50 protein-coding genes (1 of these 50 only partly in view) are annotated in these 52,435 nt (G+C 71.5%); 19 read left to right on the forward strand and 31 right to left on the reverse strand.

Annotation, left to right across the window (positions count from 1 at the left end; genetic code table 11):
- The 4 genes from araD1 to chvE form a co-directional block, all read right to left on the reverse strand.
- Window positions 1–880 carry the 5' portion of an AraD1 family protein gene (gene araD1, locus J2Z33_RS04055; protein WP_280922874.1) on the reverse strand. Its footprint begins 107 nt before the window's first position, so 880 of the gene's 987 nt are visible here — the first part of the coding sequence; the start codon lies at window positions 878–880; the stop codon falls past the left edge of the window.
- 4 nt (window positions 881–884) lie between these two features.
- A complete protein-coding gene (gene mmsB / locus J2Z33_RS04060; RefSeq protein WP_209838116.1) occupies window positions 885–2,138 on the reverse strand; it encodes a multiple monosaccharide ABC transporter permease in 1,254 nt (417 codons plus the stop codon).
- The gene (mmsA, locus tag J2Z33_RS04065) at window positions 2,131–3,690 is read right to left on the reverse strand and encodes a multiple monosaccharide ABC transporter ATP-binding protein (protein WP_209838118.1); all 1,560 of its coding nucleotides are present in this window, start codon (window positions 3,688–3,690) and stop codon (window positions 2,131–2,133) included. Before mmsA ends, mmsB begins: the two co-directional genes overlap by 8 nt.
- A gap of 67 nt (window positions 3,691–3,757) precedes the next feature.
- Window positions 3,758–4,822 carry a multiple monosaccharide ABC transporter substrate-binding protein gene (gene chvE / locus J2Z33_RS04070; RefSeq protein ID WP_209838120.1) on the reverse strand — a complete coding sequence of 355 codons (1,065 nt, stop codon included), beginning with the start codon at window positions 4,820–4,822 and terminating at the stop codon, window positions 3,758–3,760.
- A 154-nt stretch (window positions 4,823–4,976) separates the two neighbouring features.
- On the opposite strand from chvE, the gene J2Z33_RS04075 reads away from it, so the two are divergent.
- Both J2Z33_RS04075 and J2Z33_RS04080 read left to right on the forward strand, forming a co-directional pair.
- Window positions 4,977–5,933, forward strand: a complete 957-nt coding sequence (locus tag J2Z33_RS04075; RefSeq protein WP_209838122.1) for a LysR family transcriptional regulator — start codon at window positions 4,977–4,979, stop codon at window positions 5,931–5,933.
- Between the two features lie 78 nt (window positions 5,934–6,011).
- Window positions 6,012–7,406, forward strand: a complete 1,395-nt coding sequence (locus J2Z33_RS04080; RefSeq protein WP_209838124.1) for an aminotransferase family protein — start codon at window positions 6,012–6,014, stop codon at window positions 7,404–7,406.
- 23 nt (window positions 7,407–7,429) lie between these two features.
- On the opposite strand, the gene J2Z33_RS04085 is transcribed toward J2Z33_RS04080, so the two are convergent.
- The 3 genes from J2Z33_RS04085 to J2Z33_RS04095 form a co-directional block, all read right to left on the reverse strand.
- Complete coding sequence (locus J2Z33_RS04085; RefSeq protein ID WP_209838126.1) at window positions 7,430–8,083, reverse strand: hypothetical protein; 654 nt, start codon at window positions 8,081–8,083, stop codon at window positions 7,430–7,432.
- A 246-nt stretch (window positions 8,084–8,329) separates the two neighbouring features.
- Window positions 8,330–8,644, reverse strand: coding sequence for a type II toxin-antitoxin system RelE/ParE family toxin (locus J2Z33_RS04090; RefSeq protein WP_209838128.1), 315 nt, complete (start codon window positions 8,642–8,644; stop codon window positions 8,330–8,332).
- Window positions 8,641–8,928, reverse strand: coding sequence for a type II toxin-antitoxin system ParD family antitoxin (locus J2Z33_RS04095; protein ID WP_209838130.1), 288 nt, complete (start codon window positions 8,926–8,928; stop codon window positions 8,641–8,643). The genes J2Z33_RS04090 and J2Z33_RS04095 overlap by 4 nt, the downstream gene beginning before the upstream one ends.
- Window positions 8,929–9,119: 191 nt before the next feature.
- Here J2Z33_RS04095 and J2Z33_RS04100 point away from each other — a divergent pair, with 191 nt between their 5' ends.
- Genes J2Z33_RS04100 through J2Z33_RS04115 form a run of 4 tightly spaced genes read left to right on the forward strand, consistent with a single transcriptional unit; the run spans window position 9,120 to window position 13,568 of the window.
- Window positions 9,120–10,079 carry a phosphate acyltransferase gene (locus J2Z33_RS04100; protein ID WP_209838132.1) on the forward strand — a complete coding sequence of 320 codons (960 nt, stop codon included), beginning with the start codon at window positions 9,120–9,122 and terminating at the stop codon, window positions 10,077–10,079.
- Window positions 10,076–11,149, forward strand: coding sequence for an acetate/propionate family kinase (locus J2Z33_RS04105; protein WP_209838134.1), 1,074 nt, complete (start codon window positions 10,076–10,078; stop codon window positions 11,147–11,149). The genes J2Z33_RS04100 and J2Z33_RS04105 overlap by 4 nt, the downstream gene beginning before the upstream one ends.
- A 25-nt stretch (window positions 11,150–11,174) precedes the next feature.
- Entirely contained in the window at window positions 11,175–12,254 is a 1,080-nt protein-coding gene (gene zapE / locus J2Z33_RS04110) for a cell division protein ZapE (RefSeq protein WP_209838136.1), read from the forward strand.
- Window positions 12,255–12,290: 36 nt separating this feature from the next.
- The gene (locus tag J2Z33_RS04115) at window positions 12,291–13,568 is read left to right on the forward strand and encodes a 4-aminobutyrate--2-oxoglutarate transaminase (protein WP_209838138.1); all 1,278 of its coding nucleotides are present in this window, start codon (window positions 12,291–12,293) and stop codon (window positions 13,566–13,568) included.
- A gap of 86 nt (window positions 13,569–13,654) precedes the next feature.
- Here the strand turns inward: J2Z33_RS04115 and J2Z33_RS04120 are convergent, their stop codons facing one another.
- From J2Z33_RS04120 to accD, 4 genes are all read right to left on the reverse strand, one after another.
- Window positions 13,655–13,912 (reverse strand): DUF2798 domain-containing protein, encoded by a 258-nt coding sequence (locus J2Z33_RS04120; protein ID WP_209838140.1) that lies wholly within the window; start codon window positions 13,910–13,912, stop codon window positions 13,655–13,657.
- A gap of 642 nt (window positions 13,913–14,554) precedes the next feature.
- A complete protein-coding gene (locus J2Z33_RS04125) occupies window positions 14,555–15,079 on the reverse strand; it encodes a hypothetical protein (protein ID WP_209838142.1) in 525 nt (174 codons plus the stop codon).
- Entirely contained in the window at window positions 15,076–16,338 is a 1,263-nt protein-coding gene (locus J2Z33_RS04130) for a bifunctional folylpolyglutamate synthase/dihydrofolate synthase (RefSeq protein WP_209838144.1), read from the reverse strand. Before J2Z33_RS04130 ends, J2Z33_RS04125 begins: the two co-directional genes overlap by 4 nt.
- A complete protein-coding gene (gene accD / locus J2Z33_RS04135) occupies window positions 16,335–17,252 on the reverse strand; it encodes an acetyl-CoA carboxylase, carboxyltransferase subunit beta (protein WP_209838146.1) in 918 nt (305 codons plus the stop codon). Before accD ends, J2Z33_RS04130 begins: the two co-directional genes overlap by 4 nt.
- Window positions 17,253–17,402: 150 nt before the next feature.
- On the opposite strand from accD, the gene ilvD reads away from it, so the two are divergent.
- Together ilvD and J2Z33_RS04145 are read left to right on the forward strand one after the other, a co-directional pair.
- Window positions 17,403–19,139 (forward strand): dihydroxy-acid dehydratase, encoded by a 1,737-nt coding sequence (ilvD, locus tag J2Z33_RS04140; protein WP_209838148.1) that lies wholly within the window; start codon window positions 17,403–17,405, stop codon window positions 19,137–19,139.
- Window positions 19,140–19,323: 184 nt separating this feature from the next.
- Complete coding sequence (locus J2Z33_RS04145) at window positions 19,324–20,229, forward strand: LysR family transcriptional regulator (protein WP_209838150.1); 906 nt, start codon at window positions 19,324–19,326, stop codon at window positions 20,227–20,229.
- 6 nt (window positions 20,230–20,235) lie between these two features.
- On the opposite strand, the gene J2Z33_RS04150 is transcribed toward J2Z33_RS04145, so the two are convergent.
- Window positions 20,236–21,204, reverse strand: a complete 969-nt coding sequence (locus tag J2Z33_RS04150) for an OmpA family protein (RefSeq protein WP_209838152.1) — start codon at window positions 21,202–21,204, stop codon at window positions 20,236–20,238.
- Window positions 21,201–21,920, reverse strand: a complete 720-nt coding sequence (locus J2Z33_RS04155) for a competence/damage-inducible protein A (RefSeq protein ID WP_209838154.1) — start codon at window positions 21,918–21,920, stop codon at window positions 21,201–21,203. Before J2Z33_RS04155 ends, J2Z33_RS04150 begins: the two co-directional genes overlap by 4 nt.
- Before the next feature lie 124 nt (window positions 21,921–22,044).
- Between J2Z33_RS04155 and map the strand changes: the two genes are divergently transcribed.
- Window positions 22,045–22,854 (forward strand): type I methionyl aminopeptidase, encoded by an 810-nt coding sequence (gene map, locus J2Z33_RS04160; protein ID WP_209838156.1) that lies wholly within the window; start codon window positions 22,045–22,047, stop codon window positions 22,852–22,854.
- On the opposite strand, the gene J2Z33_RS04165 is transcribed toward map, so the two are convergent.
- The 3 genes from J2Z33_RS04165 to puuE form a co-directional block, all read right to left on the reverse strand.
- Complete coding sequence (locus J2Z33_RS04165; protein ID WP_209838157.1) at window positions 22,851–23,333, reverse strand: ureidoglycolate lyase; 483 nt, start codon at window positions 23,331–23,333, stop codon at window positions 22,851–22,853. The two genes, map and J2Z33_RS04165, sit on opposite strands and share 4 nt — an antisense overlap.
- A gap of 73 nt (window positions 23,334–23,406) precedes the next feature.
- Entirely contained in the window at window positions 23,407–24,216 is an 810-nt protein-coding gene (locus J2Z33_RS04170) for a bifunctional allantoicase/(S)-ureidoglycine aminohydrolase (RefSeq protein WP_209838159.1), read from the reverse strand.
- Window positions 24,213–25,613, reverse strand: a complete 1,401-nt coding sequence (puuE, locus tag J2Z33_RS04175) for an allantoinase PuuE (protein ID WP_209838161.1) — start codon at window positions 25,611–25,613, stop codon at window positions 24,213–24,215. The genes J2Z33_RS04170 and puuE overlap by 4 nt, the downstream gene beginning before the upstream one ends.
- Window positions 25,614–25,708: 95 nt before the next feature.
- Between puuE and uraH the strand changes: the two genes are divergently transcribed.
- Together uraH and J2Z33_RS04185 are read left to right on the forward strand one after the other, a co-directional pair.
- Window positions 25,709–26,062 carry a hydroxyisourate hydrolase gene (gene uraH / locus J2Z33_RS04180; RefSeq protein ID WP_209838163.1) on the forward strand — a complete coding sequence of 118 codons (354 nt, stop codon included), beginning with the start codon at window positions 25,709–25,711 and terminating at the stop codon, window positions 26,060–26,062.
- Window positions 26,063–26,161: 99 nt separating this feature from the next.
- Window positions 26,162–27,427, forward strand: a complete 1,266-nt coding sequence (locus J2Z33_RS04185; protein ID WP_209838165.1) for a urate hydroxylase PuuD — start codon at window positions 26,162–26,164, stop codon at window positions 27,425–27,427.
- On the opposite strand, the gene J2Z33_RS04190 is transcribed toward J2Z33_RS04185, so the two are convergent.
- Entirely contained in the window at window positions 27,412–28,605 is a 1,194-nt protein-coding gene (locus tag J2Z33_RS04190; RefSeq protein ID WP_209838167.1) for a winged helix-turn-helix domain-containing protein, read from the reverse strand. The two genes, J2Z33_RS04185 and J2Z33_RS04190, sit on opposite strands and share 16 nt — an antisense overlap.
- Window positions 28,606–28,656: 51 nt before the next feature.
- On the opposite strand from J2Z33_RS04190, the gene smpB reads away from it, so the two are divergent.
- From smpB to J2Z33_RS18650, 4 genes are all read left to right on the forward strand, one after another.
- Window positions 28,657–29,130, forward strand: a complete 474-nt coding sequence (smpB, locus tag J2Z33_RS04195) for an SsrA-binding protein SmpB (protein WP_209838169.1) — start codon at window positions 28,657–28,659, stop codon at window positions 29,128–29,130.
- 221 nt (window positions 29,131–29,351) lie between these two features.
- Window positions 29,352–29,606, forward strand: a complete 255-nt coding sequence (locus J2Z33_RS04200; RefSeq protein WP_209838171.1) for a GlsB/YeaQ/YmgE family stress response membrane protein — start codon at window positions 29,352–29,354, stop codon at window positions 29,604–29,606.
- Between the two features lie 94 nt (window positions 29,607–29,700).
- Entirely contained in the window at window positions 29,701–30,306 is a 606-nt protein-coding gene (locus tag J2Z33_RS04205; RefSeq protein WP_209838173.1) for a YidB family protein, read from the forward strand.
- Between the two features lie 502 nt (window positions 30,307–30,808).
- Window positions 30,809–31,396, forward strand: coding sequence for a VPLPA-CTERM sorting domain-containing protein (locus tag J2Z33_RS18650; protein WP_209838175.1), 588 nt, complete (start codon window positions 30,809–30,811; stop codon window positions 31,394–31,396).
- A gap of 227 nt (window positions 31,397–31,623) precedes the next feature.
- Here J2Z33_RS18650 and J2Z33_RS04215 read toward each other — a convergent pair whose 3' ends face one another.
- The 4 genes from J2Z33_RS04215 to J2Z33_RS04230 all read right to left on the reverse strand — a co-directional run bounded on the left by J2Z33_RS04215 (window position 31,624) and on the right by J2Z33_RS04230 (window position 36,212).
- A complete protein-coding gene (locus tag J2Z33_RS04215) occupies window positions 31,624–32,319 on the reverse strand; it encodes an endonuclease/exonuclease/phosphatase family protein (protein ID WP_209838177.1) in 696 nt (231 codons plus the stop codon).
- Window positions 32,320–32,558: 239 nt separating this feature from the next.
- On the reverse strand, window positions 32,559–35,366 hold the full coding sequence (gene polA, locus J2Z33_RS04220; protein ID WP_209838178.1) for a DNA polymerase I: 2,808 nt from the start codon (window positions 35,364–35,366) through the stop codon (window positions 32,559–32,561).
- A 15-nt stretch (window positions 35,367–35,381) separates the two neighbouring features.
- Window positions 35,382–35,744, reverse strand: coding sequence for a zinc-finger domain-containing protein (locus tag J2Z33_RS18935; RefSeq protein WP_377109674.1), 363 nt, complete (start codon window positions 35,742–35,744; stop codon window positions 35,382–35,384).
- A 105-nt stretch (window positions 35,745–35,849) separates the two neighbouring features.
- The gene (locus J2Z33_RS04230; protein ID WP_209838180.1) at window positions 35,850–36,212 is read right to left on the reverse strand and encodes a histidine triad nucleotide-binding protein; all 363 of its coding nucleotides are present in this window, start codon (window positions 36,210–36,212) and stop codon (window positions 35,850–35,852) included.
- Between the two features lie 339 nt (window positions 36,213–36,551).
- Here J2Z33_RS04230 and J2Z33_RS04235 point away from each other — a divergent pair, with 339 nt between their 5' ends.
- Complete coding sequence (locus J2Z33_RS04235; protein ID WP_342454124.1) at window positions 36,552–37,409, forward strand: sugar transferase; 858 nt, start codon at window positions 36,552–36,554, stop codon at window positions 37,407–37,409.
- 11 nt (window positions 37,410–37,420) lie between these two features.
- Here the strand turns inward: J2Z33_RS04235 and galE are convergent, their stop codons facing one another.
- The 7 genes from galE to J2Z33_RS04270 form a co-directional block, all read right to left on the reverse strand.
- Window positions 37,421–38,461, reverse strand: a complete 1,041-nt coding sequence (galE, locus tag J2Z33_RS04240) for a UDP-glucose 4-epimerase GalE (protein ID WP_209838182.1) — start codon at window positions 38,459–38,461, stop codon at window positions 37,421–37,423.
- 140 nt (window positions 38,462–38,601) lie between these two features.
- A complete protein-coding gene (locus tag J2Z33_RS04245) occupies window positions 38,602–40,608 on the reverse strand; it encodes a hydantoinase/oxoprolinase N-terminal domain-containing protein (RefSeq protein ID WP_209838184.1) in 2,007 nt (668 codons plus the stop codon).
- A 108-nt stretch (window positions 40,609–40,716) separates the two neighbouring features.
- The gene (locus tag J2Z33_RS04250) at window positions 40,717–41,706 is read right to left on the reverse strand and encodes an ABC transporter substrate-binding protein (protein WP_209838187.1); all 990 of its coding nucleotides are present in this window, start codon (window positions 41,704–41,706) and stop codon (window positions 40,717–40,719) included.
- 23 nt (window positions 41,707–41,729) lie between these two features.
- Window positions 41,730–42,575, reverse strand: a complete 846-nt coding sequence (locus J2Z33_RS04255; RefSeq protein WP_209838189.1) for an ABC transporter permease — start codon at window positions 42,573–42,575, stop codon at window positions 41,730–41,732.
- Window positions 42,572–43,522 carry an ABC transporter permease gene (locus J2Z33_RS04260; RefSeq protein ID WP_209838191.1) on the reverse strand — a complete coding sequence of 317 codons (951 nt, stop codon included), beginning with the start codon at window positions 43,520–43,522 and terminating at the stop codon, window positions 42,572–42,574. Before J2Z33_RS04260 ends, J2Z33_RS04255 begins: the two co-directional genes overlap by 4 nt.
- Window positions 43,519–43,854: a hypothetical protein gene (locus tag J2Z33_RS04265; RefSeq protein WP_209838193.1), complete on the reverse strand. Its 336-nt coding sequence runs from the start codon at window positions 43,852–43,854 to the stop codon at window positions 43,519–43,521. Before J2Z33_RS04265 ends, J2Z33_RS04260 begins: the two co-directional genes overlap by 4 nt.
- Window positions 43,851–44,657, reverse strand: a complete 807-nt coding sequence (locus J2Z33_RS04270; RefSeq protein ID WP_209838195.1) for an ABC transporter ATP-binding protein — start codon at window positions 44,655–44,657, stop codon at window positions 43,851–43,853. The genes J2Z33_RS04265 and J2Z33_RS04270 overlap by 4 nt, the downstream gene beginning before the upstream one ends.
- A 29-nt stretch (window positions 44,658–44,686) precedes the next feature.
- Here J2Z33_RS04270 and J2Z33_RS04275 point away from each other — a divergent pair, with 29 nt between their 5' ends.
- The gene (locus J2Z33_RS04275) at window positions 44,687–45,085 is read left to right on the forward strand and encodes a cupin domain-containing protein (RefSeq protein ID WP_209838197.1); all 399 of its coding nucleotides are present in this window, start codon (window positions 44,687–44,689) and stop codon (window positions 45,083–45,085) included.
- 475 nt (window positions 45,086–45,560) lie between these two features.
- Here J2Z33_RS04275 and hydA read toward each other — a convergent pair whose 3' ends face one another.
- The 3 genes from hydA to J2Z33_RS04290 form a co-directional block, all read right to left on the reverse strand.
- Window positions 45,561–47,015, reverse strand: a complete 1,455-nt coding sequence (gene hydA, locus J2Z33_RS04280; protein ID WP_209838200.1) for a dihydropyrimidinase — start codon at window positions 47,013–47,015, stop codon at window positions 45,561–45,563.
- A gap of 51 nt (window positions 47,016–47,066) precedes the next feature.
- Window positions 47,067–47,522 (reverse strand): hypothetical protein, encoded by a 456-nt coding sequence (locus tag J2Z33_RS04285; protein ID WP_209838202.1) that lies wholly within the window; start codon window positions 47,520–47,522, stop codon window positions 47,067–47,069.
- Between the two features lie 83 nt (window positions 47,523–47,605).
- The gene (locus J2Z33_RS04290; RefSeq protein ID WP_209838204.1) at window positions 47,606–48,856 is read right to left on the reverse strand and encodes a Zn-dependent hydrolase; all 1,251 of its coding nucleotides are present in this window, start codon (window positions 48,854–48,856) and stop codon (window positions 47,606–47,608) included.
- A gap of 196 nt (window positions 48,857–49,052) precedes the next feature.
- Here J2Z33_RS04290 and J2Z33_RS04295 point away from each other — a divergent pair, with 196 nt between their 5' ends.
- Both J2Z33_RS04295 and J2Z33_RS04300 read left to right on the forward strand, forming a co-directional pair.
- Window positions 49,053–49,685 carry a TetR family transcriptional regulator C-terminal domain-containing protein gene (locus J2Z33_RS04295; RefSeq protein ID WP_209838206.1) on the forward strand — a complete coding sequence of 211 codons (633 nt, stop codon included), beginning with the start codon at window positions 49,053–49,055 and terminating at the stop codon, window positions 49,683–49,685.
- Window positions 49,686–49,778: 93 nt separating this feature from the next.
- Window positions 49,779–51,764: a potassium transporter Kup gene (locus J2Z33_RS04300; RefSeq protein ID WP_245218523.1), complete on the forward strand. Its 1,986-nt coding sequence runs from the start codon at window positions 49,779–49,781 to the stop codon at window positions 51,762–51,764.
- The last annotated feature ends 671 nt before the right edge of the window (window positions 51,765–52,435 follow it).

The raw sequence follows: 52,435 nt of genomic DNA on the forward strand, positions 1-52,435 counted from the left end.
CCGGCTTGATCCCGTCGGCGAAGCTCAACGTCGCCGTCCCGAACATATGAACGTGCACGTCGCCCGGCTGGCGGAAGATGCCGTACTTGAAGTGGTGGTGCTCCAGGTTGGCGAAGCTGTGGCTCATGTTGGCCTCGCCCGACAGGAACGGCTTCTCCCAGATCACCTGCCCCCCGCGCTTGATGCGCGACGCGCCCCGGATGTCGGCGGGCGGCTCGCCCACCAGGATCTCCGGCCCGAAGCTCGCGGGCCGCAGCTTGGAATGGGCGAGATACAGGTAGTTGATCCGCTCGGTCACGTGGTCCGAGAACTCGTTCGCCACGGCCCAGCCGACGCGGGCGGGCGTCCCGTCCGGGCCGATCACGTAGATCCCGACGATCTCCGGCTCCTCGCCGCCGTCCAGCGCGAAGGCCGGGGAGACCAGCGCCGCCCCCGGCGCGACCACGTGGACGCCGTTGCCCTTGTAGAACCACTCCGGCTGCACGCCGGGCAGGCTTGCGGGCTTGCCGTCCTCCAGCCCCATGCGGAACATCTTCATGGAGTCGGTGGCGTCGTCCGCGCTGGCCTTGGCGTGCATGGCGCTGCGGGTCGAGGCGCTGCCCAGGTGCGTCAGGCCCGTCCCGGTCAGGTGCAGGTGCGCCGGGTCCGGGTGGTGGATGGGGGCGAGCAGCCGCCCCTCCCCGGCCACCGCCACCAGGTCCACCGCCTCGCCCAGCCCGTGCGCCGCGACCGTCTCGGCCAGGGACCGGCCCGAGGCCAGCGCCTCCAGCGCCAGGTCCCGCACCGAGGCCGCGTCCTTCACGAGCGCCGCCTCCGAGCCGTCGCGCGCCACCACCCCGACCCCTCCCTCGGGCCGCCGGATCTGCGACAGGAGCATCATGTCCTCACTTGTTCTTGTTGTAGACGTCGAAGATCACCGCCGCGAGGAGCACGAGCCCCTTGATGACCTGCTGGTAGTCGATGCCGATCCCCAGGATCGACATGCCGTTGTTCATCACGCCCATGATGAAGGCGCCGATGATCGCCCCCACGATCCGGCCCGAGCCGCCCGTGGACGACGCGCCGCCGATGAACACCGCCGCGATCACGTCCAGCTCGAAGCCCGTGCCCGCCTTGGGCGTGGCCGAGTTGAGCCGCGCCGTCACGATCATCCCCGCCAGACCCGCCAGCGCCCCCATGTTGACGAAGGTCAGGAAGGTCAGCCGGTCGGCGTTGATCCCCGACAGCCGCGCCGCCTTGAGGTTGCCCCCGATGGCGTAGATGCGCCGGCCGACGGTCGTCGACTCCGCCAGGAAGGCATACAGGATCGTCAGCACCGCCATCGACACGGCGACGTTCGGGATGCCCCGGAACCCCGCGAGCTTCCAGCCGATGAACACCAGCGCCGCCGCCATGATGACGTTGCGGAGCCAGAAGATGCCCGTGGGCTCGACCTCCATCCCGTGCGCCATGTTGCGCGACCGCGACCGCATCCCCATGCCGAGGATCGCCAGCGCCGCGACCACCGCCACGACGAGCGCGAGCCAGTTCGGCCGGTCCGCCCCGAAGATGTCGGGCACGAAGCCCGTGGACAGCGCCTGGAAGGCGGGGGGGAACGGCCCGATGTTCTGCCCGCCCAGCAGCCACAGCGTCAGGCCCCGGAAGACCAGCATCCCCGCCAGCGTCACGATGAAGGACGGGATGCGCCAATAGGCGATCCAGTAGCCCTGCGCCGCGCCGATGATGCCGCCGACAACCAGCCCCGCCGGGATCACCGCCCAGACCGGCCAGTCGTAGTTGACCGTCAGCACCGCCGCGACCGCCCCCGTGAAAGCCGCGACCGACCCCACGCTCAGGTCGATGTGCCCCGCCACGATGACGAGCAGCATCCCCAGCGCCATGATGATGACGTAGCTGTTCTGGAGGAACAGGTTGGTGATGTTCTGCGGGTTGAGGAAGTCCACCCCGATCTGGGCCCGCACCAGCGCCACGAAGAACACCACGATGGCGATCAGCGCCAGCAGCATCCCATATTCGCGCAGGTTGTCCTTGAGGTAGGCCGCCCCCGACCGCCCGTTCGCGCTCAGGCCCTCGCCCTCGCGCAGGCCGCCGACCCCGGCCTCGCCCGGCCCCAGCCGGCTGTTGTTCACGTCAGCCATGCGCGGCCTCCATCTCCTGTTCCATCACCTCGTGCTCCCGCACGATCAGCGACATGATCTTCTCCTGGGTGGCCTCGGCGGCCGTCAGCTCGCCCACGAAGGCCCCTTCGGCCATGACGTAGATGCGGTCGCACATCCCCAGCAGCTCCGGCATCTCCGAGGAGATCATCACGACCCCGCGTCCCTCGGCGGCAAGCTGGTTCATGATCCCGTAGATCTCGAACTTCGCGCCCACGTCGATGCCGCGCGTGGGCTCGTCGAGGATGAGCACCCGGGGCTCGGTGAACAGCAGCTTGGACAGCAGCACCTTCTGCTGGTTGCCGCCCGACAGGTTCACGACCCGCTGGAAGACGTTGGGCGCGCGGATGTTCATCGCCGCCTTGAACCGGCTCGCGACCCGCTGCTCGGCCGCGTCGTCCAGCACGCCGCCCCGGGACACGCCCCGCAGGTTGGCGAGGCTGATGTTCGTCACGATGGGCTCGTCGAGGATCAGCCCCAGCGCCTTGCGGTCCTCGGTCACATAGGCCAGCCCCGCGCCGATGGCCTTGGGCACGGTGGACACGTCCACGTCCCGCCCGCCAATCCGCACGCGGCCCCGGATGTCCTTGCCCCAGCTCCGCCCGAACAGCGACATCGCGAACTCGGTCCGGCCCGAGCCCATCAGCCCGGCGATGCCGACGATCTCGCCCTTGCGGACGCGGAGCGCGATGCTCCGCAGGAAGTCGCGGTCGGGATGCTCGGGGTGCCGGGCCGACCAGCCCTCCACCTCCATCAGCACCTCGCCGGGGGTCCTGACCCGCTCGGGATAGCGGTGCGCCATGTCGCGCCCCACCATGTCCCGCACGATGCGATCCTCCGTCACCTCGCCCGCGTGGGCGTCGAGCGTGGAGACCGTCGCGCCGTCGCGGATCACCGTCACCCGGTCCGCGACCCGCCGCACCTCGTTCAGCTTGTGCGAGATGATGATGCTGGTGACGCCCTGCGCCTTCAGCTCCAGCAGCAGGTCCAGCAGCTTCTGGCTGTCGTTCTCCTGAAGCGCCGCCGTCGGCTCGTCCAGGATCAGCAGCCGCACGTTCTTGGACAGCGCCTTGGCGATCTCCACGAGCTGCTGCTTGCCCACGCCCATGTCGCCCACCGGCGTCGAGGGGGGCTCCTTCAGGCCGACCTTGGCCAGCAGCGCCGCCGTCCGGCCGTAGGTCTCGCGCCAGTCGATGACGCCGCCCCTCGCCCGCTCGTTCCCGAGGAAGATGTTCTCGGCGATGCTCAGCAGCGGCACCAGCGCCAGCTCCTGGTGGATGATGACGATGCCCGCCGCCTCGGAGTCGTGGATGCCGCGGAACCGCGCCTCCTCGCCGGCGAAGCGGATCACGCCCTCGTAGGAGCCGTGCGGATAGACGCCCGACAGCACCTTCATCAGGGTGGACTTGCCCGCGCCGTTCTCCCCGCAGATGGCGTGGATCTCGCCCTCGCGGACCTGGACCGTCACGTCGTCGAGCGCGCGCACGCCCGGGAATGTCTTGGAGATGCCCTGCATCTCGAGGAGGACGCTCATCGCCGCACCCTTGTCACGAATGAAACGGGGGGCGCCCGCGCGAACGGGCGCCCCCCGGAAAGTCAGGTCACTGGACCTCTTCGGCCGAGTAGTAGCCCGAGCCGATGACGATCTCCTCGTAGTTCGAGGCGTCCACGGCCACGGGGACCAGCAGGTAGGACGGCACGACCTTGACGCCGTTGTCGTAGGTCTCGGTGTCGTTGACCTCGGGCTCCTGGCCTTCCAGGACCGCCTCGACCATGCCCACGGTCACGCGCGCCAGCTCGCGGGTGTCCTTGAACACCGTCGAATACTGCTCGCCCGCCATGATCGACTTGACGGACGGCAGCTCGGCGTCCTGCCCGGTCACGACCGGCATCGCCATGTCGCCCGAGCCGTAGCCCACGCCCTTGACCGACGACAGGATGCCGATGGACAGGCCGTCATAGGGCGACAGCACGCCATGCAGCGTCTTGTCGCCGTAGTTCGCGGACAGGATGTTGTCCATGCGCGCCTGGGCGGTGGCGGGGTCCCAGCGCAGGGTGCCGACCACGTCCATGCCCATCTGGCCGGACGGGATCGCCACGTCGCCCGCGTCGATCAGCGGTTGCAGGACCGACATCGCGCCGTCGTAGAAGAAGAAGGCGTTGTTGTCGTCCGGGGAGCCGCCGAACAGCTCGACGTTCCAGGGCTTCTGGTCCGGGAACCGCGCCTTGAGGCCGTCCACGAGCGAGGTCGCCTGGAGCACGCCCACCTGGAAGTTGTCGAAGGTGGCGTAGTAGTTGACGTTCGCGCTGTCGCGGATCAGCCGGTCGTAGGCGATGACCGGGATGCCGGCGGCGGCCGCGTTCTCGAGGGCCGAGGACAGCGTGGTGCCGTCGATGGCGGCGATCACCAGGGCATCGACGCCCTGCGAGATCATGTTCTCGATCTGCGACAGCTGCGTCGGGATGTCGTCCTCGGCGTATTGCAGGACGGTGCCGTAGCCGGCGGCCTGGAACTGCTCCTCCATGGAGCGCCCGTCCGAGATCCAGCGGGCCGAGGACTGCGTGGGCATCGCGATGCCGACGGTGCCCTTGTCCTGGGCGAAGGCGGGGGCGCCGAGGCCCACGGCAAGGGTGACGGCGGCCAGGGCCGCGGAGACGATCTTCATTGGTTCCCTCCCATTGCGCCGCGCGACCGTCGCGCGGACGCAGCGAAACGCCGACGGCCCTCGTCGGGGGCCTCGGCTGGCCGGGAAGATGCCGGGCCTTGCCGGGCAGGTCAAAGGACAATATGCCATGGTATACATACCAGGACTGATATGAATGGACGCAACTGTTAACGGTAACAGCCGCTTTCTTCGGCGCGGGCTGAAGATTGTCCACCTCCGCCTCGCCGCCGCCCTGGGCGAGACCGGGGCCATCGGCATCGCCGCCGCGCGGGTGGGCATCAGCCAGCCTGCCGCCTCCCGCCTCCTCGCCGAGATGGAGGAGATCGCCGGCCGCCCGATCCACCTCCGCTCCGGGCGCGGCATCCAGCTCACGCCCGAGGGGGCGGCGCTCGCCCGCCGCGCCGCCCGCGCCCTGGCCGAGATCGGCGCCGCCGAGCGCGAGGTCGCCGACCTCGGGCGCGGCCTCTCGGGCCATGTGCGCCTGGGCGCCGTCACCGGCCCCGCGCTCGACCGCGTGCTGCCCGCGCTGCGCGCCGCCCGCGTGGCGCTGCCCCTCGTCACCACCGAGGTCGTCGTCGCCCCCTCCGACCCGCTCTGCGACCTCCTGCTGTCGGGCGGCGTCGATTTCGCCCTCGCGCGGCTCGCGGGGGGCCGCGACCCGTCGCTCTTCGACCTCCAGCCGCTCGAGGACGAGCCGGTGAGCCTCCTCGTCCGCCCCGGCCACGCCCTCGCCCGGGCCGGGGCCATCGCGCCCGCCGACCTCCTCGCCTACGACTGGGTGCTGCCCGAGCCCGGCACCCTCCTCCACCGCACGGTGCTCGAACGCCTGGCGGCCCTCGGCCTGCCGCCGCCGCCCGGCCGCCTGTCCACCTCCTCGTTCCTCCTCACGCTCGCCATGCTGCGCGAATCGAACGCCATCGCCCCGCTCGCCGCCGCCGTCGCCCGCCGCTTCGCCGCCGGGCCCGAGGCGGGGCCCGAGGCCGGGCTGGTGGTCCTGCCCATCGACCTCGGCATCGTGGTGCCGACCTACAGCCTCGTCACCCTGCGCGGCGCCCGCCTCACCCCCGCCGCCGAGCGGCTGCGCGACCTGATCCAGGCCCAGACCGCCTAGCCCCGCACCGGGCTTGAAGGCCCCGTCCCTTGGGCGCAGACTGCCGGCCAAACCAGCACCCGCCCGAGGCCAGATCCCATGGACACGCTCTACGACCGCCAGAACGACCCCCGCGCCGTCATCGAGGCCGACCGCGCCCATGTCTGGCACCACCTCGCCCAGCACAAGCCGTTCGAGCCCGGCCCCCACGCCCTCGACCCCCGCATCATGGTCGAGGGGCACGGCCTGCGCGTCTGGGACATCACCGGCAAGGAATACCTCGACTCCGTCTCGGGCGGCGTCTGGACGACCAACATCGGCTACGGGCGCGAGCGTGTGGCCAACGCCGTGCGCGACAGCATCCTCAAGCTCTGCTTCTGGGCCGGCGCGCAGGGCACCATCCCCGGCGCGCTCTACGCGGAACGCCTGATCGAGAAGATGCCCGGCCTGTCCCGCGTCTACTACGCCAACAGCGGGAGCGAGGCCAACGAGAAGGCCTGGAAGATGGTCCGCCAGATCAGCCACAAGCACCACGGCGGCCGCAAGTCCAAGATCCTCTACCGCGACCGCGACTACCACGGCACGACCCTCGCCGCCCTCTCCGCCGGCGGCCAGCAGGAGCGGAACGCCATGTACGGCCCCTTCGCGCCCGGCTTCGTGCAGGTGCCCCACTGCCTCGAATACCGCGCCGGGGAGCTGGCGGGCGAAGGCTACGGCGAACGCGCCGCCGCCCAGATCGAGGAGGTGATCCTCCGCGAAGGCCCCGACACCATCGGCGCGCTCTGCCTCGAACCCATCACCGCCGGCGGCGGCATCATCGTCCCGCCCCAAGGCTACTGGGAACGCGTGCAGGAGCTCTGCCGCCGCTACGACATCCTCCTCCACATCGACGAGGTCGTCTGCGGCTTCGGCCGCACCGGCACCTGGTTCGGCTACCAGCAATATGGGCTGCAACCCGACATCGTGACCATGGCCAAGGGCGTCGCCTCCGGCTACGCCGCCATCTCGGCTTGCGTCACGACCGAGGCCGTCTTCGACCAGTTCAAGGACGACACGGACCGTCTCGGCTACTTCCGCGACATCTCCACCTTCGGCGGCTGCACCGCCGGCCCCGCCGCCGCGCTGGAGGTCCTCGCGATCACCGAGGAGGAGAACCTCCTCGCCAACTCCACCCGCATGGGCGCCTATCTCTCATCCCAGCTCCAAACCCTCATGTCCCGCCACCCCGCCATCGGCGAGGTCCGCGGCCTCGGCCTCTTCCAGGGCGCCGAGCTGGTCGCCGACCCCACCACCCGCGAGCCCCTCCCCGAGAAGCAGGTGCAAGCCATCGTCGCCGACTGCCTCGCCCAGGGCGTCATCATCGGCGCGAGCAACCGCTCGATGCCCGGCTTCAACAACACGCTGCTGTTCGCTCCGGCGCTAATCGCGACGGAGGGGGATATTGATCAGATCGTGAACGCGGTGGATGGGGCGATTGGACGGGTGGTGGGGTGAGGCGAGAGTCTGATTCTACCTAATCAATCTTCATAGTCGTCGGGTTTAGGGAGCTGTTTGACCTCGTCGGGAGGGGGGAGTTGGCTATACTGCTCAGTCCTCCCCCTTGCTATACCTGCAATCTCGCGGATGCGGTCCGTAAGTGGCTTTACGTCATCACCGAATTTCCCGGCTACCTCGCCTACATCACTCACCCCTCCAAGGATCACATCGAAGAGTCCCTTAGGCTGGTTTAGTTGCTTCTCAATAGCGTTAATCCTGTTAAGGAGACGCCTCTTGTGGGCATCATCAAACAGACTTGACGCAAGAATGATTCTTCGCATCTCACCGCAAAGCGTGAAAACTCTAGCTTTATCGTCGGCGTTCAACTCAAACGTCGGGGTTACATCCAACAGGTCCGACTCGGCTTCTGCTTTCTCTCGGTCCTCGGCAGCTTCACTTTCTCGGGTTTCCAGAAAATCCAGATAGCCTGCTAGGCGACTAAGATAAGTAAGCGCCTTTTCGGGCTCTTGTCGTTGAACGCATTTTTCCAGATCATCAATAATCGAGGATATGGCTTGCCTGTCACTTTCGGGCAGAGAAGAGGCATATCCTTTAATCCTATACACAGACCTAAAATCTACCTCTTTTCTCCCCAAATGTTCATCAAGTTCGTTTTTAAGATACCAAGCGTGCAAATGAGTGCTCCGCGCATTGATAGGCCACGTGGCTCGCATCTACAAACCTTTCGGCGAAAAGCAAGCTGGATTGATATGCTGAAAGAACTTTCTCCGGTCCCTAAACCCGCTTCAACATGGCCATCGACCCATGCAGCAGGTGTAAGCAAGCGTAGGGTGGGTGGTTCTTCTCCGCGAAGCGGAGGTCACCCACCACCCCACACCATAGAGCAGCGCACGAACCCGCCCGCAATCGGCGAAACCACCCTACTCCCCCAGCCGCCTCGGCAAATCCATCGCCCCGTGCAGTACGGCCACGACGACGACCTCCTCGGCGACCTCCTCCCAGACGACCACATGCGCGCCGACCCGCGCGAACATCTGCCTCTCGGGCATCCGCTCGCCCCAGACCTTGCGGCAACTCCGCCCGATCAGCGCGTCCTCGGCGATCCGTCCGAAGGCGTCGATCAGGTCGGCCTCATAGGCCTCCGCCTGCCGGGGGCCAAAGCGATCCAGGGTCCAGGCGAAGATGTCGACAAGGCTCGCCTCGACCTCGGGATCGACCCGCAGGACGCGCGTCACTCCGCCGCCTTGGCGGCCTGGCGGGCCTCGTGGGCGGCGCGGGCCGTGCGGAAGGCCCGACGCACCACCTCCTCGCCGGTTCCTGGCGCCCGCTCGCCCGCGACGGCCCGTTCGTGCGCCCGGTGGAGCCGCTCCGCGAGCGCGTCCATGCGCGCTTCGTCGTCCTCCAGCAGCCGCACCCCGGCCCGGATCGCCTCGCTCGCGTTCTGATAGCGGCCCTTCGCCACCAGCCCGTCCACCACCCCCGCGAGATGATCCGTCAGCACCACGTTCCGAGTCGGCATCGCACCCTCCCTGATCCATTGGCAATATATGCCAACCTCCCGACGAGTCCACAGGCGGGGCGGGCGGCCCGCCTCACGACGGTCACGCCCGCGACCCAGCCCCACCCCCTTCCGCGACACGAAGCCCCCCCGCCCTTGGCCTTCCCCGCCCCGCGCCCTAGCCTCCCCCCGACCCCAAAGGGACCGCGCCCATGACCACCGACGACCACCCCTTCCTGTCCCGTGTGCCCCCCCACGCGCCCGCCGCCCTCCTCGCCCAGGCGCGCGGCCTCCCCCCGCCGCGCGTCGCCCTCGTCAACGCCGGGGCCGCCACCCCCCTCCAGGGCCTCCGCGAAGCCTGCGACGCCGGCCTCGCCGAGCCGATCCTGCTGGGCGAGCCCATCAAGATCCACGCCGCCGCCGAACGGATCGGTTGGGACATCCGCCCCTTCCGCCTCGTCGCCGCGCCGGGCGAATCCGCCGCCCCCCGCGCCGCCCAACTGGCCGTGGCGGGAGAGGCCGACGCCATCATGAAAGGCCAGATCCACACCTCGACCTTCCTCAAGGGCCTCCTGCCCTCGGCCATGGGCCTGCGCGACAAGGGCGCGACCTGCGGCCACGTCTTCCACGTCACCGTGCCGGGCTCCGACCGGCCGCTGTTCCTGACCGACGCCGCGCTCAACGTCGCCCCCGACCTCGCCACCCGGCAGGCCTGCCTCGCCCATGCCGTGCGCCTCGCGGAACTGACCGGCACCGCCCAGCCCCATTGCGGCCTCCTCGCGCCGTCCGAGGACGTGACCGCCGCCGTCCCCTGCACGGGCGAGGCCGCCGCCATCGCCGCCTGGGCCAAGGGCGCGCTGCGGCAGGCGGTGGTCGAAGGCCCCCTCGCCCTCGACCTGATGCTGTCCCGCCGCGCCGCCGAGGTGAAGGGCGTGGCCTCCCGCATCGCGGGCCGCGTGGACGTGATCCTCGTGCCCGAGCTCAACGCAGGCAACGCGCTCTTCAAGCTGATGACCCTCGGCATGGGGGCCTGCGCGGGCGGCGTGGTCATGGGCGCGCGGGTGCCGATCCTGCTCACCTCGCGCGGGCAGGGCGCGCCCGACCGCATCGCCTCCGCTGCGCTCGGCGCCATCCTCGCCGCCGAGGCCCGGTCGAGGCGGGCCGCCGCATGATCCTCGTCGTCAACGCCGGCTCCTCCTCCGTCAAGGTCGCGCTCTTCACCCCCACCCTGCGCGAGGTCCTGCGCGGCTCCGTCACCGAGATCGGCGCCACGGGCGAGTTGACCCTCGGCCCCGCCCGCCAGCCCGTCCGCGCCACCGACCACGGCGCGGCGCTGGCCTACCTCCTCGCCATGCTGGCCGCGTCCGGCCACCCGGCCCAGAACCTCACCGCCGCCGCCCACCGCGTCGTCCACGGCGGCGCGACCCTCACCGCCCCGCGCTTCCTCGACGACGCGACGCTCGCCGAAATCGAGGCCTGCGTCCCCCTTGCCCCCCTCCACAACCCCGCGAACCTCCAGGGCATCCGCGCCCTCCAGCGCCTCGCCCCCGACCTCCCCCAGGTCGCGAGCTTCGACACCGCCTTCCATTCGACCGTCCCCCCGGTCGAATCCACCTACGCCCTCCCCGCTCCCCTGCGCGACGGGGGCCTCCGCCGCTACGGCTTCCACGGCCTCAGCTACGCCGCCCTTGCGTCCCACCTGCGCGACCGCAACGAACTCCCCCGCCGCCTCCTCGCCTTCCACCTCGGCAACGGCGCCTCCGCCTGCGCCCTCCTCGACGGCGCGTCCGTGGCCACGACCATGGGCTACTCCCCCCTCGACGGCCTCGTGATGGGCACCCGCACGGGGAGCATCGACGGCATGGCCGTCCTTGCCATCGCCCGCACCCAAGGCATCGAGGCCACCGAGACCCTCCTCAACCGCGCTTCCGGCCTGAAGGCCCTCGCCGGCACCTCCGACATGAGAACGCTGCTGGCCCGCGACGACGCCGAGGCCCGCTTCGCCATCGACCACTTCTGCCATTGGGCCATCCGCCAGGGCGCGGGCCTCGCCGCCGCGCTGGGCGGCCTCGACGCCCTCGCCTTCACCGGCGGCATCGGAGAGAACGCCACCCCCATCCGCACCCGCATCGCCCAGGGCCTCGCCTTCCTCAACCCGCAGGCCCCCACCCACGTCGTCCCCGCGCAGGAGGAGCGCCAGATCGCCGCCGACGCGTCGGCCCTCCTCCCCTTGCCGTCCTGACCGGCCCGCGCTACGCCCCCGCCCCATGACCGTCGCCGCCCTCTACGACGCCCGCGCCCGCGAGGGCCGCCTCGCGCCCGACCCCGGCCAGCGCGCCACCCTCCCCGCCCTCGACCGCCTGCGGACGGACCTCCTCCAGCCCCCGCGCCGGAGCCTCTTCCGCAAGCCCCGCCCCGTGCGTGGTCTCTACCTCTGGGGCGACGTGGGGCGCGGCAAGTCCATGCTGATGGACCTCGCCCTGCAATCCATGGGCGAGGCCGTCCCCACCCGCCGCCAGCACTTCCACGCCTTCATGCAGTGGGTCCAGGCCGCCCTCGCCCGCGCCCGGCAGACCGGCACCGACGACGCCATCCTCCCCGTCGCCGACGAGATCGCCGCCACCGCCCGCCTCCTCGCCCTGGACGAGATGCAGGTGACCGACATCGCCGACGCGATGATCCTGGGTCGCCTGTTCCAGCGCCTCTGGTCGCAGGGCGTCACCCTCCTGACCACCTCCAACCGCCCGCCCTTCGACCTTTACAAGGACGGCCTCAACCGCGCGCTCTTCCTGCCCTTCATCGCGATGATCGAGGCCGAGTGCGACGTGGTGGAGCTCGCCTCCCCCACCGACCACCGCCAGGGCCGCCTCCAGGGCGCGCCGCGCTACTTCTGCCCCGTGGACGCCGCATCCCGCGCCGCCATGGCCGCCATCTGGGCCGACCTCACCGGCGGGCAGGCCCAGCCCACCACCCTCCGCGTCTACGGCCGCGACGTGGAGATCCCGGCCTTCCACGACGGCTGCGCCCGCGCCACCTTCTACGACCTGTGCGGCCGCCCCCTCGGCCCCGCCGACTACCTCGCGCTCGCCGCCGCCGCCCGCGTCCTCCTCATCGACGAGATCCCGCGCCTCGGCTCCGAGAACTTCAACCAGGCCCGACGCTTCGTCACCCTCATCGACGCCCTCTACGAGGCGCGCGTCACCCTCATCGCCGCCGCTGCCGCCCCCCCCGACCGCCTCTATGTCGAGGGCGAAGGCTCCTTCGAGTTCGCCCGCACCGCGTCCCGCCTCATGGAGATGCAAGCCGCCGACTGGGGCCGTCTGGCGGACGCCCCCGACGCGCAGTAAAAGGGCCCCGCCAACCCCAAACCGGAGCCCCTCCCCATGCAGAACAGCGAGATCGCCGAGCGCCGCAAGACCGCCATCGCGCGGGGCGTGGGGATGCAGACCCAGATCTACGTGGACCGCGCCGAGAACAGCGAGGTCTGGGACGTGGAGGGCAACCGCTACATCGACTTCGCCGCCGGCATCGCCGTGGTGAACACCGGCCACCGCCACCCGCGCGTGATGGCAGCGGTCAAGGCCCAGCTCGACAGCTTCACCCACACCTGCCACCAGGTCCTCCCCTACGAGAACTACATCCGCCTCGCGGAACGCCTGAACGCCCTCGTCCCCGGCGACTTCGACAAGCGCACCCTGTTCGTCACGACCGGGGCCGAGGCGGTGGAGAACGCGGTCAAGATCGCCCGCGTCGCCACCGGCCGTAACGCCGTGATCGCCTTCGGCGGCGCCTTCCACGGCCGGACCTTCATGGGCATGGCGCTGACCGGCAAGGTCCAGCCCTACAAGGCGGGCTTCGGCGCGATGATGCCCGACGTGTTCCACGTCCCCTTCCCCATCGGCCTGCACGGCATCAGCACGGATGACGCGATGGCCGGCATCCAGAAGCTCTTCAAGGCCGACCTCGACCCCGCCCGCGTCGCCTGCATCATCCTCGAACCCGTGCAGGGCGAGGGCGGCTTCTACCCCGCCCCCCCGGAACTCATGCGCGCCCTGCGGGCCCTCTGCGACGACCACGGCATCGTGCTGATCGCCGACGAGGTGCAGACCGGCTTCGCCCGCACCGGCAAGCTCTTCGCGATGGAGCATTACGACGTCGCCCCCGACCTCACCTGCATGGCCAAGGGCCTCGGCGGCGGCCTCCCCATCGCCGCCGTGACGGGCAAGGCCAGCATCGTGGACGCCGCCAACCCCGGCGGCCTCGGCGGCACCTACGGCGGCAACCCGCTCGGCATCGCCGCCGCCCACGCCGTCCTCGACGTGATCGCCGACGAGGATCTCTGCGCCCGCGCCAACGCGCTCGGCTCCCGCCTCCGCCAGCACCTCGAATCCCTGCGCGACCGCGTGCCCGAGATCGCCGACATCCGAGGCCCCGGCTTCATGGTCGCGGTCGAATTCAACCTCCCCGGCACCCACACCCCCGACCCCGACTTCACCAACCGCGTGAAGCTGGAGGCGCAGAAGCGCGGCCTCATCCTCCTCACCTGCGGCGTCTACGGCAACGTGGTGCGCTTCCTCGCCCCCATCACCATCCCCGACGAGGTGTTCAGCGAGGCTATAGGCATCCTGGAGGACTCGGTCCTCGCCGCCCGCGCCGCCTGATCGCGGGGGAGTCGGGACGGCTCCACCCCGTCGGGCGGGCTTCAGCCCGCCATGCGCCCCCCTCGGCGTCATGGCGGGACGCCCCCTCACAGCCCCGCGCCGTCCCGCCCCGGCCGCTGGACGAACCGCATCGCCAGCGCCGCGAGCCGGAACGCCAGCGGCCCCACCCCCAGCGACAGCACGAAGGCGATGGGCCAGGCCGTCACCCAGCGGAGGAGCCACTCCCCCACCCAGCCGGGCGCGAAGCCCATGGGGATCGCCGTGAAGATCAGCGTCATCAGAAAGGCCATCAGGCCCGAGATGAACACCTGCGCGGTGATGAGGGTGGCCTTGGATTGGGTCATGTCGCTCTCCGGTCATGGGCGACGGAGGACCGAAAGCGCGCGCGCCCACGGCCCCCGTCGATTGGGGTCCGCCGCGGGATCGTGGGAACGACTAACTCCCGCGAGCGTCGCGGGGACCGGGCTAACCTGACCGGCCTGACGTTTTTCGGCCCGCCGCTCCTAGCGGCCCCGCCCCCCGCCCGCAAGCCCCGCCCGCGAGCGCTCCCGCTCCCCCCCGGCGCGGCCCAAATCCCTTCCCAAGGGGTTTGCCAAGAGCCTTCCAAAGGCTTTTCGTCCCCCGCCCCCCGCCTGCGCCCCCGATGCCTAAAATGCCACGCAACACGCAACGCCCGTTGCTGTCAGAGGTCGTTAACGCCCCCGTGCGATTCTCCCTCCCACGCGGCCCGGAGTCCCTCGCGACCTCCGCGCCCCCACGAGGCCCGCCCACGCGGCCTCCCCCCGCGCCGGAGGCCCCCGCCCCCGGCCGGTCTGTTTGACAGGCGACGGGCCGCTGGCCCAAACGCCACCTGGGCGAGAGGTCCCAGCCGCCGGCGCGTCGTGCACGCGCCTCCCGTGGGCCGGGCAGTCAATCCGGCACCACGGCCCCCATCCCCGCCGGCGCGCGAAGGGCACACGCGCGCCGGCGGTCCCTCTGGACTCCGCCTACCGGCCCAGCCGCCGCTTGCTCAGCAGCGCCGGCCCCGCGCATTCGGGATCGGTCGGCGCGGTCGTCTGCGCGATGAAGGGCTTTTGCGGCTCCACGCCGGACTCCTCGACCCAGACCCCCGACAGGCAGAAGTCCTGCGCGTAGTTCCCGGCGTTGAACCCGAACTCCCCCTCGTCGCAGTCCGCCGCCGTCCCGTCCGCGTTCCACCCCTGGTCGAAGGGCCCCGGCACCTCGCCGTTGGTCGGGAACTGCATCAGCCTCGGCCAGTAGCGCAGGTACCACGTGTCATCCGGCGCCCGCGTCGTGGCGTCCCAGGTGCCGATCGGGCTTCCGTCCTTGAAGCCCGCGATCTTGAACCGCGTCACGTCCGCTTCCGTCACCACCTCGGCTCCGGCCAGCGCGTCGGGGAACTCCATCGACCCGACCATCGTGTAGCCGCTCGACCCCGCCCAGCAGAAATGGACCAGGGCCGCCTGCGACGGCTGCGCCCAGAGCGCGAGGAGGAGCGACCAACGGATCATGCGCCGCTTCGTAGCACGTGCCCGGCGAGGTACAGCGACCCGCAGATCAGGACTCGGTGAGCGCCCATCCCCACCGCCGCCGCGATGGCCTCGCGCACGCCGTCCGCCTCGTCGGCCACCAACCCCGCCCCCCGCGCGTGCCGCGCCGTCTCCCCGGCGGGCAGCGTGTTCGCCTCCCCGGGGATCGACACCGCCCAGAGCCGCTCCGCCACCCCCGCCAGCGGCCGCATGAACCCCGCCACGTCCTTGGTGTTCAGCATCCCGCAGACAAGATGCGTCCGCGCGGGCGGCATCGCCTTCAGCGTCGCCGCGATGGCCTCCCCCGCCGCCGGGTTGTGCCCGCCGTCGAGCCACAGCTCCCCCGGCCCCATCACCTCGGCCAGCATCCCGCGCAGCCGCTGCATCCGCGCCGGCCACTCGGCCGTCGTGACGCCCGCCTCGCAGGCGTCCGCGTCCAGCCCCAGCTCCCGCATCGCCGCCAGCGCCGCGCCCGCGTTCACGATCTGGTGCGGCCCCGCCAAGTTCGGCAAGGGCAGGTCCAGCAACCCCCGTTCGTCCCGGAACACCAGCCGCCCGTCCTCCACCCCGCAATGCCAGTGCTGCCCCTCGGCCAGCACCGGCGCCCCCAGCCGCGCCGCCCGCGCCTCGATGACCTCCAGCGCCTCCGGGTGTTGCCGCGCCACGACGACCGGCACCCCGCGCTTCAGGATGCCCGCCTTCTCCCCGGCGATCCTGCCCAGCGTGTCGCCCAGGTATTGCTGGTGGTCCAGGTCCACCGGCGTCACGACGCACAGCCTCGGCTCCACGACGTTCGTCGCGTCCAGCCGCCCGCCCAGCCCCACCTCCAGCAGCGTCCAGTCCGCCGCCGTCTCGGAGAACGCCAGGAACGCCGCCGCCGTGGTGATCTCGAAGAAGGTGATCGGCGCCTCGCCGTTCGCCGCCATGCAGCGATCCAGCACCGCCATCAACTCATCCTCGGAGATCAGCTCCCCCGCGACGCGGATGCGCTCGTGGAACCGCGCCAGATGCGGCGAGGTGTAGGCGTGGACGCTCGCCCCCGAGGCCTCCAGCCCCGCCCGGATCATCGCCTGCGTCGATCCCTTGCCGTTGGTCCCCGCGACATGGACCACCGGCGGCAACCGCCGTTCGGGGTGCCCCAGCGCCGCGCAGAGCCGTTCCACCCGCGCCAGCGTCAGGTCGATGATCTTGGGGTGGAGCCGGGTCATCCGCTCCAGCAGGAGATCGCTCCCCCCGGTCATTCGGCGGCGGCTTGGGTCTCGACCGCGACGGGCTCGGGCGACGGCAGGTCCGCCATCACCGCCGGCGGCTCGCGCAGCAGCATCCGCAGGATGGTCACGATCTCGTCCTTCAGCTTGCCGCGCGGCGTCACCCGGTCGAGCATCCCGTGGTCGAGCAGGTATTCCGCCCGCTGGAACCCGGCGGGCAGCGTCTCGCGGATGGTTTGCTCGATCACGCGCGGCCCGGCAAAGCAGATCAGCGCCCCCGGCTCCGCGATCTGCACGTCGCCCAGCATGGCATAGGAGGCCGTCACCCCCCCGGTCGTCGGATGCGTCAGCACCACGACGTAAGGAAGCCCCGCCTCCTTGAGCATCTGCACCGCGACCGTCGTGCGCGGCATCTGCATCAGCGACAGGATGCCCTCCTGCATCCGCGCCCCCCCGGCGGCCGAGAACAGCACCAGCGGCCGCCGCAGCTCCACCGCCCGCTCGGCGGCGGCGATGATGGCGTTGCCCACGTACATCCCCATGGACCCCGCCATGAACGAGAAGTCCTGCGCCACCGCAACGACCGGCGTCCGCCCGACCTCGCCCTCGGCGACCAGCATCGCCTCCTTCTCGCCCGTCGTCTTGCGGGCCTCCTTGAGGCGGTCCACGTATTTCTTCTGGTCGCGGAACTGCAGCGGGTCGGGGATCGGCTCGGGCACCCGGACCTCGATGAACGCGCCGCCGTCGAAGAAGGCCTTGAACCGCTCGCGCGGGCGGATCGCCATGTGGTGCCCGCAGTTCGGGCAGACGTTCAGGTTCTCGGCCAGCTCGCGGTGGAACAGCATCTGCCCGCACTCGTCGCACTTGGACCAGAGGTTCTCCGGCACCTCCCGGCGCGAGAAGATGGAGTTGATCCGCGGGCGGACGTAGTTGGAGATCCAGTTCATGCGCGCGCCCTCCGAGCCTTTGACGGGCTGAGATAAGCCCCCACGGCCGCGGATGCAATCGGCGCGGGGCCGCGCGCCCCGCCTACGCGCGACTGGACAGCCGCCCCCGCCTGCGCGACCTTCCCCCCGGATCGCAGGGGGAAGACGCCGATGACGACCGACCGCCGCTTCGACAAGGCCCGGCTGCCCAGCCGCCACGTCACCGAAGGCCCGGCCCGCGCGCCGCACCGCAGCTACTTCTACGCCATGGGCCTCACCGACGAGGAGATCCACCAGCCCTGGGTCGGCGTCGCCACCTGCTGGAACGAGGCCGCGCCCTGCAACATCGCCCTGAACCGGCAGGCGCAGGCCGCCAAGGCCGGGGTGAAGAAGGCCGGCGGCACCGCGCGCGAGTTCACGACCATCACCGTCACCGACGGCGTCGCCATGGGCCACGAGGGGATGCGCTCCTCCCTCGCCTCGCGCGACGCCATCGCCGACACCGTGGAGCTGACGATGCGCGGCCACTGCTACGACGCGCTCGTGGGCCTTGCGGGGTGCGACAAGAGCCTCCCCGGCATGATGATGGCGATGATCCGCCTGAACGTGCCCTCCGTCTTCGTCTACGGCGGCTCGATCCTCCCCGGCCGCCATCAGGGCCGCGACGTGACCGTGCAGGACGTGTTCGAGGCCGTGGGCCAGCACCAGGCCGGCACCCTGTCCGACGCCGAGCTGGCGATCCTCGAACGGGTCGCCTGCCCCTCCGCCGGGGCCTGCGGCGCGCAATACACGGCGAACACCATGGCCTGCGTGAGCGAGGCGATCGGCCTCGCGCTGCTCAACTCCTCCTCCGCCCCCGCCCCCTACGAGAGCCGCGACCAGTTCTGCGAGGCGGCGGGCGTGGCCGTGATGACCCTGATCGAGAAGAACATCCGCGCCCGCGATATCGTGACGCGGAAATCGCTGGAGAACGCCGCCCGGATCGTCGCCTGCACCGGCGGCTCGACCAACGCGGCGCTGCACCTGCCGGCCATGGCCCACGAGGCCGGGATCGCCTTCGACCTCTTCGACGTGGCCGCCATCATGCGCGACACGCCCTGGTTCGTGGACCTCCGCCCCGGCGGCCGCTACGTCGCCAAGGACCTCCACGAGGTCGGCGGCGTCCCGGTCGTCCTCAAGGAACTCCAGCGCGTCGGCCTCCTGCACGAGGACTGCCTGACCGTCTCGGGCCGCACGCTCGGCGAGGAGCTGGACGAGATCCGGGCCGAGGCCGACGGGCGGGTGGTCTACCCGGCGACCTCGCCCCTCACCCGCACCGGCGGCGTCGTCGGCCTGCGCGGCAACCTTGCCCCCGACGGCGCCATCGTGAAGGTCGCGGGCATGAGCGAGGCGGAGCAGGTCTTCACCGGCCCCGCCCGCGTCTTCGAGAGCGAGGAGGACGCCTTCGCCGCCGTCAAGGCCCGCGCCTACCGCGAGGGCGAGGTGCTGGTCATCCGTAACGAAGGCCCGGCGGGCGGGCCGGGGATGCGCGAGATGCTGGCGACCACGGCGGCGCTGTCGGGCCAAGGCATGGGCAAGAAGGTCGCGCTCATCACCGACGGCCGCTTCTCGGGCGCGACGCGCGGCTTCTGCGTCGGCCACGTGGGCCCCGAGGCCGCCCATGGCGGGCCCATCGCGCTGCTGCGCGACGGCGACCTCGTCACCATCGACGCGCTCCGGGGCGAGCTGTCGGTGGCCTTGTCGGACGAGGAGCTGGCCACCCGCCGCGCCGCCTGGCCCGGGCCCCGCGAGACGCAGTATGCCTCCGGCGCGCTCTGGAAGTTCGCCCGCCTCGTCGGAAGCGCCCGCCACGGCGCGGTGACGCATCCGGGCGCGAGCGCCGAGCGGCACGTCTACATGGACCAGTGAGGAGAAGGGGGGCGCTGCCCCCCGCGCGCCGACGCGGGGGCCGCCGCCTTCGGCCCGTTTCCATGGCTACGCCAATTCCGCGAGACTCCTCCGATTTGACCGGCCTTTGTCTCAATTGTGCCTGATTCGAGAACGAGAAGCGCCCCGACACCAACTCCCGTTCCCGATTTGGAAAGGATCGCGCATGGACCGCCTGACCGAGATGGAAGCCTTCGCCACCGTGGTGGACCAGGGCGGCTTCACCGACGCCGCCAAGAAGATGGGCATCTCCAAGTCCGCCGTCTCCAAGCACGTCTCCGCCCTTGAGGCCCGCCTCGGCGCGCGGCTCCTCAACCGCACCACCCGCCGCGTGTCGCCGACGGAGATCGGGCTCGCCTACTACGACCGCGCCCGCCGCGTCCTGAACGACGCGGGCGAGGCCGACTCGCTCGTGACCTCCATGCAGGCGGCGCCCTCGGGGCTCCTGCGGATCTCGGTGGCGACCGACTTCGGCGTGAACCACCTCAGCCCGGTCCTGGGCACCTTCCTTCAGGAATTCCCCGACATCACCGTGAACATGGTGCTGAACAACCGCTACGTGGAGCTGATCTCCGAAGGCTTCGACATGGCCATCCGCATCGGCGACCTGGAGGATTCCACCCTCCGCGCCCGCAAGCTGGCCGAGACGACGCGCAAGATGATCGCCTCGCCCGACTACTTCACCCGCTACGGCCGCCCCAAGACCATCGACGACCTGAACGAGCACAAGCTCCTGCACTACTCGAACCAGGCCAACAACGCGGTGTGGAAGATCACCGCCCCCTCGGGCGAGAAGCGGCAGGTCCGCACCTCGGGCTGGCTCACGGTCAACGACGGCCAGTCGCTGCTGAACGCCTGCGTGTCGGGGCTGGGCATCGCCTACCTGCCGTCGTTCCTTTACGCCGACTCCATGCAGAAGGGCCTCGTGGAGGAAGCGATTCCCGGCCTGCCGACCGAGGTGCAGGGCATCTACGCCGTCTATCCGCCGGGCCGCTTCACCCAGCCCAAGGTGCGCGCCTTCATCGACTTCCTGGTCGAATCCTTCGCCGAGAAGGGCCCGAACTCCTGGTGAGCCGCTTCAGGGCAGGACCAGCGCCTCGACGCGCCGGTTGGCGGCGCGTCCCTCGGCGGTGAGGTTGGTGGCGCGCGGCGCGAGCCAGCCCATCCCCTCGGCCACGAGCCGCCCGCGCCCGACCCCCAGCGCCACGAGCCGGTCGGCCACCGCCTCGGCCCGCCGCTTCGACAGGGCGACGTTGGCCGCCAGCGATCCCTCGGCGTCGGTGTGGCCGACGATGGCGACGCGGCGGCCCGGGTTCGCCGCCAGATAGGCCGCCAGCGCCGCCAGCGCCGCGCCCCCGTCCGGCCCCAGCTCCGCCCCGCCGCTGGCGAAGGCCAGCCCTTCCAGCACCACCCGCCCCTCCCCCTCGATCCGCGCCGCGAGGTCCGAGGCGGCCGGCGCCGGCCCGGCCTCCGGGGCGGCCGGCGGCACGGGGTCCGTCGGATCGGCGGGCGCGACCGCGACGAGCTGGACGAAGCCCTGCGCGTCGCTGCGGCTGACCAGGAGGCTCAGGACCTCGCCGCCGCGCCGGGCCGACAGGTAGTGGAAATCCACGAGGTCCACGAACATCGCGGGCGGCGGCAGGATCTCGACGGCGGCCCGGAAGTCGAAGCCCCCGCAGGCCTCGGCCTCGCAGTCCAGGAGCGGCCGGAACCCCTGCGCCGCGACCTGCTCGCGCAGCGGCGCGAGGATCTGGAGCACCGTGCGCCCGGCCGCGTTCACCTGCCAGACCCGCCGCGTCACCGCCCCCTCCGCCGCCAGGACGGGCGCGCCCCCGTCCTCGGCCCAGGGACCGGTGGCGATGGCATGGCGGCCCAGGGGCTCGGACCGCTCCAGGGCCAGGACCACGGGGCCGCGCACCTCCAGCGTCACCGCCCCGGCGGGGCAGGCCCCGAGCGCGAGAGCCAGCGCGAGCCCGGGAAGCGCCCACCCCGTCGCCCTGCCCCCGCCCGACTGGCCCCCGCTCGCCCGGCCCCCGCGCCGGCTCATTCCGGGAAGAGCGCCGCGAGCCGCGTCATCGCCTCGTTGACCCGCGCCCCGTCGGCGCCCCGGATCACCACGTTGGCCCCGAAGGCCCCGTTCTGCTGGAACGGATAGGAGCCCATCGTGAGGTCGGGATAGGCCGCCGCGAGGTCCGACAGCGGCCCCGCGATCTCGCCCTCGCCGCGCTGGATGCGGTAGCTCTGGGACAGGAGCGGCGTCCCGCCCGTCAGGCGCGGCAGCAGGCCCGCCACCATCGCCTCGAAGATGCGCGGCACGCCGGCCATGACATGGACGTTGCCGACCGAGAAGCCGGGGGCGGCGCTGACCGGGTTCTCGATCAGCGTGGCCCCCTCGGGGACGCGGGCCATCCGCAGCCGCGCCTCGTTCATCTCCACCCCCATGCGGTCGTAATGCGCCCGCAGGACCGCCCGCGCGTCGTCCCGCACCGACAACGCCACGCCCATCGCCTCGGCCACGGCGTCGGCGGTGATGTCGTCGTGGGTGGGGCCGATGCCCCCCGACGTGAAGACGTGATCGTGCGCCCCCGCCAGCGCCCGCACCGCTTCCACGATCACCGCGTGGCGGTCGGGCACCACCCGCGCCTCCCGCAGGTCGATGCCGACCCGTGCCAGCTCCTGCGCCAGGAAGTGGAGGTTCGAGTCGCGCGTGCGGCCCGAGAGGATCTCGTCGCCGATCACGAGGATCGCGGCCGTGGGATTCATGAAGGTCCTCGCATTGGTGCTGGGGCTGAGGTATAGGCCGGCGCCCCCGGCCGATCCAGCCTCGCGTCTGGAACTCCCCGGCGGCTTCGCCTATTTCCTCCCCATGGATACAAGGACGCGAGCAGTGGACGAACGCCGAGGCCGACTCACCCGCGAGGGCATCCGCATCCACGAGCCGGGCGACTTCGCCGGGATGCACGCGGCGGGCCGCGTCGCCGCCGAGATCCTCGACGACATCGGCCCGCACGTCGTCCCCGGCCAGACCACCGGCGAGATCGACCGACTCATCACCGAGATGGTGAAGGCGCGCGGCGCGACTTCGGCCACGATCGGCTACAAGGGCTACCAGCACGCCTCCTGCATCAGCGTGAACCACGTCGTCTGCCACGGCATCCCCGGCGACAAGGTGCTAAAGGACGGCGACATCCTGAACATCGACGTGACCGTGATCCTCGACGGCTGGTATGGCGACACCTCGCGGATGTATGTCGCGGGCACGCCCAGCCGGAAGGCCGAGCGGCTGATCCAGGTCACCCACGACGCCCTGATGCGGGGGATCGAGGCCGCGCGGCCCGGCGCGACCTTCGGCGACATCGGCCACGCCATCCAGGCCTATGTCGAGGCGAACCGGATGTCGGTCGTCCGCGACTTCTGCGGCCACGGCCTCGGCCGCGTCTTCCACGCCCCGCCCAACGTCCTCCACTACGGCCGCCCCGGCACCGGCCCGCGCCTGGAGGAGGGGATGTTCTTCACCATCGAGCCCATGGTGAACTTGGGGCGCCCCGAGACCAAGGTCCTCGCCGACGACTGGACCGCCGTCACCCGCGACAAGTCGCTGTCCGCGCAGTTCGAGCATTCGGTCGGCATCACCGCGACGGGGGTGGAGATCTTCACGCCCTCGCCGGGCGGGGTCTTCGTCCAGCCCCGGCGCTAGGCCCGCACCATCGCCGGCTCGGGCAGCCACCACTCCTCCAGGTTCGGCCCCTCCCCGATCCGGTCCACCACCGCGAACAGCCCCGGCGCGTGCAGCGGCGTCAGCACCCCGTGCCACGTCCCCCGGTGCAGGTTGATCCCCTGCCCCGGCGCGGTGAGGAAGGCGCGGACGCGGCCCGGCGTCGCGTCGCGTCCCTCGGCGACGATCACGAGGAACGGGTTCGGCGTCATCGGCAGGAAGGCCTGCGAGCCCAGCGGATGCCGCTCCACCATCTCCAGCCGATAGGGCAGCGCCCTCGGCTGGGCGTCGAACAGGCTGATCCCGGCGCGGCCCCCGTCGAAGTCGAGCCGCGCCCGGTCGTGGAAGCGGCCGCAGAGGCCCTGGTTGATGATCCGGTCGGGCGGGCCTGCCGCCTCCAGCACGTCGCCGAAGGGGGCGAAGGCGTCGGGGGTCAGCGGTTCTGCGAGGGTGTCGGTCATGCGGGCACCGTCGAGGGGGGCTCTGCCCCCCGGCTTCGCCTCCCCCCGGGATATTTGGAGCCAAAGAAGGCCATCAGAGCGCCAGCGCCGGATGGCGGTTCACGTCCTTGTAGAGGAGATACCGGAACGGCCGGTCGCCCGTCGCCACGCAGGCCTGCGGGCAGAAGGCGCGCAGCCACATGAAGTCGCCCGGCCCGACCTCCACCCAGTCGGTGTTCAGGAGGTAGCGCGCCGTCCCCTCCAGAACGTAGAGCCCGTGCTCCATCACGTGCGTCTCGGCGAAGGGGATGCGGCCGCCGGGACGGAACGTCACGATGTTCACGTGCATGTCGTGGCGAAGGTCGTCGGGCTCCACGAAGCGCGTCGTGCCCCAGAGGTCGGTGTTCGGCATCCACCGCACCGGCTCGGCGCGGTCGGAGGTCACGACGACCGGGGGCATGGGCAGCCCCGGCGCCGGGACATACCGGCGGCGCACCCAATGAAAGCGCAGGAGCGAGGTGGCCCGCAGGCTCCAGCCGCAGGCGGGCGGCAGGAAGGCGTAGCTCCCGGCGCCCAGCTCATGCGTCTTCCCGCCGATCCGCAGGACGCCCGTCCCCTCGGCCACCAGGATCACCCCCTCGGCCCCGGCGTCGGGCTCGGGCGCGTCGCTGCCGCCGCCGGGCTGCACCTCCATGGCATATTGCGCGAAGGTCTCGGCCAGCCCCGATAGCGGTCGCGCGAGGACCCAGGCCCGCGTCCCCTCCCAGCCGGGGAAATGGCTGGTCACGATGTCGCGCTGCACCGACGCCGGGATGAAGGCGTAGGCCGTCGTGAGCACGGCGCGGTTGGCGGCAGGATCGCCGGACTGGTCCGGCAGGCCGCCGGGCGGGAAGGCGTAGCTCATGGCAGGATCGCTTTCAGGCGCAGCTCGGCGATGCGCTCGACCTGCCGCAGCGCCTCGGCCAGCTCGGTCGCGGGATCGGCCCCGACGCGCCGCTCGAAGGCCGACAGGATCGACGCCTTCGTGTGGTCGCGCACCGCGATGATGAAGGGAACGCCGAACCGCCCCACATAGGCCGCGTTCAGCTCGGTGAACCGCGCCCGCTCCGCGTCGGTCAGCGCGTCAAGCCCGGCGCTCGCCTGCTCGGCGGTGGACTCCGCCGTCAGCCGCCGCGCCGCCGCCAGCTTCCCGGCGAGGTCCGGGTGGGCGCGCAGCACGCCCAGCCGCTCCTCCGCCGTGGCCGTCCGCAGCACCCGCGCGAGCGCGCTGGCCAGCCCCGTGGCCGTGTCATGCGCCGCCCCCAGCTCCAGCTGCCATGCCCGTTCGGCCACCCAGGGCGAATGCTCCACGATCCCGCCGAACCGCTGGACGAAGGCGTCGAGCGGCATCTCCGACGGCCGCTCCCGCCGCTGGTGCGGGTGATGCGCCGCCCAATGCGCCGCGATCTCGCCCCGCGTCGCGAACCACGCGCCGCCTTTCTGCCGCGCGTGGTCGAGGAACTGCTTCAGCCCGCTCGCCTTGCCCGGCCGCCCCACGAGCCGGCAATGCAGCCCCACCGACATCATCCGCCCGCCCTCGGCGTGGAGCGTGTCATAGGTGTCGCAAAGGTAGTCCCCGAAGTCCCGCCCCGTCACCCAGCCGGGCGACACCGCGAACCGCATGTCGTTGGCCTCCAGCGTATAGGGGATCACCAGTTGGTCGCGCGCCCCCACCTCGCGCCAATAGGGCAGGTCGTCGTCGTAGGTGTCGCTGATCCAGTCGAAGCGCCCCGTCTCGGCCGTCAGCCGCACGGTGTTCGCGCTGCACCGCCCCGTATACCACCCGCGCGGCGGCTCGCCGACCACCTCCGCATGGAGCCGGATCGCCTCGGCGATCTGCGCCCGCTCGACCTCCTCGGGCATATCCCGATGCTCGACCCATTTCAGCCCGTGCGAGGCGATCTCCCACCCGGCCTCCTTCATGGCCGCCACCTGCGCGGGCGACCGCGCCAGCGCCGTCGCCACGCCGTAGACCGTCACCGGCTGCCCCCGCAGCATCCGGTGCAGCCGCCAGAACCCGGCCCGCGCGCCGTAATCGTAGATCGACTCCATGTTCCAGTGCCGCATCCCCGGCCACGGGCTTGCCCCCGCGATGTCGGACAGGAACGCCTCGGACGCGGCATCCCCGTGCAGCACCGAATTCTCGCCCCCCTCCTCGTAGTTCAGCACCAGCGACACGGCCACGCGCGCGCCGTGGGGCCAGTTCGCCTCGGGCGGGGCCTCGCCATGGCCAAGGGTGTCGCGGGGGTAGCGGTCGGGCATCGGGCGTCTCCTGTTCGGCCGATTGGTAGGCCGGGGCGGCGGGCGCTTGCAACCCGGAGCGGACCGGCCGACAAGGCGGAAAACGGGGACTCGCCATGTCCGATGGATTTCTGACCACCCATGTTCTCGACACCGCGCGGGGCGGCCCGGCGGCGGGCCTGCGCATCACGCTCGACCGGCTGGACGGCAACACGCGACAGCGGCTGGCCGAGGCCGTCACCAACGCCGACGGCCGCACCGACGCGCCGATCCTGCCGCAGGGCCGCTTCGCCCCTGGCCTCTACGAACTGACCTTCCACGCCGGCGACTACCTGCGGACGACCGGCGCGGCGCTGACGGAGCCCCCGTTCCTCGACGCCATCCCCCTCCGCTTCGGGATGGAGGCCGGGCACTACCACGTCCCCCTCCTCCTGTCGCCCTTCGGCTATTCCACCTACCGGGGAAGCTGAGACCGCCCAAAATCCAGGCATCGCCACCCCGCCGGGCGCCCTGCGCCTTCCGGTCCCCCGCCGCCCCGCCTATCCTGACACCCGCAAGGGGAGAACCGAATGTACGACGCCGCCGTCCTGTGGCACTGGGCCGAGTTCGCCGTCCGCTGGCTCCACGTCATCACCGCCATCGCCTGGATCGGGTCGAGCTTCTACTTCATCGCCCTCGACCTCGGCCTCCACCGCGACCGCAAGCTGTCCACCGGCGCGGACGGCGAGGAGTGGCAGGTCCATGGCGGCGGCTTCTACAACGTCCAGAAATACCTCGTGGCCCCCGCGCAGCTCCCGAACGACCTCGTGTGGTTCAAATGGGAAAGCTACTCGACGTGGCTCTCGGGCTTCACGCTCCTGATCCTCGTCTACTGGCTGGGGGGCGAACTCTACCTCATCGACCCGCGCGTCCAAGCCTTCCCGCCCCTGCACCTGGGCCGGATCGAGATCCCCTCCGGCGTCCAGGCCGCCGCCCTGTCCGCCGCCTCCCTCGCCTTGGGCTGGGTGATCTACGACCGCCTCTGCCGCTCCCGCTTCGGGCAGGAGCCGGTGCGCCTCATGGTGGCGCTCTTCGGCGTCATCGTCGGGATGTCGCTGTTCTACACGAACGTCTTCTCGGGCCGCGCCGCGCTCCTCCACCTCGGCGCCTTCACCGCCACGATCATGTCGGGCAACGTGTTCTTCACGATCATGCCCAACCAGCGGATCGTGGTCGCGGACCTCAAGGCGGGCCGCAAGCCCGACCCCAAGTATGGCAAGATCGCCAAGCAGCGCAGCACCCACAACAACTACCTGACGCTGCCGGTCATCTTCCTGATGCTGTCGAACCACTACCCGCTGGCCTTCGCGGGCGCGAACACCTGGGCCATCGCGTCGCTCGTGTTCCTGATGGGCGTCACCATCCGCCACTGGTTCAACACCACTCACGCCCGCCAAGGCCGCCCCCATTGGACCTGGGCCGCCACGGCCGTGATCTTCCTCCTGATCGTCTGGCTCGCCTCCCCCCGCGCCTTCGGCTACTCCGAGGCGCAGGAGGCCGAGGCCACGCTCCTCGCCCCCGGCGCCGACCGCTACGCACAGGCCTCCGACTTCGCCGAGGTCCATTCCATCGTCCGGGGCCGCTGCTCCATGTGCCACGCGGCCGAGCCCGCCTGGCCCGGCCTCCACTGGCCCCCCAAGGGCGTGATGCTGGAGACCGAGGCCCAGGTCGCCAACCGCGCCCGCGACATCTACCTCCAGTCCGGCGCCAGCCACGCCATGCCCCCCGGCAACCTCTCGGAGATCACCGAGGAGGAGCGCGCCGCGATCCGCGCCTGGTATCAGGGCGCGACCTGAGGCGGCCGCAGCCAGCCGGGCGCGCACTCCACCCGCCCGGCCCCCGCCAGCGCCGCCACCCGCTCCAGCTCCGCCAGCAGCCGGTCGGTGCGCCCCTTGCCCCAGCGCAGCCCCGGCTCGGGCCAGAGCGCCCGAAGGACCACCGCCCCGCCCATGGCCACCACCTCGGCCCGCCCCACGAGCCGCGTCCCTTCCAGCAGCGGGAACACGTAGTAGCCAAAGACCCGCCGGGACGCAGGCACGTAGATCTCGATCCGGTAGCGAAAGCCCCAAAGCCGCTCGGCCCGCGCCCGGTCGCGTAGGGCGGGGTCGAAGGGCGACAGGAGCCGGAGGCGGTCCGACGGCTCGGGCAGCGCGGCGGCCTCCTCCCGCACGCCCGGCCGGGCGAGGCTCCGGCGCAGCCGCCCGTCCGCGCCCTCGACGGCGACCTCCTCCACCTCGCCCCGCGCCAGCGCCCCGCGCGCCCAGGCCTGCGCCTCCTCCGGCGTCAGCAGGTCCCAGAACGCCGCCACCTCCCCCGGCGTGGCAAATCCCAGCCGGTCCAACGCCGCGCCGGCCGCCCAGCCCACCGTCTCCTCCAGATCGGGCCGCGCCGCGCGCACGGCCTCGGGCACCACGCGCTCGGTCAGGTCATAGGCCTTCTGGAAGCCCTGCCGGTGGCTCACCGACAGCTCCCCCACGCGCCACAGGTATTCCAGCGCGACCTTCCCCGGATGCCAGTTCCACCAGCCGGGCGGAACCCTCGGCCCCCGCGCCAGCTCGCCCGACAGCGTCGGGCCGTTGGCGGCGACATGGGCCAGCGTCCGGTCGATCTCGGCGCGGAACCCCGGCCCCTGCCAGGCGTCCCAGCGCGCATCCAGCCGCGCGCGGTCCCGCTCGAAGCGGTGCCGCCAATGCGGCCAGAACGCCATGGGGATCACCGCCGCGTCGTGCGTCCAGTGCTCGAAGGCCCGCCGCCCGCGCACCTCGGCCCCCAGGTCGGCGGGCCGATGGGCCGGGCTGCGGCTCCACAGGATCAGGTCGTGGGCGCGGGCCAGCGTCAGCACCGAGTCCACCTGCACGAAGCCCAAGTCGTCGAGCAGCGCCCCCGTCCCCCGCCGGCGCGGGGCCCCAAGCAGCCCGTGCCGGTCGAGAAAAAGCCGCCGCGCGGCGGCGTTGGGCAGGATCGGCAACGCCATGGGGGCCTCCTCGTGGACTTCCGGGCCCGGCGACCTTATGTCGGTCGGATCATGGCCGACCAGAAGAACCCCAACCGCAAGCTCATCGCCGAGAACCGCCGCGCGCGGTACGACTACGCCATCGAGGACGACCTGGAGGCGGGGATCATCCTCATGGGCTCCGAGGTCAAGTCGCTCCGCACCGGCCAGTCGAACATCGCCGAAAGCTACGCGAGCGTCGAGAACGGCGAGCTCTGGCTCACCAACGCCTACATCGCCCCCTACGACCCCGCCAAGACCTGGGGCCACGAGGAGCGCCGCCGCCGCAAGCTCCTCGTCAAGCGCAAGGAACTCGCCCGCCTCTGGTCCGCCACCGCGCGTGAAGGGATGACCATCGTCCCCCTGTCGATGTACTTCGACGACAAGGGCCGCGTGAAGCTCAAGCTCGGCATCGCCAAGGGCAAGAAGCTCCACGACAAGCGCGCCACCGAGGCCGAGCGCGACTGGAACCGCCAGAAGGGCCGGCTGCTGAAGCAGGGCTACTGACCGCCCCTCCGCGTCCGGAGGCGCGACGCGAAGGCACCCACCAGCCCCGCCCCCGGTGGGCGCGCGGAGCCGTCCCGCCGCCCGTCGGAAGCGCCGCCTCGCCGGAATTTACGCTGCGTCAGGGAACCAAGCGCCCGCTGCCACATTGAAAGCCTGCCGCCGCGCCTCCCGCGCCGGCTGCGGGCCGACCGGGCCACGATCAACCAACGCAGGGGAGCGGAATGGGTTTCATCTGGACCATCGTCATCGGCTTCGTCGCCGGCATCATCGCCAAGCTGCTCACGCCGGGGCGCAACGAGCCCTCGGGCTTCATCCTGACCGCGATCCTCGGCATCGTCGGTGCCTTCGTGGCGACGTGGCTCGGGCAGGCGCTGGGCTGGTATGCCCCCGGCGAGGGCGCGGGCCTGATCGGCTCGGTCGTCGGCGCCGTCATCGTCCTCCTGGTCTGGGGCGCGCTGCAACGCCGCCGCGCCTGATCCCGTCCCGCGCCTACCGCCCAGGCGGGGCCTGCGCCCCGCGCCCATCCCCCACGCGGGGCCGCGCCCCGCGCCCATTCCGAGGAGTTCATCCATGGCACGCAGCGGCTTTCCCTCGATGACGGCCCTTCTGGGGCTTCTCGCCGTCGCAGGCTACCAGAACCGCGACAAGATCTCCGAGATGCTGAACAGTCGGGGCGGCGCAGGAGGCGGCACAGGCGGCGGCGGCCTGGGCGGGGCCATGGGCGGCGGCGACGGGATGGGCCGCCAGGCTGGCCTGGGCGGCGGCGCCGGCGGCCTGGGCGGGATGCTCGGCGGCCTCATGGGCGGCGGCGCGCAGGGCGGCGCCGGCGGCGGCGGCCTCGACCGCCTCCTCGGCGGCCTCATGGGCGGGGCCAGCGGCGCGGCGGGCGGCGCGGGCCTGGGCGGCCTCCTCGGCGGCGGCCTCCAGGAGATGAACGAGCGCTTCCGCCAGACCGGACGGGGCCAGGTGATGGACTCCTGGGTGAACACCGGCCCCAACGAGCGCATCGAGCCCCACGACCTCGAGGCCGCCATCGGCCCCGAGACGCTGGAGGACCTCCAGGAGGCGACCGGCCTCTCGCGCGAGGAGCTGTTGTCCCGCCTCTCGCGTGAGCTTCCCGACGCCATCGACCAATACACTCCCGACGGCCGCCTTCCCGACCGGGACCTGTCCTGACCGGACGAGGGCGGACCGCCACGATCTCCGCCCCCTCCCCACCAAGGACATGAACGCGGCGGGTGATCCGCGTGGGATGCGCGTCAGCGCACCATCCTCGCCCGCCCCCACCCGCTGCGCCGAACCGCATCCTGCGCCCTGCCCCCTCATCCCATAGGGGCGTGCGTCCAGCCTTCATGGAGTGCAGGGTCCTCGCCCCGCAGGGAGCGCGGTTCTTCGCGTCCCGCGAAGGTTCACGCACCGCCCTCCCCTCGCGATCGACGAGGGCGCGTGAACCCCGTCCCCGCCGGGACCCACGCCCCCTGCGGCCTGCTCCGCCCGGCCCCCCGCCTCACAACGCGAGCCCTCCCGCCGCGCGGGTCCAGGGCCCCCCTCCCCGCGCGCCGCTCCCCCATCCGACTCCACCGATCCTCCTTGATGCCGCCTCACTTCCGCCACGATCCGGGACGCCTGTCCCGCGCGATCCCGCCCCTCGGGACCGCCGCCATCGAGGATTCGCCCCATGCTCAAGACCCTTCTCGCCACCGCCGCCCTGCTGGCCGCCACCACCGCCGGCGCGACCCCCGTCGCCCCCCTCCTCGTCAACGGCGACTTCGAGGACGGCCTGACCGGCTGGACCGCGACGGCCTGGGGGGACACCTGGATCGGCGCCGAGGTCGACTCCGGCCCGGACGGCTCGGCCAACCTCGGCGCGGGCCTCTACGCCGGCGCCGGCGCCACCCTGAGCCAGAGCTTCGCCACCACCGCCGGCCACGCCTACGCCTTGTCGTTCTGGTCCTTCAACTCCTGGTGGGGCGACGTGCCGATCCTCTACGCCTTCGGCGACGTGGCCGGAGAGGTGTCCGACATCCCCCGCTGGATCGAGACCACCGCGACCGTCGTGGCCAGCTCCGCCATCACGACCCTGACCTTCACCTTCGACGCGGCCGACGTGCCCGAGGACTACAACGCCTACCTGGGCCTCGACGACGTGACGATCACCGACGAGGGCCCCGCCGCCCCCGCCCCGGTGCCGCTCCCCGCCTCGGGCCTCCTGCTGATGGGCGCGCTGGCCGGCGCCGGCGCGCTGCGCCGCAAGCGCGCGGCCTGACCCGACGCGCGGAACGGCCCGACCCGGACGGCCATCACGGGACCGGTCCAGCGTAGGGTGGGGTTCCACCCCACCATCCCGGCGCGCAGGACGCAGGGAATCGCGCCCAACATGGCTTGCCGCCCCGCAAGGTGCGTGGTCCTTCGCGTCCCGCGAAGGTTCACGCACCGCTGGACCTCGGCGGCCGGATGGTGCGCGAACCCCGGCTCCCCCAGAACCCACACCCCCTACGCCGTCGAACGGAGGTCCAGCCTCAGCGCCGAATGGTCGCTCAGGCCGGCGCGGGTCGAATGGTCGTAATCGGCCGCCGAGACCCGCTCCACGAGGTCCGCCGACACGAAGGCATGATCCAGGCGGAACCCGTTCCCCGCCGTCGAATACCACGAGAACTCCCGTGCCTCCCCATGGAGGAGTCGCCACGCATCGACCCAGCCGGCCTCCCCCAGGCGCCCGAACTCGGCCGCGCATTGGAAGGTCGCCCCCGCCTCGTCCAGGCGATGCCGCCCGGTGTTGAAGTCCCCCATGACGAGCGTCGGCCCGGACAGCTCCGGGGGCCGACCGAGAAGCCACAAGAACATCGGTCGCTTCGCCTTCAGTTGCGCGAAGTAGACGCCGACAAGGGTGACCCCGGCCACGCGCGCGGCCACGGCCCGATGCTCCTCGCCCTCGGGCAGGGCCAGCGGCACGGCCTCGGCCTCCTCGCGGGCGAACAGCGCCACGGTGTTGGTCTTAGGCGGCACCTCGGGCACGAAGCACCGCCGATAGCCCGCCTCGGCCAGACGCGCGCGGAGCCGGTCCCCCGTCGGGCCGCGATGCACCTCCGAGCAGATGATCGCATCGCTGCCCGTCCCGACCAGCCACTCCGCCAAGGCGTCGATCCGGCGGGAGCCGCCGTGCCAGAGGTTGAGCGTCGTGATCTTCATCGGGCGGGCGTCCTGACCGGCGTAGGGTGGGTTACCCCTCACCTTGACCCGCGCAGCCCCGAGGCGGAACCTCGCCCCAGGTTAACAAACCGTTGCCACCGAACGCTCACCCCCCGATTCGCGCAACACCCCCCAACCCTCGCGTATAAAGGACCTCCACGACGAAAGGAGGTGATTCCATGCGCGCAGACGACCCGACGACCGCCCCGGCCCCCAGCCACGCCCCCGCGCTGGCCCGCCTAGTGCGCGTCGGCCCAGGTGCGCCCGCGTCCCGCCTCGACTTCCAGCGGCACCGACAGCCGCACCGCCGGATCGGGCGCCGCGACCATCACGGCGCGCGCCCGCTCGATCAGCGCGTCCTCGGCCCCCTGCTCCACCTCGAACAGCAGTTCGTCGTGGACCTGGAGCAGCATCCGCACGGGCAGCCCCGCGATGGCCGGCTCCATGCGGATCATCGCGCGGCGGATGATGTCGGCCGCCGTCCCCTGGATCGGCGCGTTGATCGCGGCGCGGCGGGCAAAGGCCGCGCCGGGCCCCTTGGCGTTGATCTCGGGCGTGTGGATCTTCCGCCCGAACAGGGTCCGCACGAAGCCGTCGCGCTTCGCCCCCTGGATCACGCTGTCCATGAAGGCCTTGATGCCGGGGAACTTGACGAAGTAGGCGTCGATGAACCGCTGCGCCTCGTCCTTCGGGATGCGGAGGTTGCGCGCCAGCCCGAACCCCGAGATCCCGTAGATGATCCCGAAGTTGATCGCCTTCGCCCGCCGCCGCAGCTCGGGCGTCATCTGGTCCAGCGGCACCCCGAACATCTCGGACGCCGTGATCGCGTGGATGTCCCGCCCCTCGCGGAAGGCGGCCTTCATCTCCGGCAGGTCCGCCATGTGCGCCAGCAGCCGCAGCTCGATCTGGGAATAGTCCAGCGACACCAGCACCTTGCCGGGCTCCGCGACGAAGGCCTCGCGGATGCGGCGGCCCTCCTCGGTGCGGACGGGGATGTTCTGGAGGTTCGGATCGGTGGACGCCAGCCGCCCGGTGTTCGCGCCCGCGATGGAATAGCTCGTATGGACGCGCCCTGTCTCCGGGTTGATCGCGTTCTGGAGCGCGTCCGTGTAGGTGCTCTTCAGCTTGCTGACCTGACGCCAGTCCAGCACCCGGCCGGGCAGCGGATGCTCGGTCGCGAGGTCCTCCAGCACGTTCACGTCCGTCCCATAGGCCCCGGTCTTGCCCTTGACCCCGCCCGGCAGCTTCATCTCGTCGAACAGCAGTTCCCCGAGCTGCTTGGGGCTCCCGAGGTTGAACGGCCGCCCCGCCATCTCCTGCACCTCGGCCTCCAGTTGCGCCATCTTCTGCGCGAAGGCCCCGGACATGCGGGACAGCGTGTCGCGGTCCACCTTGACCCCCGCCATCTCCATATGGGCGAGGACGGGCACCATCGGCCGCTCCAGCGTCTCGTAGACGGTCGTCACGCCGACCCGGTGCAGCCGCGGCCGCAGCACGGTCCACAGCCGCAGGGTCACGTCCGCGTCCTCGGCGGCATAGGGCGTCGCGCGGTCGATCGGCACGCGGTCGAACGTCACCATGCTCTTGCCGCTCCCGATCAGTTCCTTGATCGGGATGGGCACGTGGCCGAGGTAGCGCTCGCTCAGCTCGTCCATGCCGTGGTTGTGCAGGCCCCCGTGGAGCGCATAGCTCAGCAGCATGGTGTCGTCGTGCGGCCGGATCTCGATCCCGTGGCGGGCGAGCACCTTCCAGTCGTACTTGATGTTCTGCCCGATCTTGAGGATGTCGTCCGCCTCAAGCACCGGCTTCAGCGCGTCCAGGACCTCCTGCAAGGGCAACTGCCCCTCGGCCAACTGGTCGCCGCCGAACAGGTCGGCGGTGGGCGAGGACTTGTGCCCGACCGGGATGTAGCAGGCGACGCCCGGCGCGGTGGCGAGGCAGATGCCCGCCAGCTCCGCCACCATCTCGTTGAGCGAGGTGGTCTCGGTGTCCACCGCCACCCGCCCCGCCTCGCGGATGCGGGCGATCCACTGGTCCAACTGCTCCCGCGTCCGCACCGTCTCGTAGGCGGCGCGGTCGATGGGCGGCAGCGCCGTCTCCTCGGGCGCGGGCAGCTCGCGCGCCATCTGGCCCGAATCCTCCGGCACCGCCGGCGCGTCCACGCCCAGCCGCTGCGCCACCTTCTTCGACAGGCTGCGGAACTCCATCCGTCCCAGGAAGTCGAGGATCGTCGCCGCGTCGGGCTCCCGCACCTCCAGCGAATCGAGGTCGAAGTCGAGCGGCATGTCGCAATGGAGCCGCACGAGGTCCCGCGACAGCCGCACCTGATCGGCGTAGTCGATGAGCGTCTGCCGCCGCTTGGCCTGCTTGATCTCGGGCGCGCGCGCCAGCAGCGTGTCGAGGTCGCCATACTCCTGAATCAGTTGGGCGGCGGTCTTGGCCCCGATCCCCGGTGCGCCCGGCACGTTGTCCACGGCGTCGCCCATCAGCGCCTGCACGTCCACCACCCGCTCGGGATAGACGCCGAACTTCTCGAAGACCCCCTCGCGGTCGATGCGCTTGTTCTTCATGGGGTCGAGCATCTCGACCCCGCCGCCCACGAGCTGCATCAGGTCCTTGTCCGAGCTGACGATGGTCACGCGCCCGCCCGCGTCCCGCGCCTGGCAGGTCAGCGTGGCGATGATGTCGTCGGCCTCGAAGCCCTCGATCTCGTGGCAGCTGACCCCGAAGGCGCGCGTCGCCTCCCGCGTCAGCGGGAACTGCGGCACCAGCTCCTCGGGCGGCGGCGGCCGGTGGGCCTTGTAGTCGCCATACATCTCGTTGCGGAACGACTTGGAGGAGAAGTCGAAGATCACCGCGACATGGGTCGCCGCGTCCGCGCCGGTGTTGGTCTCGATGTAGCGCAGCAGCATGTTGCAGAAGCCCGCGACGGCGCCCACCGGCAAGCCGTCGGACTTCCGCGTGAGCGGCGGCAGCGCATGGTAGGCCCGGAAGATGAAGGCCGAGCCGTCGATCAGGTGCAGGTGGCACCCTTTGCCGAACGCCATGCGCCCCGCCCCCCGTCAGTTGCCGTGATGCTGGCCCGAGCCGCCGTCGTTGCCCTTCCGCGCGCCGTCCGTCCCCGCGCCCGGCTGCTTGCCGCGCACGGTCCCCTCCAGGTCGGCGGGCTGGGCATGGTCGGCGAGGCCCGGCGTCGCCGGATGGGCGTGCTGCGCCTCCGACTCGGCGTGGACGAAGCGGGCGTCGCAATAGCCGCAGTCGATGAACCCCTGCTCGCGCGGGATCGTATACCAGACGCGGGGATGCCCCAGCGCGCCCTGCCCGCCGTCGCAGGACACGCGCCAGGCGGTGACGACCTTCACCTCCGGCGGCGGCAGCCCGTCGGGCGCGGGATGGTCCGTGCGGCGGATCATGATCTGGGTCATGGGAAGCGGTCCCCCTCGGGCTGTGCGGCGCTCGGGCCGGTCTTAGCCCAGCCCGGAGGGCGAGGAAAGTGCGGCGCTCCGGACAGCGCCGCGACCCGCCACGCCCTAGCGCGACAGCATGGGGCCCAGCGGCCGTCCGCCCAGGATGTGGATGTGGAAGTGCGGCACCTCCTGCCCCCCCGCCTCGCGGGTGTTGGCGATGGCGCGGAAGCCGGGCTCCAGCCCCTCCATCCGGCAGACCTCGGCCACGGCGGCGAGGAACCCGGCCTGCTCCACCGCCGTCGCCTCGGCGGCGAAGTGGTCGAGGCTGGCATAGGGCCCCTTCGGGATCACGAGGACGTGCACGGGCGCCTGCGGCCGCACGTCGTGGAAGGCGAGCGCGTGCTCGTTCTCGAAGACCGTCTTGGCCGGGATCTCGCCGCGCAGGATGCGGGCGAAGACGTTGCCGGGGTCGTAGTCGAAGGCCACGGGGCATCTCCTCAAGCCGAACAGGGCCGTGGCGCGGCCCTCCGGGGCGCATCCTGTCCCACCGCCGCGCCCGGCGCCAGGGGCGGCGCGCGGCCGCGGCGGCCCGGCGCGCGGACGGGGCCCGGACGGGCGGCGCCCGGCGCATTGGCGCCCACCTGTGGCCCTCCCGCCACGGACCCTGGGGCTCCCGGCGGGGCGGACTCGACACAAGCCATGGTTTGGCCTTGATTTTGTCGTGGGTCGCCCGGTCGGACGCCCTTGACGACACAGGGCCCTTCGATGGCGGCCTGCCCCATCTGCGGCTTGATCCCGATCGCGTGAAGATTCTAAGCAGATTCCATGACGAACATCGATCCCACCGCGTCATCCTGCGAAGGCCCGGGCCCGGCGCCCGGCCTGCCTCTCCGCCCCCTCGGGACGGGACGCGCCGCGCGTCGCTCCCGGGCGGCGCTGCCGCCGATGCCGCTGGGCAAGCGGCTGTTCGACATCATGCTGTCGTTCCTGCTCCTGGCGATCCTCTGGCCCGTGCTGCTGCTGACCGCGCTGGTGCTGCTGCTGGCCGAGGGGCGGCCCGTCTTCTACCTGGGGGAACGCATGTGCTCCCCGGACCGTTCGTTCCGCCAGATCAAGTTCCGCACCATGCGGGTCGGCGCCGACGCGGTGGGCGGGGTGACGGGCGGCGACAAGGCGGCCTCGATCTCGCCGTTGCACCAGCTCCTGCGGCGCACCCGCGCGGACGAGCTGCCGCAGCTCATCAACGTCCTCAAGGGCGAGATGAGCCTCGTCGGCCCCCGCCCGCCCATGCGCTCCTACGTCGAGGCCTTTCCCGAGATCTACACGCCGGTGCTCCAGAGCCGCCCGGGCGTGACCGGCCTCGCGACCCTGCGATTCCACCAGCACGAGGAGCGGCTGCTGGCCTCCTGCCGGACCCACCGCGAGACCGAGGCCGTCTACCGCCGCCGCTGCATCCCCCGCAAGGCGCGGCTCGACCTGATCTACCAGCAGCGCCGCAGCCTGTGGCTCGACCTCGCCCTGGTGGCCGAGACGGCGACCAAGCCCTTCTGGCGGGTGCATCACCGCAACCAGTTCCCCATGCCGCAGCAGGTCGTGACCGCCAAGGTCGCGTCGGGCCTGCCCGCCGGCATGGCGGCCCCGCAGCCCGCGCCCGTGCCGATCTCCCCCCATCCGGCCGAGTAGGGGGGCGCCCGTCAGGGCGCCGCCGGAGCCGCCTCGCGCGGGGCCTCGTAGCCCCAGGGATTGGCCGACTGCCAGGCCCACAGGCTTCGCACCATGTCGTCCACGTCGCACTCCGCCCGCCAGCCCAGGACGCGGTTGGCCCGCCCGCAATCGGCCCGCATCTCGGCCACGTCGCCGGGACGGCGGGGATGCACCTCGGCGGGCAAGGGGCGGCCCACCGCGCGCTCGAAGGCCGCCAGCATCTCCTTGACCGACACGCCCTGGCCGGTGCCGATGTTGTAGGCCTCCGCGCCCGAGGCCGCCTCGGCGCGGGCCAGCGCCGCGACATGGGCGCGGGCGAGGTCGGCCACGTGGATGTAGTCGCGCACGCCCGTCCCGTCCGGCGTCGGATAGTCGTTCCCCCAGATCCGCAGCGCGTCGCGCCGCCCTGCCGCCACCTGGGCCATGAAGGGCATCAGGTTCTCGGGCACGCCGCGCGGGTCCTCGCCCATCCGGCCCGAGGCGTGCGCCCCGACCGGGTTGAAGTAGCGCAGCAGGATCGCCGCCCGCCCTGCGTCGGCGGCGGCCCAGTCTGTCAGCATCCGCTCGGCGATGACCTTGGTCTGGCCGTAGACGTTGGTCGGCCCGATCGGGTGGTCCTCGTCGAAGGGCAGGTAGCGAGGCTCGCCGTAGACGGTGGCCGAGGAGGAGAAGATGATCCGCGCCGTCCCCGCCGCCTCCATCGCCTTGAGGAGCGAGACGGTCCCGGCGACGTTCACGTCGTAGTAGTCGGTCGCGCGCCGCGCGCTCTCGCCCACCGACTTGAGGCCGGCGAAGTGGATCACCGCGTCGGGCCGGAAGCGGGTCGCGGCGGCGGTCAGGCGCGCGGTGTCGCGGATGTCGCATTCCTCGGACTCGAAGAAGCCGTTGGTCAGCTCGCGCACGCGGTCGAGCGCCCGGGGGCTGCTGTTGGCGAAGCTGTCCACCACCAGCGCCTCGTGGCCCTGGCCCAGGAGCTCGACCAGGGTGTGGCTGCCGATGTAGCCGGCGCCGCCGGTCACGAGAACGCGCATCTGTCCCTCATGCGTTGTGTGTGCCGGCATAGCGGCCGGACGGGGGGCTTGGTTCCGACAGCGACAGGGGCTCCGCCCCTCGGCCCTTCGGGCCTCACCCCGGGATATTTGGAGCCAAAGAAAGGCCAGGGGCAAGGCCGTTACTCGCGCGCGAGCCGGGCGCGGCCCTGCGCGGTGACGCGCAGGCGGGCCTCCACGAAGACCCGCTGGCCCTCGGCCTCGGCCTCGCGGCGGTCGAGCGCGTGGCGCAGCTCCACCTCCCCCGCCCCGGCAGCGCGGGCGCGGGCCGTCGCCTCGGCTTCCAGCGCCTCGGCCAGCGCGGCCAGCGCCGCATCCGGGTCGGCGAAGCGGCGGGGGCCATCGGGGAGGTGCGCGACGACCGTGCCGGGGGCGGGGCTGGTGACCGTGCCCTCGACCGACAGGGCCACGCGGCCCACCACGGCCCCCACGGCGTTGGCGACCTCGGCGTGCTCGGGCAGGACGACGCGCGCGCTGAGCCGGGCGCCGACGGCGGGGTAGTGCGTGCGGGCCGAGGCCCCGAGCGCCACGACGGGGACGCCCAGCGACAGCCGTGCCCGGACCAGCCCCTCGTGCCCGTCCAGCCCCGCCTGGGCGAGCGGATGCCGCGCCAGCGCCTCCGGGTCGGGCCAGGAGCGGGAATCCTCGGCGAAGGCGGCCTCCAGCAGCGCCAGCGCGGTCTGGTGGGCGAGGCGGTCGAGGATGGCGCGGGCCAGCGCGGCGGCATCGGGGGCGAGCCGGTCGCCTCCGCCGGTGCGGCGGCGCGCGAGGACCGCGAGCGCCTTCTCGGCCGCGTCGCGGTCGAAGTCGGATTGCAGCCCCGCGACATGGGCGGCGTCGGTGGGCGTCGCCGCCGAGATCATTGCGAGCCCGCGCCCGACGAGCCGGTTCAGCGCCGCCCCTTCGGTCCGGGCGAGGACGGCCTTGGCAAAGGGAAGCGGGCCATGCGCGAGACGGGCGGCGACGACGGATTCGCGCGCGTCGAGCCCCGGCGGCGGGCCACCTTGCCAGAGCGGCAGGACGAAGCGCCCGGCCTCCTCCTCCGCCCGCTCCCGCGACAGGGCGTCGTCCAGCGCGCGGTGGACCAGCTCGCCATGGTCGCGGGCGAGGAGCGACACGGGGACGACGCGGCGCGGGCCAAGGTGAAGCTCGCCGTCCAGGCCAGGGAGCAGGTGCACCTCGCTGTCGCCGCCCAGGCCCCAGGTCCGCATCGCGACGGCCTCGACCATGGTGCGCCAGGGGCCGACGCGCGCGCCCTCGGGGTCGATCCGGGGGCGGCCGTCCGTCAGGACGCAGACGTCGGTGGTGGTGCCGCCGATGTCGGACACCAGCGCCAGCGGCTCGCGCGCCAGCCACGCCGCCCCGGCGACCGAGGCCGCGGGGCCGGACAGGATCGTCTCGATGGGCTTCTCGTGGGCGACCGCTGCGGCCATCAGCGCGCCGTCGCCGCGCACCACCATCAGCGGCGCGGGGATGCCGCGCGCGCGCAGGTGCCCCTCGCAGGCCGCCACCAGCCGGTCGATGAGGCCGATCAGCCGGGCGTTCAGCACGGCCGTCAGCGCCCGGCGCGGGCCGCCCAGGGCGGACGACAGCTCGTGCGAGCAGGTGACGGGCAGGCCGGTGACGCGGCGCGCGAGGTCGCGGGCGGCAGCCTCGTGCGAGGGGTTGCGGGTGGCGAAGCGGGCGGCGACGGCAAGGCCGGTCAGCCCCACGGGGAGCGTCCGCAGCCCCGCCTCCAGCGCCGGAAGATCGAGCGGGGCCACCTCGGCCCCGGCGTGGTCGTGGCCGCCGGGCAGGCGGATCACCGGGTCGCCGCGCAGCGCCTCGGGCAACCCGTCGCGCCCGAGGTCGGCCTCGTCGAAGCCGATGGCGACCAGCGCCACGCGACCCCCCTGCCCCTCCACCAGCGCGTTGGTGGCGAGCGTGGTGGAGAGCGCGACCATCGCCACCTCGGACGGCGCGATCCCCGCCCGCGCCAGCACCGCGTCGATGGCCGCGCCCACGCCGATGGACAGGTCGGGCCGGGTGGTCAGCGCCTTGGCCTTGGCGAGGACGCGGGTTTCACCCTCGTCCAGCAGGACGGCGTCGGTGTAGGTGCCGCCGGTATCGACGCCGAGGAGGACGGGCATGGGGGTTCCCAAGGAAGGAAGATGCGTATTTGGGCCAAGTTGAGGGGCAGGCCCGCAAAGGGAACGGGCGCGAGGGGGTCCCCCGCGCCCGCGCCACGGATCAGGGCGTCACTGGGCGGCCAGCGCCACGTCGGTGACGGCGGTGGTCCAGGCCCCCTCGGGCACCGCGTTGATGACCGGGGCCGAGCCGCCGGCCATCAGCGTCGCCACCGTCCGCTCGTAGGCGGCGGGATCGAGAGCGCCGGTGGAATCGCCGATGAGCTTGGCGACCTCGCCCATCATGCGGGTCTGGTGCTCGATGGTCTGGGCGCCGGTCTCGTCGTTGTCGAGGACGATCTGGGCCGCCTCCTCGGGGTTCTCCTCGGCCCATTGCCAGCCGCGCATCGAGGCGCGCACGAAGCGGGCCATCCGGTCCACGAAGGCCGGGTCCGCGAGGCTCTCCTCCAGCACGTAAAGACCGTCCTCCAGGGTGGCGACGCCCTGGTCCTCGTACTTGAAGTTCACCAGCTCCTCGGGCGTCACGCCGGCGTCGATGACCTGCCAGTATTCGTTGTAGGTCATGGTCGAGATGCAGTCCGCCTGCCGCTGGATCAGCGGATCGACGTTGAAGCCCTGCTTCAGCACCTCGACCCCATCCGCGTCCTTGCCGTCCGTCTGCAACCCGAGCTGCGACATCCACGACAGGAACGGATACTCGTTCCCCGAGAACCAGACGCCCAGCGTATGGTTCGCGAAGTCGGCCGGCGCCGCGATCCCCGAATCCGCCCAGCAGGTGAGCTGCATCCCCGAGGCCTGGAACGGCTGCGCGATGTTCACCAGCGGCACGCCGGCCTCGCGCGCGGCCAGCGCGCTCGGCATCCAGTCCACCACCACGTCGGCCCCGCCCCCGGCGATCACCTGCGTCGGCGCGATGTCCGGCCCGCCCGGCAGGATGGTGACGTCGAGGTTCTCCTCCCCGTAGAACCCCTGATCCAGGGCCACGTAGTAGCCCGCGAACTGGGCCTGCGTGACCCATTTCAGTTGCAGCGTCACGGCGTCCTGCGCGACGACCGGAGCCCCGAGCGCGCCCAGCGCCGTGGCGAGAAGCAGTTTCTTCATGGTGGTTCCCCTGTTGGTTTTCTTCAGGTCCGCTGCGAGGGGTGCCAGAAGGTCGCCCCCCGCTCGACAAGCGTGATGATGCCGTAGACGGCGCTGCCCGCAAGGGCCCCCACAAGGATCGCCGCCCACACCATATCCAGTTGCAGCGCCCCGTTCGCGGTCGATATGCGGAAGCCGATCCCCTGGGTGGGCGAGCCGAAGAACTCGGCCACGATCGCCCCGATCATCGCCAGCGTCGCCGCGATCTTGAGCCCGTTGAACACGAAGGGCAGCGCGGCCGGCACCCGCAGCTTTCCCAGCGTCGCCCAGTAGCCCGCGCCATAGGTCCGCATCAGGTCGCGCTGCATCTGGGTCGTGTCCGCAAGCCCCGCCACCGCGTTCACCAGCATGGGGAAGAACACCATCAGCACGACGACCGCCGCCTTGGACTGCCAGCCGAAGCCGAACCACATCACCATGATCGGCGCGACCCCGATGATGGGCAGCGCCGCCATGAAGCTCCCCACCGGCAGAAGCCCCCGCCGCAGCGCGTCGAAGCGGTCCACCAGCACCGCCACCGCCAGCGCCGCCGCGACCCCGATCGCCAGCCCCGAGAACGCCCCCTTCAGGATCGTCTGCACGAAATCGCCCCACAGGACCGGCAGGTTCCCCGCGAAGGTCGCGCCGATCCGGCTCGGCGGTGGCAGGATCGCCGGCGGCACGTCCAGCCCCCGCACCAGCAGCTCCCAGCACAGCAGGATCGTCGCCCCGAAGATCAGCGGCACCGCGACCCGCACCGCGCGCAGCCGCTCCCGGCCCCCGCGCGTCAGCCAGCCGTTCAGCGCCCAGCCCCCGACCCAGACGGCGACCGCCAGCAGCACCAGCGTCATGCCGCCCCTCCCATCGCCCGCAGCGTCCGCCGCTCCAGCCAGCCCACCAGTCCCACGAGCCCCGCCGCCAGCACCGCCGCCATGAGGAGCGCCGCCCAGATCTGCACCGTCTGGCCGTAATAGCTCCCCGCCAGCATCCGCGCGCCCAGGCCCCCGCGCTGCACCGGCAGCTCGCCCACGATGGTCCCCACCAGCGCCGCCGCGATGGCGACCTTCAGCGACGCGAACAGGTAGGGCACCGACGCCGGCAGCCGCAGCTTCCGCAAGGTGTCCCCCGTCCCCGCGTTCCAGGTGTGCATCTGATCGAGCTGCATCCGGTCCGGCGCGCGCAGCCCCTTCACCATGCCCACCACCACCGGGAAGAACGAGAGATACGCCGAGATCACCGCCTTCGGCAGCAGCCCCTGCACCCCGACCGAGTTCAGCACCACGACGATCATCGGCGCCAGCGCAACGATGGGCACCGTCTGGCTGATGACCGCCCAGGGCATCACGCTCATGTCCATGGCCCGGTTGTGGACGATCCCGATGGCCAGCAGCACCCCCGCCGCCGTCCCGATCAGGAACCCCACCACCGTCGCCCCCAGCGTGATCCCGGCATGGGTAATCAGCGAGCGGTTCGAGAACTCGCCCGTCTGCACGAACCCGCGCCGTCCGAAGACCTCCTCGCCGACCGTGCTTTGCCACAGCTCGACCGCCACCTGATGCGGCACGGGCAGGCGCGGCCGCTCCTGCGACCAGCCCGCCATCGCGACGCCAGGGTTGCGCGCGACCAGAGCCAACGCCGACCGCTCCTGCCGCTCGGCCGCCGTGCCGCCCCAGACCTGCGCGCCGCCGCGCTCGGCCTGCGTCAGCACCTCGCGGACGTTCATGGGGATGGCCGCGACATACCAGACCACCAGGATCGCCAGCACCACCCACAGCACGGGAAGCACCGACCGCCTCATGCCCGTACCTCCTGCGGCCAAGCGATCAGCACGACCGCCACGACCCCCAGCGCCATCCCGGCAAGCTGGAGCCCGGAGGGCCGCTCCCCGAACCAGGTGAAGGCCAAGATCGAGATGAGAACGAGCTGCGCCACCGAGGAGATGGAGATGGCGAGCGCCAGCCCCCCCTCGCGCATCAGCCGGACCATCATGACGTTGCCGACGCAGAACAGCGCCAAAGCCCCCAGCAGCGTCGGCAGATGGGACGAGGCCGCGTAGGTCCGCAGCACCGCGTTGGCGAGGACGAAGACGACCATGGCCCCGCCCAGCCAGAGAAGCGACCCCGCGCTCATACCTCGATGTGCCCCGCCCGCAGCCCCTCGCGCACCCGGTGGGCGACGGCCAGGAACTCGGGACTCTCGCGGATGTCCAGGGGACGCTCCCTCGGCAGCGGCGAATCGATGATGTCCGTGATCCGCCCCGGTCGCGGCGACATGACGACGATCTTGGTGCTCAGATACACCGCCTCGGGGATCGAGTGCGTCACGAACAGCGTCGTCTTCCCCGTCCGCGCCCAAAGCCCCAGAAGCTCCTCGTTCAGCCGGTCCCGCACGATCTCGTCCAAGGCGCCGAAGGGCTCGTCCATCAGCAGGATGTCGGCGTCGAACGCCAGCGCGCGGGCGATCGACGCCCGCTGCTGCATCCCGCCCGACAATTGCCAGGGATATTTCCGCCCGAACCCCGCGAGGTCCACGAGCCGCAGCACCCGGTCCACCCGCGCGTCCTGCTCCGCCCTCGGGAACCCCATGATCTCCAGTGGCAGGCGGATGTTCCCGGCGATGGTCCGCCACGGGTAAAGCCCCGCCGCCTGGAACACGTAGCCGTAGGCCCGCGCCTTCCGCGCCGCGTCCGGGTCCATCCCGTTCACCGTCAGCCGCCCCGAGCTGGGCGTCTCCAGCGCCGCCACGCAGCGCAGCAGCGTGGTCTTGCCGCAGCCCGATGGTCCGATGAACGACACGAACTCGCCCTTGGCGACCGACAGGGACACGTCCCTCAGCGCCTGCACCGGCCCGTCGGCGGTCTGGAAGACGAGGTTGACGCCTTGCGCCTCGATGACGGGGCCGGCGGTTCGTGAGAGACTGGCGGCGTTCGCCATCTGGGCGCTTCCATCGGGGGACATGACCAATGACCTCATGCCAGAAGATACGGCCCGGCGCGACGGCCTACGCGGGCAAGCAGGGCTTCGACTACGTCGAGGGCATCTCGCGCGAGAGCATGGGATCGCGGGCCATCTGCATGATGCTCCTGACGATCCCGCCGGGCGGCCGCGCCCACGCCCACAAGCACGCCACCCACGAGACCGCCATCTATGTCCTGTCGGGCGTCACCATGATGGCCTGGGGCGACCGGCTGGAGAACGTCATGGAGATCGCGGCGGGTGAGATGCTCTACATCCCCGCCGACATGCCGCACCTCCCCTGGAACCCCGGCCCAGAGCCCGCCGTCGCCGTCATCGCCCGCACCGACCCGCACGAGCAGGAGAGCGTCGTCCTCCTGCCCGATCTGGAATCGCTGGTCGCATGACTTTTCTTCGCCAGGCCCCGCGCCGTTAACCGAATCGCAACGCCCGCCTGCTAGAAAGGACGCAAGCCGGGCCGAATCGCGCGCCCGGTTCCGAAGGTCTCGACCCGACTCGCGCGGGCCGATCCCTTCGGATCGAACCCCGGCGGCCCCGGCTGCTTCCACCCTCAACCTCAACGCAGACCCGGCCCGCCCGCGCGGCCCGCGCCGTCCGTCCCCAGGACCGACGCGGATCATCGGGCGCCCCCCGCCAGAAGGCGGGCGGGACGGCCAGGACCCAGAACCACGCGCCCGCACCACCAACGCAACCACAGGCCGGAGGGCCGCCAACGAACGGGAGGACGGACCGATGCAGACCGACGCGACGACCACGCTCCCGACCGGGGGCCTCACCACCACCGCTCCGCGCGCGGCCCCCGACCTCACGAACGGCGCGAGCCGGACGACCTCGCCGCTGCGCCGTCTCGACCTCATTCCCTCAGACCCCGCTCGCCGGGACGCCGGTCCGCGTCACGGGACGCGGCGCGGTCAGCTCCTTCCAGGTGCTCAGCGCCCGGTTGACGGGCGTATTCGCCTCGCGCGCCACGAACTCGCCATGCCCCTCGCGGGCACGGATCTCGCCGTCATGCACGGCGACGTAGCCGCGCGTCAGCGTGAAGCGCGGCAGGCCCTTCACCTCCTGCCCCTCGAACACGTTGTAGTCGATGGCCGACTGCTGCGCCCCGGCGGTGATCGTCTTGGACTTCTCGGGGTCCAGGACGATCAGGTCGGCGTCCGCGCCGACGCGCACCGCGCCCTTGCGCGGGTAGCATCCCAAAATCTTGGCGATGTTGGTGCTCGTCACCGCGACGAACTCGTTCGGCGTCAGCCGCCCCGTCGCGACGCCGTGCGTCCAGAGCATCGGCATACGGTCCTCCAGGCCCCCCGTCCCGTTCGGGATCTTGGTGAAGTCCCCCAGGCCGAACCGCTTCTGCGCGGTCGTGAAGGCGCAATGGTCGGTGGCCACGACGGACAGCGACCCGGATTGCAGCCCGGCCCAGAGCGAATCCTGATGCCGCTTGTCCCGGAACGGCGGCGACATGACCCGTCGCGCGGCGTGATCCCAGTCCGGGTGGCGATACTCGCTATCATCGAGCGTCAGGTGCTGGATCAGCGGCTCGCCCCAGACCCGCTTGCCCTGTTGGCGGGCGCGGCGGATGGCCTCGTGCGCCTCCTCGCAGGACACGTGCACGACATAGAGAGGCACCCCCGCCATGTCAGCGATCATGATGGCGCGGTTGGTGGCCTCCCCCTCGACTTGGGGCGGCCGGGAATAGGCGTGCGCCTCGGGTCCGGTGTTGCCTTCCTCCAGCAGCTTGCGCTGCAGCTCGGCCACCACGTCGCCGTTCTCGGCGTGGACCAAGGCCGTGCCCCCCAGCTCGCCCAGCCGGCGGAACGACGCGAACATCTCGTCGTCGTTCACCATCAGCGCGCCCTTGTAGGCCATGAAGTGCTTGAAGGTGGTGATCCCCTGGCCGATCACGGCGGGCATGTCGTTCCAGACCTGCTCCCCCCACCAGGTCACGGCCATGTGGAAGGAATAGTCGCAGGTCGCGCGGCCCGCCTTGTTGTGCCACATCCGAAGCCCGTCGAGCAGCGGCTGACCCTGCCCCGGCAGCACGAAGTCCACGACCATCGTGGTCCCGCCCGCCAGCGCGGCGCGGGTGCCGCTCTCGAAGTCATCGCTCGAATAGGTGCCCATGAAGGGCATCTCCAGGTGCGTGTGCGGGTCGATGCCGCCGGGCATGACGTAGCAGCCCGTGGCGTCGAGCACCTCGTCGCCCTTGAGGCCAGGGCCGATGCCAGCGATGCGCCCGCCCTCGATCAGGACATCGGCCGGATAGGTGAGGTCATGCGTGACGACCGTGCCGCCCTTGATGACTGTGCTGGCCATGCGTTCCTGTCTCCCTGGTCTTGGCCTTGGGGCCTGTTCTTGGTGTCCCGGTCAGGCCGGGTTCGGCGGCGCGATCGGCGCGGGCGGCGTGATGTTGCCCGGCACCAGCGGCGGCGCGGTGTCGGGGCCGAGGCCGCCCCCGTCCAGCGGCACGGGCGGGGTGACGGTCGGGGTGACGGGCGGGGTGACGGGCGGGGCCACCGTAGCGACCGGCGTGCCGTCGCAGACCGGGTTCCCGGCGGCATCCTCAAGCGGGTAGCCCGAGGGCGGCACCGTCACCTCGACCGAGACGAGATAGCAGCCGTCGCCGTTCCGCACGACGACCGACTGCGGCACGCCGGGCGGCAGGGCGGCCACGACCTGCGGCGGCAAGGGCGGCGGAGCCTCGGGCTCGGCCTCGGGGCGGGCGAAGATGCCGCCGAGACCGCCGGGAAGGCTCCCCCCCTCGGGCGCGGGAGCCGCGCAGGCGGCGAGCAGGGGCAGGAGAAGCAGGGGCAGGCGTTTCATCGGGGCTCCGCAGGCTGGGTCAGGGCCGAGCCTAGCGCGGCCCCGTCCCGAGCGGGAGGCACCAGAGCATGATTTTCCGCCGTTCAAGCCACGACCTCGGCCGCCTCAAGGACCGCATGAAGGAGCACGTCCGTGCCCTTGGCGGCCCCGTCCTGGGTGATCTCCTCCGCCTCGTTGTGGGACAGGCCGTCCTTGCAGGGGCACATAATCATCACGGTCGGCGCGACGCGGTTGATCCAGCAGGCGTCGTGCCCCGCCCCCGACACGATGTCGCGGCGGGAGTAGCCGAGCGCGTCCGCCGCCCGCCGCACGCTGTCGGCGAGGCCTGCATCGAAGGTCACGGGGTCGAAGTGCCCCACCGGCTCGATCTCGATTCCAAGTCCCAGCTCGGCCGCGATCCTCGGCGCCTCGGCCTCGATGACCGCGCGCATGGAGTCGAGCTTGGCCTGCTCGGGCGAGCGGATGTCGATGGTGAACACCGCCCGGCCGGGGATCACGTTGCGCGAGTTCGGCCAGACATTCGCCTGCCCCACCGCGCCGACGGCGTCGGGCTGGTGGTCCATGGCGACGCGGTGCACGAGTTCCATGATCCGCGCCATGCCAAGGCCCGCATTGACCCGCATCGCCATCGGCGTCGATCCCGTGTGCGCCTCGCGCCCGGTCAGCCGCACCTCCAGCCACCAGAGCCCCTGCCCGTGGGTGACGACGCCGATCTCCTTGCCCTCGGCCTCGAGGATCGGCCCCTGCTCGATGTGCAGCTCGAACATGGCGTGGATCCTGCGGCTCCCCACCGGCTCGTCCCCGACGAAGCCGATGCGGCTCAACTCGTCCCCGAACCGCTTGCCGTCGGCGTCCACGCGGTCATAGGCGTAGTCCTGCGTGTGCAGCCCCGCGAAGACGCCCGAAGCCAGCATGGCGGGGGCGAAGCGCGTCCCTTCCTCGTTGGTCCAGTTGGTCAGGACGATGGGCCGCCGCGTCGTGATCCCGGCGTCGTTCAGCGTCCGCAGCACCTCCAGCCCGCCCAGCACCCCCAGCACCCCGTCGTACTTCCCGCCGGTGGGCTGGGTGTCGAGGTGCGAGCCCATGTAGACCGGGTCGAGCCCCGGCTCCGCGCCCTCGCGCCGGGCGAACATGTTGCCCATGGTGTCGAGGCCCATGGTGCAGTCGGCCGCCTCGCACCAGCGCTGGAACAGCCGTCGCCCCTCGGCGTCGGCGTCGGTCAGGGTCTGGCGGTTGTTGCCACCGGCGACGCCCGGCCCGACCTTCGCCATCTCCATGAGGCTGCCCCACAGCCGTTGGCCCGAGATCCTCAGGTTGGCCCTAGTGGCGGGCATGACGCGGTCTCCCTGTCCTTGGACCTTTCCGGGCGGAACGGCCGCCCCGGTCGGCCTCTATTTGACCAATCGGTCAAAGGCACGCTAGCAAAGGCGGAACCCCAGTCAAGGTTCTTGCGCGGAGGCCGGGCATCTGCTTGGAAACCGGGCACTTGGTTGGGCGGATGCCAGCGGATCGCTCAAAGGCAGGATATCGATGGACGGCACCCCGGAATCCGCGCGACCGCCCGCCGGCCGCACCCGCATCCAGGAACGGAATCGCGCCGCCATCCTCGAGGCGGGGCTCGCGGTGTTCTCCTCGCTCGGCTTCTCGGGCGCGACGCTGGACCGGATCGCGCGCGAGGCGAAGCTCTCCAAGCCGAACCTCCTCTACTACTTCCCCTCCAAGGAGGCCGTGCACCTGGCCCTCCTCGAGAACCTCCTCGACGCCTGGCTCGCCCCCCTGCGCGCACTGGACCCGGAGGGCGAGCCGGTGGAGGAGGTGCTGGCCTACGTGCGCCGCAAGCTGGACCTCGCGCGCGACTTCCCGCGCGAGAGCCGGCTCTTCGCCAACGAGGTGCTGCGCGGCGCGCCCCACCTCTCGGGCGTGCTCGGCGGGGATCTGGCGCAACTTGTGGCAGAGAAGTCCGCCCTCCTCGACCGCTGGATGGACGAAGGGCGGCTCGCGCGGCTGCCGTCCAAGCACCTTGTCTTCTCCATCTGGGCGCTGACACAGCACTACGCCGACTTCGAGACGCAGGTGCGCGCCGTGCTGGGCGAGGGCCACGATCCCTTCGCCGAGGCCGGGGAGTTCCTCGACACCCTGTTCCGCCGCCTTCTGGCTCCTTGAACCCCCAGGAACCCCGCCGACCTTCGCCGCATTGCAGAGCACGAAGCCGCGCTATAATCAGTCGCGGATGCGCGGCAGGCTCCCGGGATGGCAATGAGCGACAGCGACAGACCTGACGCGGGGGCCACCGGCCCCGCCGTGCCGCGCGGCGAGGGGCAGAGCATGGGCGAGGCGCTGTCGGCGGCCCACACGCCCTCGGACCTGCCCACCCCCGGCCAGCACGGCACCGGAAGCCTCGCCGCCCTCACAATGGGCGCGATCGGGGTCGTCTACGGCGACATCGGCACCTCGCCCCTCTACGCGATGCGCGAGTCGCTGCACGCCGCCTCTCGCGACGGCCTCACGGACGCGGACGTGATCGGGGTGATCTCGCTCCTGATCTGGACGCTCGTCCTGATCGTCACCTTCAAGTATGTCGTCCTGATCCTGCGCGCCGACAACCGCGGCGAGGGGGGCACCCTGTCGCTGGTGGCCCTGGTCCAGGGCGCGCTCGACCGGCGGCCGGTCTGGCTCCTGGGCCTCGGGATGGTCGGCGTCTCGCTCTTCTTCGGCGACGCGATCATCACGCCCGCGATGTCCGTGCTCTCGGCGGTCGAGGGGATGCGGCTCGTGACCCCCGCCTTCACCCCCTACGTCGTGCCGATCACGCTGGCCATCATCACCGGCCTCTTCGTGGTGCAGCGCTGGGGCACCGGGGCGGTGTCGGTGCTGTTCGGGCCGATCATGGCGGCGTGGTTCCTCATCATGGGGCTCCTGGGCCTCATGCACATCGACGACGACTGGTCGATCCTGCGGGCGCTGAACCCCGGCTACGCGGCGGGCTTCGTGGTGGCGAACGGCCTCGCCTCGCTGCTGGTCCTGGGCTCGGTCTTCCTGTCGGTCACCGGGGCCGAGGCGCTCTATGCCGACCTCGGCCACTTCGGGCGGCGGCCGATCCGGGTGGCCTGGGTGGCGCTGGTCTGGCCGGCGCTGACGCTGTCCTATCTGGGGCAGGGCGCGCTGGTGCTGTCCCACCCCGAGACCGCCAGCAACCCGTTCTTCCTGATGGCGCCGGACTGGGCGCTGCTGCCGCTGGTGATCCTCGCCACCGCCGCCACCGTGATCGCGAGCCAGGCCGTGATCTCGGGCGCCTTCTCCATGGTCAAGCAGGCGGTCCGCATGGGCCTCCTGCCCCGGCTGGAGATCCTGCACACCTCCGAATCGCAGGAAGGCCAGATCTACCTGCCGCGCGTGAACGCCGTCCTCGCCGTGGGCGTCATCATCCTGGTCCTGGTCTTCGAGTCCTCCTCGAACCTCGCCGCCGCCTACGGCATCGCGGTAACGGGCGACATGGTCATCACCACGATCCTCGCCACCTTCGTCATGCTGCGGGCCTGGCGCTGGAATCCGGCGCTGGTCTCGGCGATCATCGTGCCCATCCTCGCGATCGAGGCGATCTTCCTGGGCGCCAACATCCTCAAGATCCCCGATGGCGGCTGGGTGCCGATCCTCATGTCGGTGGCGATGATCCTGCTCATGTACACATGGGTGCGCGGCACGCGGCACGTCCAGGCGCAGGCGCGGCGCGGAGCCACCTCCATCGAGTCGCTGATCGAGATGCTGGCCAAGTCGAGCCGGCTCAAGGAGGTGCCGGGGACGGCGATCTTCCTGACCTCGGACCCCGACATCGCGCCGGCGGCGCTGATGCACAACATCAAGCACAACCACGTCCTGCACGAGCGCAACATCATCGTCTGCGTGAGCGTGGCGACCCGGCCCTTCGTGCCCGACGCCGACCGGGTGCGGATCATCAGGCTGTCCGAGCGGTTCAGCCGCGTGGACCTGTGCTTCGGCTACATGGAGGAGACGAACGTGCCCCGCGCGCTGGCGCTGGCCCGCAAGCAGGGCGAGAAGTTCGACATCATGTCCACCTCGTTCTTCCTGAACCGGCGCACCTTCCGGCCGTCCAAGACCCAGGGGCTGCCGGGCTGGCAGGAATCGCTGTTCATCGCCATGACCAAGTCGGCGGCCAATGCCACCGACTTCTACCGCATCCCGACGAACCGGGTGATCGAGCTGGGGCAGCAGATCATCATCTGAGAAGGGGCTTCGCCCCTCGCCGCTGGCGCGGCTCACCCCAGGATATTTGGAGCCGAAGAAGGCGTGACGGGACCTCCCGTGAGGGGGCCGTGGGCGGGCGCGTGCACGACGCGCGGCGGCTGGGTCTTTGCGGGGCCGCGCTGGCGTCGTCCGACGCGGGCGGGGCTCCTCCCAGGGGGACGACGGCCGCATGGCGTCCCTTCAATCAGCAGCGCCCCCGCGGCAAGGATGAGTCCGAACGCGCGAGAGGTATTCTAGTCGCGCAGGCGGTCCTTGGGGCGTCGTGTGGGGGAGAATCGCACGAGGGAGTTAACGGGTGGTGTGAGTAACGAACGCTCAGGGGGCACTTCGCGCAACACCCCCGCCTAGATCGCGCAACACCCTCCGATGGGGCAGGCGTAGGGTGCGCTTCAGCGCACCACCCACCGGCGCGACGATGGTGCGCTGAAGCGCACCCTACGCAGGCGGACCTGCAGGGCGGGGTTCACCCCGCCACCCGGCGGGACGAACGCCGCCCTACGGGGCGGCGCGCCTTGGTGTTTCTCTAGCTTTGAATATCTCAAGGGGGCTTCCGAATGAAGCTGCCCCCGAACTGACCGGACAGGGTCTCCCACTTCCCTAAGGGGTAGGAGTACTGTTCACATCATGACTGGTCACATCCCACGGCCCGA

It is taken from the genome of Rubellimicrobium aerolatum, from assembly GCF_017872975.1.
Taxonomy (GTDB): Bacteria; Pseudomonadota; Alphaproteobacteria; order Rhodobacterales; family Rhodobacteraceae; genus Rubellimicrobium; species Rubellimicrobium aerolatum.

Bases quoted from the DNA above. Each gene is read 5' to 3' on its own strand.
- J2Z33_RS04115 (WP_209838138.1), top strand. From the start codon at position 12,291: ATGCAGAACAGCGAGATCGCCGAGCGCCGCAAGACCGCCATCGCGCGG.
- hydA (WP_209838200.1), bottom strand. From the start codon at position 47,015: ATGGCCAGCACAGTCATCAAGGGCGGCACGGTCGTCACGCATGACCTC.
- zapE (WP_209838136.1), top strand. From the start codon at position 11,175: ATGACCGTCGCCGCCCTCTACGACGCCCGCGCCCGCGAGGGCCGCCTC.
- uraH (WP_209838163.1), top strand. From the start codon at position 25,709: ATGTCCGATGGATTTCTGACCACCCATGTTCTCGACACCGCGCGGGGC.
- J2Z33_RS18650 (WP_209838175.1), top strand. From the start codon at position 30,809: ATGCTCAAGACCCTTCTCGCCACCGCCGCCCTGCTGGCCGCCACCACC.
- J2Z33_RS04275 (WP_209838197.1), top strand. From the start codon at position 44,687: ATGACCTCATGCCAGAAGATACGGCCCGGCGCGACGGCCTACGCGGGC.
- J2Z33_RS04095 (WP_209838130.1), bottom strand. From the start codon at position 8,928: ATGCCGACTCGGAACGTGGTGCTGACGGATCATCTCGCGGGGGTGGTG.
- J2Z33_RS04075 (WP_209838122.1), top strand. From the start codon at position 4,977: ATGGACGCAACTGTTAACGGTAACAGCCGCTTTCTTCGGCGCGGGCTG.
- J2Z33_RS04290 (WP_209838204.1), bottom strand. From the start codon at position 48,856: ATGCCCGCCACTAGGGCCAACCTGAGGATCTCGGGCCAACGGCTGTGG.
- J2Z33_RS04205 (WP_209838173.1), top strand. From the start codon at position 29,701: ATGGCACGCAGCGGCTTTCCCTCGATGACGGCCCTTCTGGGGCTTCTC.
- puuE (WP_209838161.1), bottom strand. From the start codon at position 25,613: ATGCCCGACCGCTACCCCCGCGACACCCTTGGCCATGGCGAGGCCCCG.
- J2Z33_RS04300 (WP_245218523.1), top strand. From the start codon at position 49,779: ATGAGCGACAGCGACAGACCTGACGCGGGGGCCACCGGCCCCGCCGTG.
- J2Z33_RS04105 (WP_209838134.1), top strand. From the start codon at position 10,076: ATGATCCTCGTCGTCAACGCCGGCTCCTCCTCCGTCAAGGTCGCGCTC.
- J2Z33_RS04285 (WP_209838202.1), bottom strand. From the start codon at position 47,522: ATGAAACGCCTGCCCCTGCTTCTCCTGCCCCTGCTCGCCGCCTGCGCG.
- J2Z33_RS04155 (WP_209838154.1), bottom strand. From the start codon at position 21,920: ATGAATCCCACGGCCGCGATCCTCGTGATCGGCGACGAGATCCTCTCG.
- J2Z33_RS04150 (WP_209838152.1), bottom strand. From the start codon at position 21,204: ATGAGCCGGCGCGGGGGCCGGGCGAGCGGGGGCCAGTCGGGCGGGGGC.
- J2Z33_RS04125 (WP_209838142.1), bottom strand. From the start codon at position 15,079: ATGATCCGTTGGTCGCTCCTCCTCGCGCTCTGGGCGCAGCCGTCGCAG.
- chvE (WP_209838120.1), bottom strand. From the start codon at position 4,822: ATGAAGATCGTCTCCGCGGCCCTGGCCGCCGTCACCCTTGCCGTGGGC.
- accD (WP_209838146.1), bottom strand. From the start codon at position 17,252: ATGAACTGGATCTCCAACTACGTCCGCCCGCGGATCAACTCCATCTTC.
- J2Z33_RS04255 (WP_209838189.1), bottom strand. From the start codon at position 42,575: ATGACGCTGGTGCTGCTGGCGGTCGCCGTCTGGGTCGGGGGCTGGGCG.
- J2Z33_RS04245 (WP_209838184.1), bottom strand. From the start codon at position 40,608: ATGCCCGTCCTCCTCGGCGTCGATACCGGCGGCACCTACACCGACGCC.
- J2Z33_RS04170 (WP_209838159.1), bottom strand. From the start codon at position 24,216: ATGAGCTACGCCTTCCCGCCCGGCGGCCTGCCGGACCAGTCCGGCGAT.
- J2Z33_RS04235 (WP_342454124.1), top strand. From the start codon at position 36,552: ATGACGAACATCGATCCCACCGCGTCATCCTGCGAAGGCCCGGGCCCG.
- J2Z33_RS04185 (WP_209838165.1), top strand. From the start codon at position 26,162: ATGTACGACGCCGCCGTCCTGTGGCACTGGGCCGAGTTCGCCGTCCGC.
- J2Z33_RS04265 (WP_209838193.1), bottom strand. From the start codon at position 43,854: ATGAGCGCGGGGTCGCTTCTCTGGCTGGGCGGGGCCATGGTCGTCTTC.
- J2Z33_RS04250 (WP_209838187.1), bottom strand. From the start codon at position 41,706: ATGAAGAAACTGCTTCTCGCCACGGCGCTGGGCGCGCTCGGGGCTCCG.
- smpB (WP_209838169.1), top strand. From the start codon at position 28,657: ATGGCCGACCAGAAGAACCCCAACCGCAAGCTCATCGCCGAGAACCGC.
- J2Z33_RS04260 (WP_209838191.1), bottom strand. From the start codon at position 43,522: ATGAGGCGGTCGGTGCTTCCCGTGCTGTGGGTGGTGCTGGCGATCCTG.
- ilvD (WP_209838148.1), top strand. From the start codon at position 17,403: ATGACGACCGACCGCCGCTTCGACAAGGCCCGGCTGCCCAGCCGCCAC.
- J2Z33_RS04165 (WP_209838157.1), bottom strand. From the start codon at position 23,333: ATGACCGACACCCTCGCAGAACCGCTGACCCCCGACGCCTTCGCCCCC.
- J2Z33_RS04130 (WP_209838144.1), bottom strand. From the start codon at position 16,338: ATGACCGGGGGGAGCGATCTCCTGCTGGAGCGGATGACCCGGCTCCAC.
- mmsB (WP_209838116.1), bottom strand. From the start codon at position 2,138: ATGGCTGACGTGAACAACAGCCGGCTGGGGCCGGGCGAGGCCGGGGTC.
- J2Z33_RS04080 (WP_209838124.1), top strand. From the start codon at position 6,012: ATGGACACGCTCTACGACCGCCAGAACGACCCCCGCGCCGTCATCGAG.
- J2Z33_RS18935 (WP_377109674.1), bottom strand. From the start codon at position 35,744: ATGACCCAGATCATGATCCGCCGCACGGACCATCCCGCGCCCGACGGG.
- polA (WP_209838178.1), bottom strand. From the start codon at position 35,366: ATGGCGTTCGGCAAAGGGTGCCACCTGCACCTGATCGACGGCTCGGCC.
- J2Z33_RS04190 (WP_209838167.1), bottom strand. From the start codon at position 28,605: ATGGCGTTGCCGATCCTGCCCAACGCCGCCGCGCGGCGGCTTTTTCTC.
- J2Z33_RS04295 (WP_209838206.1), top strand. From the start codon at position 49,053: ATGGACGGCACCCCGGAATCCGCGCGACCGCCCGCCGGCCGCACCCGC.
- J2Z33_RS04215 (WP_209838177.1), bottom strand. From the start codon at position 32,319: ATGAAGATCACGACGCTCAACCTCTGGCACGGCGGCTCCCGCCGGATC.
- J2Z33_RS04270 (WP_209838195.1), bottom strand. From the start codon at position 44,657: ATGGCGAACGCCGCCAGTCTCTCACGAACCGCCGGCCCCGTCATCGAG.
- J2Z33_RS04120 (WP_209838140.1), bottom strand. From the start codon at position 13,912: ATGACCCAATCCAAGGCCACCCTCATCACCGCGCAGGTGTTCATCTCG.
- galE (WP_209838182.1), bottom strand. From the start codon at position 38,461: ATGCGCGTTCTCGTGACCGGCGGCGCCGGCTACATCGGCAGCCACACC.
- J2Z33_RS04200 (WP_209838171.1), top strand. From the start codon at position 29,352: ATGGGTTTCATCTGGACCATCGTCATCGGCTTCGTCGCCGGCATCATC.
- mmsA (WP_209838118.1), bottom strand. From the start codon at position 3,690: ATGAGCGTCCTCCTCGAGATGCAGGGCATCTCCAAGACATTCCCGGGC.
- J2Z33_RS04100 (WP_209838132.1), top strand. From the start codon at position 9,120: ATGACCACCGACGACCACCCCTTCCTGTCCCGTGTGCCCCCCCACGCG.
- J2Z33_RS04145 (WP_209838150.1), top strand. From the start codon at position 19,324: ATGGACCGCCTGACCGAGATGGAAGCCTTCGCCACCGTGGTGGACCAG.